Source organism: Acinetobacter sp. SwsAc6, from assembly GCF_013391565.1.
GTDB lineage: Bacteria > Pseudomonadota > Gammaproteobacteria > Pseudomonadales > Moraxellaceae > Acinetobacter > Acinetobacter cumulans.
Genome location: NZ_JACAXE010000004.1, coordinates 1 through 57,671, shown reverse-complemented (window position 1 = coordinate 57,671; position 57,671 = coordinate 1). Strand labels below are relative to the sequence as shown.

55 protein-coding genes and 4 tRNA genes (1 of these 59 running past the window's edge) are annotated in these 57,671 nt (G+C 41.8%); 28 read left to right on the top strand and 31 right to left on the bottom strand.

Annotated features, from left to right (window positions below):
* From asd to truA, 5 genes are all read left to right on the top strand, one after another.
* Nucleotides 1–617: the 3' portion of an aspartate-semialdehyde dehydrogenase gene (asd, locus tag HYG93_RS03990; protein WP_120364368.1), read on the top strand. The gene continues 502 nt to the left of window position 1, outside the view; 617 of the gene's 1,119 nt are visible here — the last part of the coding sequence; its start codon lies beyond the left edge, outside the window; its stop codon occupies nt 615–617.
* 150 nt (nt 618–767) lie between these two features.
* Nucleotides 768–2,285 (top strand): hypothetical protein, encoded by a 1,518-nt coding sequence (locus tag HYG93_RS03985; RefSeq protein WP_120364367.1) that lies wholly within the window; start codon nt 768–770, stop codon nt 2,283–2,285.
* Nucleotides 2,286–2,355: 70 nt separating this feature from the next.
* Nucleotides 2,356–3,600: a fimbrial protein FimV gene (locus HYG93_RS03980; protein ID WP_120364366.1), complete on the top strand. Its 1,245-nt coding sequence runs from the start codon at nt 2,356–2,358 to the stop codon at nt 3,598–3,600.
* Nucleotides 3,601–3,648: 48 nt separating this feature from the next.
* Complete coding sequence (locus HYG93_RS03975) at nt 3,649–4,608, top strand: asparaginase domain-containing protein (protein WP_171406260.1); 960 nt, start codon at nt 3,649–3,651, stop codon at nt 4,606–4,608.
* 23 nt (nt 4,609–4,631) lie between these two features.
* Nucleotides 4,632–5,429, top strand: a complete 798-nt coding sequence (gene truA / locus HYG93_RS03970; RefSeq protein WP_120364365.1) for a tRNA pseudouridine(38-40) synthase TruA — start codon at nt 4,632–4,634, stop codon at nt 5,427–5,429.
* Between the two features lie 139 nt (nt 5,430–5,568).
* On the opposite strand, the gene HYG93_RS03965 is transcribed toward truA, so the two are convergent.
* On the bottom strand, nt 5,569–6,576 hold the full coding sequence (locus tag HYG93_RS03965; protein WP_117006825.1) for an AraC family transcriptional regulator: 1,008 nt from the start codon (nt 6,574–6,576) through the stop codon (nt 5,569–5,571).
* Nucleotides 6,577–6,806: 230 nt separating this feature from the next.
* Here HYG93_RS03965 and infA point away from each other — a divergent pair, with 230 nt between their 5' ends.
* A complete protein-coding gene (gene infA / locus HYG93_RS03960) occupies nt 6,807–7,028 on the top strand; it encodes a translation initiation factor IF-1 (RefSeq protein ID WP_001284370.1) in 222 nt (73 codons plus the stop codon).
* An 82-nt stretch (nt 7,029–7,110) separates the two neighbouring features.
* Here infA and HYG93_RS03955 read toward each other — a convergent pair whose 3' ends face one another.
* Entirely contained in the window at nt 7,111–7,470 is a 360-nt protein-coding gene (locus HYG93_RS03955) for a lysozyme inhibitor LprI family protein (protein ID WP_121531067.1), read from the bottom strand.
* Nucleotides 7,471–7,712: 242 nt separating this feature from the next.
* On the opposite strand from HYG93_RS03955, the gene HYG93_RS03950 reads away from it, so the two are divergent.
* Nucleotides 7,713–8,108, top strand: coding sequence for a hypothetical protein (locus HYG93_RS03950; RefSeq protein WP_117006827.1), 396 nt, complete (start codon nt 7,713–7,715; stop codon nt 8,106–8,108).
* An 83-nt stretch (nt 8,109–8,191) separates the two neighbouring features.
* Here the strand turns inward: HYG93_RS03950 and leuB are convergent, their stop codons facing one another.
* The 4 genes from leuB to leuC form a co-directional block, all read right to left on the bottom strand.
* Nucleotides 8,192–9,271, bottom strand: a complete 1,080-nt coding sequence (gene leuB / locus HYG93_RS03945; RefSeq protein ID WP_106985406.1) for a 3-isopropylmalate dehydrogenase — start codon at nt 9,269–9,271, stop codon at nt 8,192–8,194.
* A 41-nt stretch (nt 9,272–9,312) separates the two neighbouring features.
* Complete coding sequence (locus tag HYG93_RS03940; protein WP_106985382.1) at nt 9,313–9,873, bottom strand: hypothetical protein; 561 nt, start codon at nt 9,871–9,873, stop codon at nt 9,313–9,315.
* 95 nt (nt 9,874–9,968) lie between these two features.
* Complete coding sequence (leuD, locus tag HYG93_RS03935) at nt 9,969–10,619, bottom strand: 3-isopropylmalate dehydratase small subunit (protein WP_106985381.1); 651 nt, start codon at nt 10,617–10,619, stop codon at nt 9,969–9,971.
* Nucleotides 10,620–10,643: 24 nt separating this feature from the next.
* Nucleotides 10,644–12,077 (bottom strand): 3-isopropylmalate dehydratase large subunit, encoded by a 1,434-nt coding sequence (leuC, locus tag HYG93_RS03930; RefSeq protein ID WP_106985380.1) that lies wholly within the window; start codon nt 12,075–12,077, stop codon nt 10,644–10,646.
* Between the two features lie 261 nt (nt 12,078–12,338).
* Between leuC and HYG93_RS03925 the strand changes: the two genes are divergently transcribed.
* Nucleotides 12,339–12,581: a DUF2061 domain-containing protein gene (locus HYG93_RS03925; RefSeq protein ID WP_106985379.1), complete on the top strand. Its 243-nt coding sequence runs from the start codon at nt 12,339–12,341 to the stop codon at nt 12,579–12,581.
* A gap of 691 nt (nt 12,582–13,272) precedes the next feature.
* On the top strand, nt 13,273–14,142 hold the full coding sequence (locus tag HYG93_RS03920; protein ID WP_106985378.1) for a LysR family transcriptional regulator: 870 nt from the start codon (nt 13,273–13,275) through the stop codon (nt 14,140–14,142).
* A 147-nt stretch (nt 14,143–14,289) separates the two neighbouring features.
* Here HYG93_RS03920 and HYG93_RS03915 read toward each other — a convergent pair whose 3' ends face one another.
* The 4 genes from HYG93_RS03915 to HYG93_RS03900 form a co-directional block, all read right to left on the bottom strand.
* Nucleotides 14,290–14,796, bottom strand: coding sequence for a DUF2628 domain-containing protein (locus tag HYG93_RS03915; RefSeq protein ID WP_120365183.1), 507 nt, complete (start codon nt 14,794–14,796; stop codon nt 14,290–14,292).
* Between the two features lie 165 nt (nt 14,797–14,961).
* Nucleotides 14,962–15,198, bottom strand: coding sequence for a DUF2789 family protein (locus HYG93_RS03910; protein ID WP_106985376.1), 237 nt, complete (start codon nt 15,196–15,198; stop codon nt 14,962–14,964).
* Nucleotides 15,199–15,359: 161 nt separating this feature from the next.
* Nucleotides 15,360–15,854, bottom strand: coding sequence for a DUF2628 domain-containing protein (locus tag HYG93_RS03905; RefSeq protein WP_106985375.1), 495 nt, complete (start codon nt 15,852–15,854; stop codon nt 15,360–15,362).
* A gap of 142 nt (nt 15,855–15,996) precedes the next feature.
* Nucleotides 15,997–16,647 (bottom strand): HAD family phosphatase, encoded by a 651-nt coding sequence (locus HYG93_RS03900; protein ID WP_106985374.1) that lies wholly within the window; start codon nt 16,645–16,647, stop codon nt 15,997–15,999.
* A gap of 182 nt (nt 16,648–16,829) precedes the next feature.
* On the opposite strand from HYG93_RS03900, the gene HYG93_RS03895 reads away from it, so the two are divergent.
* From HYG93_RS03895 to HYG93_RS03880, 4 genes are all read left to right on the top strand, one after another.
* Complete coding sequence (locus tag HYG93_RS03895) at nt 16,830–17,309, top strand: RNA pyrophosphohydrolase (RefSeq protein WP_106985373.1); 480 nt, start codon at nt 16,830–16,832, stop codon at nt 17,307–17,309.
* A 75-nt stretch (nt 17,310–17,384) separates the two neighbouring features.
* A complete protein-coding gene (ptsP, locus tag HYG93_RS03890; RefSeq protein ID WP_120365184.1) occupies nt 17,385–19,682 on the top strand; it encodes a phosphoenolpyruvate--protein phosphotransferase in 2,298 nt (765 codons plus the stop codon).
* A 36-nt stretch (nt 19,683–19,718) separates the two neighbouring features.
* A complete protein-coding gene (locus HYG93_RS03885; protein WP_120364359.1) occupies nt 19,719–20,189 on the top strand; it encodes a hypothetical protein in 471 nt (156 codons plus the stop codon).
* A 120-nt stretch (nt 20,190–20,309) separates the two neighbouring features.
* Entirely contained in the window at nt 20,310–20,891 is a 582-nt protein-coding gene (locus HYG93_RS03880; RefSeq protein ID WP_106985370.1) for a DJ-1/PfpI family protein, read from the top strand.
* Between the two features lie 23 nt (nt 20,892–20,914).
* Here HYG93_RS03880 and HYG93_RS03875 read toward each other — a convergent pair whose 3' ends face one another.
* Both HYG93_RS03875 and HYG93_RS03870 read right to left on the bottom strand, forming a co-directional pair.
* The gene (locus HYG93_RS03875) at nt 20,915–21,115 is read right to left on the bottom strand and encodes a hypothetical protein (RefSeq protein WP_117006865.1); all 201 of its coding nucleotides are present in this window, start codon (nt 21,113–21,115) and stop codon (nt 20,915–20,917) included.
* A 93-nt stretch (nt 21,116–21,208) separates the two neighbouring features.
* A complete protein-coding gene (locus tag HYG93_RS03870) occupies nt 21,209–21,862 on the bottom strand; it encodes a LysE family translocator (RefSeq protein WP_117006833.1) in 654 nt (217 codons plus the stop codon).
* A 137-nt stretch (nt 21,863–21,999) separates the two neighbouring features.
* Between HYG93_RS03870 and HYG93_RS03865 the strand changes: the two genes are divergently transcribed.
* Nucleotides 22,000–22,473 (top strand): Lrp/AsnC family transcriptional regulator, encoded by a 474-nt coding sequence (locus HYG93_RS03865; RefSeq protein WP_120365185.1) that lies wholly within the window; start codon nt 22,000–22,002, stop codon nt 22,471–22,473.
* 60 nt (nt 22,474–22,533) lie between these two features.
* Here the strand turns inward: HYG93_RS03865 and HYG93_RS03860 are convergent, their stop codons facing one another.
* Nucleotides 22,534–24,195, bottom strand: a complete 1,662-nt coding sequence (locus HYG93_RS03860; RefSeq protein WP_120365186.1) for an acyl-CoA dehydrogenase family protein — start codon at nt 24,193–24,195, stop codon at nt 22,534–22,536.
* A 91-nt stretch (nt 24,196–24,286) separates the two neighbouring features.
* On the opposite strand from HYG93_RS03860, the gene HYG93_RS03855 reads away from it, so the two are divergent.
* From HYG93_RS03855 to HYG93_RS03845, 3 genes are read left to right on the top strand one after another with little or no spacing between them, the layout of a single operon-like run.
* A complete protein-coding gene (locus HYG93_RS03855; RefSeq protein WP_120365187.1) occupies nt 24,287–24,931 on the top strand; it encodes a TetR/AcrR family transcriptional regulator in 645 nt (214 codons plus the stop codon).
* A complete protein-coding gene (locus tag HYG93_RS03850) occupies nt 24,924–25,631 on the top strand; it encodes a PD-(D/E)XK nuclease family protein (protein WP_120365188.1) in 708 nt (235 codons plus the stop codon). Before HYG93_RS03855 ends, HYG93_RS03850 begins: the two co-directional genes overlap by 8 nt.
* A gap of 10 nt (nt 25,632–25,641) precedes the next feature.
* Complete coding sequence (locus tag HYG93_RS03845; protein ID WP_120365189.1) at nt 25,642–26,310, top strand: hypothetical protein; 669 nt, start codon at nt 25,642–25,644, stop codon at nt 26,308–26,310.
* Nucleotides 26,311–26,359: 49 nt separating this feature from the next.
* On the opposite strand, the gene katG is transcribed toward HYG93_RS03845, so the two are convergent.
* Entirely contained in the window at nt 26,360–28,543 is a 2,184-nt protein-coding gene (gene katG / locus HYG93_RS03840) for a catalase/peroxidase HPI (protein WP_120365190.1), read from the bottom strand.
* A 355-nt stretch (nt 28,544–28,898) separates the two neighbouring features.
* Between katG and HYG93_RS03835 the strand changes: the two genes are divergently transcribed.
* Nucleotides 28,899–29,339, top strand: a complete 441-nt coding sequence (locus HYG93_RS03835) for a thiol-disulfide oxidoreductase DCC family protein (RefSeq protein ID WP_106985363.1) — start codon at nt 28,899–28,901, stop codon at nt 29,337–29,339.
* Complete coding sequence (locus tag HYG93_RS03830) at nt 29,332–29,736, top strand: DoxX-like family protein (RefSeq protein ID WP_106985362.1); 405 nt, start codon at nt 29,332–29,334, stop codon at nt 29,734–29,736. The genes HYG93_RS03835 and HYG93_RS03830 overlap by 8 nt, the downstream gene beginning before the upstream one ends.
* Here the strand turns inward: HYG93_RS03830 and HYG93_RS03825 are convergent.
* From HYG93_RS03825 to hcaE, 8 genes are all read right to left on the bottom strand, one after another.
* Nucleotides 29,725–30,780 (bottom strand): MBL fold metallo-hydrolase, encoded by a 1,056-nt coding sequence (locus HYG93_RS03825; RefSeq protein ID WP_106985361.1) that lies wholly within the window; start codon nt 30,778–30,780, stop codon nt 29,725–29,727. The genes HYG93_RS03830 and HYG93_RS03825 overlap by 12 nt on opposite strands.
* 339 nt (nt 30,781–31,119) lie before the next feature.
* On the bottom strand, nt 31,120–32,025 hold the full coding sequence (locus HYG93_RS03820) for a DMT family transporter (RefSeq protein ID WP_106985360.1): 906 nt from the start codon (nt 32,023–32,025) through the stop codon (nt 31,120–31,122).
* Between the two features lie 377 nt (nt 32,026–32,402).
* Nucleotides 32,403–33,632, bottom strand: coding sequence for a 3-phenylpropionate/cinnamic acid dioxygenase ferredoxin--NAD(+) reductase subunit (gene hcaD, locus HYG93_RS03815; protein ID WP_106985358.1), 1,230 nt, complete (start codon nt 33,630–33,632; stop codon nt 32,403–32,405).
* Between the two features lie 5 nt (nt 33,633–33,637).
* On the bottom strand, nt 33,638–34,603 hold the full coding sequence (locus tag HYG93_RS03810) for a 3-carboxyethylcatechol 2,3-dioxygenase (RefSeq protein ID WP_106985357.1): 966 nt from the start codon (nt 34,601–34,603) through the stop codon (nt 33,638–33,640).
* 65 nt (nt 34,604–34,668) lie between these two features.
* A complete protein-coding gene (hcaB, locus tag HYG93_RS03805; protein ID WP_106985356.1) occupies nt 34,669–35,484 on the bottom strand; it encodes a 3-phenylpropionate-dihydrodiol/cinnamic acid-dihydrodiol dehydrogenase in 816 nt (271 codons plus the stop codon).
* A gap of 2 nt (nt 35,485–35,486) precedes the next feature.
* Nucleotides 35,487–35,813 (bottom strand): 3-phenylpropionate/cinnamic acid dioxygenase ferredoxin subunit, encoded by a 327-nt coding sequence (gene hcaC, locus HYG93_RS03800; protein ID WP_067763933.1) that lies wholly within the window; start codon nt 35,811–35,813, stop codon nt 35,487–35,489.
* Nucleotides 35,813–36,331 (bottom strand): 3-phenylpropionate/cinnamic acid dioxygenase subunit beta, encoded by a 519-nt coding sequence (hcaF, locus tag HYG93_RS03795; RefSeq protein WP_106985355.1) that lies wholly within the window; start codon nt 36,329–36,331, stop codon nt 35,813–35,815. The genes hcaC and hcaF overlap by 1 nt, the downstream gene beginning before the upstream one ends.
* Nucleotides 36,328–37,695, bottom strand: a complete 1,368-nt coding sequence (gene hcaE / locus HYG93_RS03790; protein WP_106985354.1) for a 3-phenylpropionate/cinnamic acid dioxygenase subunit alpha — start codon at nt 37,693–37,695, stop codon at nt 36,328–36,330. The genes hcaF and hcaE overlap by 4 nt, the downstream gene beginning before the upstream one ends.
* 280 nt (nt 37,696–37,975) lie before the next feature.
* Between hcaE and hcaR the strand changes: the two genes are divergently transcribed.
* Nucleotides 37,976–38,881, top strand: coding sequence for a DNA-binding transcriptional regulator HcaR (gene hcaR / locus HYG93_RS03785; RefSeq protein ID WP_117006844.1), 906 nt, complete (start codon nt 37,976–37,978; stop codon nt 38,879–38,881).
* 393 nt (nt 38,882–39,274) lie between these two features.
* On the opposite strand, the gene HYG93_RS03780 is transcribed toward hcaR, so the two are convergent.
* The 7 genes from HYG93_RS03780 to HYG93_RS03750 all read right to left on the bottom strand — a co-directional run bounded on the left by HYG93_RS03780 (nt 39,275) and on the right by HYG93_RS03750 (nt 47,256).
* Nucleotides 39,275–40,135 (bottom strand): alpha/beta fold hydrolase, encoded by an 861-nt coding sequence (locus tag HYG93_RS03780; protein WP_106985352.1) that lies wholly within the window; start codon nt 40,133–40,135, stop codon nt 39,275–39,277.
* 287 nt (nt 40,136–40,422) lie between these two features.
* Nucleotides 40,423–41,673: an OprD family outer membrane porin gene (locus HYG93_RS03775; protein ID WP_120365191.1), complete on the bottom strand. Its 1,251-nt coding sequence runs from the start codon at nt 41,671–41,673 to the stop codon at nt 40,423–40,425.
* A 569-nt stretch (nt 41,674–42,242) separates the two neighbouring features.
* Complete coding sequence (dmpG, locus tag HYG93_RS03770) at nt 42,243–43,262, bottom strand: 4-hydroxy-2-oxovalerate aldolase (RefSeq protein WP_106985350.1); 1,020 nt, start codon at nt 43,260–43,262, stop codon at nt 42,243–42,245.
* A gap of 10 nt (nt 43,263–43,272) precedes the next feature.
* Nucleotides 43,273–44,175, bottom strand: a complete 903-nt coding sequence (locus tag HYG93_RS03765) for an acetaldehyde dehydrogenase (acetylating) (protein WP_106985349.1) — start codon at nt 44,173–44,175, stop codon at nt 43,273–43,275.
* A 36-nt stretch (nt 44,176–44,211) separates the two neighbouring features.
* Nucleotides 44,212–45,009: a 2-keto-4-pentenoate hydratase gene (locus tag HYG93_RS03760; RefSeq protein WP_106985348.1), complete on the bottom strand. Its 798-nt coding sequence runs from the start codon at nt 45,007–45,009 to the stop codon at nt 44,212–44,214.
* A 484-nt stretch (nt 45,010–45,493) separates the two neighbouring features.
* Nucleotides 45,494–46,162 (bottom strand): HAD-IA family hydrolase, encoded by a 669-nt coding sequence (locus HYG93_RS03755; RefSeq protein ID WP_106985347.1) that lies wholly within the window; start codon nt 46,160–46,162, stop codon nt 45,494–45,496.
* Between the two features lie 131 nt (nt 46,163–46,293).
* Entirely contained in the window at nt 46,294–47,256 is a 963-nt protein-coding gene (locus HYG93_RS03750; RefSeq protein ID WP_106985346.1) for an RluA family pseudouridine synthase, read from the bottom strand.
* Between the two features lie 757 nt (nt 47,257–48,013).
* Between HYG93_RS03750 and HYG93_RS03745 the strand changes: the two genes are divergently transcribed.
* The 6 genes from HYG93_RS03745 (at nt 48,014) to HYG93_RS03720 (ending at nt 54,133) form a co-directional block, all read left to right on the top strand.
* Complete coding sequence (locus HYG93_RS03745; protein ID WP_106985345.1) at nt 48,014–51,391, top strand: Rne/Rng family ribonuclease; 3,378 nt, start codon at nt 48,014–48,016, stop codon at nt 51,389–51,391.
* Nucleotides 51,392–51,576: 185 nt separating this feature from the next.
* The gene (locus HYG93_RS03740; RefSeq protein ID WP_106985344.1) at nt 51,577–53,418 is read left to right on the top strand and encodes a long-chain-acyl-CoA synthetase; all 1,842 of its coding nucleotides are present in this window, start codon (nt 51,577–51,579) and stop codon (nt 53,416–53,418) included.
* Nucleotides 53,419–53,547: 129 nt separating this feature from the next.
* Nucleotides 53,548–53,623: transfer RNA gene (locus tag HYG93_RS03735), tRNA-Lys, on the top strand.
* 22 nt (nt 53,624–53,645) lie between these two features.
* Nucleotides 53,646–53,721, top strand: a tRNA-Lys gene (locus tag HYG93_RS03730).
* Between the two features lie 47 nt (nt 53,722–53,768).
* Nucleotides 53,769–53,844: transfer RNA gene (locus HYG93_RS03725), tRNA-Lys, on the top strand.
* A 213-nt stretch (nt 53,845–54,057) separates the two neighbouring features.
* Nucleotides 54,058–54,133, top strand: a tRNA-Lys gene (locus HYG93_RS03720).
* A gap of 23 nt (nt 54,134–54,156) precedes the next feature.
* Here HYG93_RS03720 and HYG93_RS03715 read toward each other — a convergent pair.
* The gene (locus HYG93_RS03715; protein ID WP_106985343.1) at nt 54,157–54,825 is read right to left on the bottom strand and encodes a hypothetical protein; all 669 of its coding nucleotides are present in this window, start codon (nt 54,823–54,825) and stop codon (nt 54,157–54,159) included.
* 286 nt (nt 54,826–55,111) lie between these two features.
* On the opposite strand from HYG93_RS03715, the gene HYG93_RS03710 reads away from it, so the two are divergent.
* On the top strand, nt 55,112–55,372 hold the full coding sequence (locus HYG93_RS03710) for a PspC domain-containing protein (protein WP_106985342.1): 261 nt from the start codon (nt 55,112–55,114) through the stop codon (nt 55,370–55,372).
* A 124-nt stretch (nt 55,373–55,496) separates the two neighbouring features.
* On the opposite strand, the gene HYG93_RS03705 is transcribed toward HYG93_RS03710, so the two are convergent.
* Entirely contained in the window at nt 55,497–56,606 is a 1,110-nt protein-coding gene (locus HYG93_RS03705) for an HPP family protein (protein ID WP_106985341.1), read from the bottom strand.
* A gap of 177 nt (nt 56,607–56,783) precedes the next feature.
* Between HYG93_RS03705 and HYG93_RS03700 the strand changes: the two genes are divergently transcribed.
* Entirely contained in the window at nt 56,784–57,620 is an 837-nt protein-coding gene (locus tag HYG93_RS03700) for a hypothetical protein (protein ID WP_256733380.1), read from the top strand.
* Nucleotides 57,621–57,671: the final 51 nt, after the last annotated feature.

The window sequence follows — 57,671 nt, the reverse complement described above, 5'->3', positions numbered from 1 at the left end:
GCGCGCAAAATATGCGTGAGCTGATCACTGGTATGGGCTACTTGTATAACAATACTAAAGATTTGTTAGATGACCCACGTTCACCAATTTTAGACATCGACTCTAAAATTGCACAATTACAACGTGGCGAAGGGTTCCCATCTGCAAACTTTGGTGTGCCTTTAGCAGGTTCATTAATTCCTTATATCGACAAGCAACTTGAAAGCGGTCAATCGAAGGAAGAATGGAAAGGTCAAGTTGAAACCAACAAGATCTTAGGCAATCAACAAATTGTTCCTATTGATGGTCACTGTGTTCGTATTGGCGCAATGCGTTGTCACTCTCAAGCATTAACCTTGAAATTGAAAAAAGACGTACCGCTTGATGAAGTTGAAGACATATTACGTAACGCCAACCCATGGGCGAAAGTTGTACCAAATACACGTGAAGCTTCAATGACTGATCTAACACCTGTAGCTGTAACAGGTACATTGTCTGTTCCTGTTGGTCGTTTACGTAAGCTCAATATGGGTAAAGAATATCTAGGTGCATTCACTGTTGGTGACCAATTACTTTGGGGTGCTGCTGAGCCTTTACGTCGTATGCTTCGCATCTTAATCGATTATAAAAATGCTTAATCAACATTGTTGTTTTTAAGCTGAAAAAGCCGGTCACATTTGATCGGCTTTTTTTCTGTACTAATCTTGTTAATGTTTTACAATTCTTAAACATCCCGTTAATCTATTCACTTTAAACACCGCGCAATTTGAATTGAGCTAAAAATTAAGATGACTGTCTATAACAAATTAAAAATCGCCATTTTAGCTATACTTGCATCACAGCCTTTGCATGCCATTACGATTGATCCGATTCAAATTCAATCTGCGCCTGGGGAGCTGTTATATGCCGAAATCAACTTTCGTCAATCCGATTCAAATCAGCCTTTGCAAGCCAGCCTAGCCAATGCTGAAGACTTAATGCGTATGGGTGTAGGCCATCAACCTCCAGGCCATTTAAACTTTTTTACTCGTCGAGACAGCGCTGGCAACGGTGTCATTACCATTACTTCGTCACGCCCAATGACCGATGCAGAACTCAACATTGTGGTTAAAGTGACCGAAGGCAATGCCATTCGCCTGCAACACATTAAAACACCATTAAAACGCAGTGCGGGACAAAATCCCTCTCTCGCCAATCTCAGTCGAAATGAACGACCACTGGCCCCTTTGATCATTCGTAATGAAAATGAAATTGGTCTGAATTTACCCGTCAGTACGGCCTATACAGCAAAAACACCCAATTCAATCCAGAAAAATGAAGCACCACTAAGCATTAGCCGCGCTACACCACCAAGTTTAAATAACAGCAGTACACCAACTTTAGCTTCAGTTACACCAGTGGCTCAAGCTTATGCAGTTCCTGCGCCCATGGTCAAAGCGGTAGCCCCAGTCACACCAATTTCCCCAGTACAAAAACAGACTGTTGCATCTGCACAAGCACCTACACCTGCGCAAACTGTAACCAAACCTAGCAATACGGCTGAACAACCAGCAACAAGCGTAGCAGCAAAGCCAGCAACAAGCATGGCAGCAAAGCCAGCAATGGGTCAGGTGTCTCAAGATCCATTGGTTAAGCAGTTTGCTGAAGCCAAAGCCGAGCAAAAAACCGCTCCAGCTACACCAGCACCAGCACCAGCACCAGCACCAGCAAATGTAGCACCCGTGAGCAAAAGCCCAGTATCTGCGCAAACACCGCCACCAGCCAAAGCAGAATATGTGGTGCAATCAAATGAAACCCTTTGGGGTATTGCATCGCGTTTAGCGACTGCGCAAAACCGTCCAATTGACGAAGTGATGAAGCAAATTAAAGCCAGCAATGAACATGCCTTTATTCAGGGTGACTCTAACCGCTTACGCCGTGGTGTAGCGCTAAATTTAAACAGCACTGCACCAAGTAAAGAACAACCGAAAGTCAATGCAGCAGCGCTAGCAAAAATTCCATCTGCACAATCAGGTAAAGCTAAATATCGCCTGAATCAAGCTGAAATGAGCCTGATTTCAGAAAATGAGCGCGATTCTGCTCATACAAGCGCCAACAAAAACACAGAAAAAAACCAAACTTCGGACAAGTTGTCATTAAAAATTATGACATCGCGTGAAAAAACCGTTAAATTACAGAGAAACGTAACGCAATTAGAATTGGCGCTAAATCAGAAGGATCAAAGAATTCAATTATTAAATACTCGCTTAGCACAGCTGGAAGAAAAACTGAAAGCACAACGCGCTGCGAAGAAGCCAATACACTAAAAATTGCAACATGAAGATTTTAAATGGATGAGTTCACTGAACCAAAGCTCTATCCACAAGGGGTTAAAATATGCTGATTTATGTGATTCCATTAGTGATTGTCGTGATTGCTTTGGTATTTTTAAAAAAACGTCAAAGTGCACAAGAATCAGATAAAGCGAATGCACAAAAGGCTAAGGCAAAAAAAGCAAGTTCATCCGCTAAAATTGCCCCAAATCGTACACAAGCTGTAGAAGCGGCAGTAAAACCGACAACGACGGCTTTAAACGATGACACGCGTAAAAAAATTCAAAGTTTAATTGATGAACGTAATTTCTTTTCAGCTGAAGCACAAATTAATCAGGCACTGAAAAAAGATAATACCCAACACGAACTTTATTTGTACTTGCTCGACATTCATATTTTACAAAAAGATGAATTTGCAATTAGTCAATTAATTAGTCATGTTCGCTCACTTGAACTTGATGACATCATTGCACAAGCCGAAGCAAAACAAGCAAACTTCGACAAAGCACAAAATAAAACTGTAGATACTATTGCCTTTACAAGCCCTACAGAACCAGCAAGTGCTGCAAAACCACAAGCACAAAATACTGCTGATTTTGATGCTTTAATGGGTAGCCCTTCAACTGCACCTGAGCCAAAAAAAGAAGCGACTCCAGCGCCAGTTGTGGCTACACCCGCTGTAGAAGAAATCAAACCTTTAGACTTCAACTTGTCATTTGATTCTGTAGCAGCTAAACCTGCTGAAGTGGTTGCTGAAAAACCTCAAGAAGCACAAACGCTTGACTTTGCAGCACCAGAAGTTGCACCTGTAGCGAAAGTTGCTGAAGCAGCACCAGCAGCTGAAATCAAACCACTCGATTTCTCTTTAGACTTTGCACCGCAAACAAGCCCTGAAGTTGCACAGCCAGAACCGACGGCTGAACCAGCACCTTTAGACTTTTCGTTTACGACAGAAGAACCTGCTACAGAAGCACCAAAAGCAGAACCACTCAGCTTTGATTTAAGCTCAATTGGTGCTCAGCCAGAAGTAGAGCTTGCACCTACTGCACCAGCATCTACAGGCGTGAGCTTCGACATTAGCCAAGTGAGCACACCTGCATCAAGTACAGATCAAAATGATCCATTGGTACAGTCATTTCCAGAACTTTTGGACAGCAATGAAATTACGCTCAATCTAGAATTAGCAGCCCAATACATCCAATTAGGTGCATTTGATGCCGCGCGTGAAATTTTAGAAGAAAAAGAAAGCGAATACACTGCTGAACAAATTGAGCAAGTCAAACTGTTACGCAATCAAATCGCTTCTTAATAGAAATCGATTTAAACTAAAGCAGTCTCCATGACTGCTTTTTTTATGATGAAAAAAATAGCCTTAATCTATATGGGTGGTACTTTTGGTTGTGTCGGTGAACCGCTCAGCCCAATGCCTGCAGCGGAATTTATTCCCCAACTACAACATGTTCTGCCCTTACATGTACATATCGATTGTTTTGTTGCACCAGTCATCCGTGATAGCAGTGCATGTACCGCACCTGATTGGCTGTTACTGATCCAACAGATTCAAAGCTTACAGTTACAGCATTATCAGCATTTCGTGATTATTCATGGTACAGACACCCTCAGCTATGCGAGTGCAGTCTTGGCACGATTTATTGCCCAATCTGCACATGTTATTTTGACAGGTAGCCAATATCCTTTACTGAACGTACATGGAACGGATACGCGCGAATTTACCGATGCAATTTCTAATCTAAATTTTGCTTTAGATCAGGTCTTACAAGTTGAAACTGGGGTTTATTTAGCATTTCATCACAAGCTCATTCATGCTTCCACAGCCCTTAAAACACATACTACAGAGCTCGATGCCTTTAGTGGACAACTCAGCGGACTAGCTGTCAATACCGTACCCACAGATGCACTGATTGTACAGACAGCCCATATTGAAAAAGCTCGTGCATTCAATTGCATTAGTTTAATGCTACAACCCGTTGGCGTCGCACAGCTGGAATACAACTTAAAAGCACTGTCTGCTCAGCCCCCTCATGTGTTGATTCTGCAAGGTTTTGGTACAGGAAATATTGCCGTCAATGATCAAGTCGTGGCGCAAATAAAGTACATCCAACAACAAGGCTGTGCTGTCATTCTGACCACCCAAGTTCCATTTGGAGCAATCGATCAACGCTATGCAGTCAGCCAGTGGGTGCAAGATGCCCAGATTCTTGTCAGCAATTGTGCCGGCCATGCAGATCTATATGCAAAAGTCTTACAAATGTATTTACAATACGACGCCATAGAACAATGGCATGCCCATTGGTAACATTGATATAGACTGAGGTGAGTATGCAGCGTTTTGCAGTGGGAATTGAGTTTAATGGTTCACAATATCGTGGCTGGCAAACTCAACAGGCAGGTGTGATTAGCCTCCAAGAAACCATTGAAAAAGTACTCAGCACAGTCGCAAATGAGCCAATCGCACTGCATGGTGCAGGACGTACGGATGCGGGTGTACATGCCACCAATATGGTTGCCCATTTTGATACCCATGCAATACGTAGCATTCATGGCTGGATTCGTGGCTGTAACAGCCAACTCCCCAAAGACATTTCAATTCAATGGGTACAAGAAATGGACATGGACTTCCATGCCCGATTTAAAGCACAAGCACGCCGCTATCGCTATGTCGTCTATAACCATCCTGTACGTCCTGCTTTACTACATAAGCAAGTCACCCACATACATGCACCACTAGATGTTGCCAGCATGATCCTGGCTGCCAGCAAGTTTGAAGGCACGCATAATTTTGAAAGTTTTCGTGCTGCTGCCTGCCAATCAAATCAGCCAGTTCGTACCGTCAGTCACTGTCGTTTAATTCAACATGGATGCTATTTGGTCTTAGACATTCAAGCGGATGGCTTCTTACATCACATGGTCCGTAACATTATGGGCTGTTTGTTAGAAGTGGGCCAAGGCATGTATAGCATCGATCATATCGATACAATTTTTGCTGCCGAAGATCGTTCAGCGGCAGGCGTGACTGCTCCGCCCGACGGTTTGTATTTCATTCATGCAGATTATCCTGAGCAGTTTCAGCTTCCTACAGCGCCACTTGGCCCGCATTGGCTAAACATGCCTGAATAATATGTACTTTTTACTGGTTCTGCCCTTAAAAGAAGTAAAAAATGCTGTCCAAAAATCCATTCGCACGAGTTTATTGAGTGGGTGCACCATATAAAAAATCCCTCCATTCAGGAGGGATTTCATGCGTTGTTTTTAAGATTTAACGTTGCTTACGCTTACGATATTCCACTGGGGTTTCGTTAGTCCAACGCTTAAATGCGCGGTAAAAGGTACTTGGCTCCGAAAAGCCGGTTAAGTACACAATTCGCTCAACACTTTCATTGGTATTGGCCAAGAGTTTTTTCGCTAAACGACAACGGTAATCCGACAAAATCTGCTGAAAGCTAGTATTGGCCTCTGAAAGCTGGGTACGTAAACGACGTGGCGTAATATTTAGCTGTGCAGCCACGGTTTCTAAGGTTGTTTCACCGCTTTCTAAGGTTGAACCAATAGCACGACGTACCTCACCCACCAAATCATAGCGCGCAAGTTCTTGCAGTTTTTCGATCGCAAGTTGTTCATGTAACTGTAAAAGCTCAGGTTCAGCTTGCCACAGTTGATAATCTAAAATAGCAGGGTCAAAATATAATCGTGTTTCTTTTTGCCCTAAGCTCACTGGGCATTCATAAACACGGAAATATTCATCATCCGGCGCGCCCTGACTAAAATTAAAGTCGATATAAATGGGCTGGAAACGCCCTTCAGTAATAAACTTAAAAAAGCGCAATACACCCGACATCGCACATTCAGAAAAATGACGATTAACGATATTTTCTGCCCAAGGCTGATGACCATTGGTTAAATAGCAACGATCATCCTCTATGACCAGTTTGGCATGAAAAGCATCACTAATTAAGCGCTGATAGGCCAATGCACGCTTGAGACCTTCACCAAAATTTTCTGATGAAATAAACAGGTGCTCAATCACCTGCCCGCGGTACAAAGGAAGGTGTTCACCCAGATGTAAACCAATATCTGGATCTTTGCTGACTTCTTCAGCTGCCACCCAAAACGCGTACTGCGCACTTAAAGGTGTACGATCATTGGCTTCAACCTGCTTCAGTGCAACACCAGCTTTGGTTAAAATATCTTCCGTCGGCAAACCCGCACGACGAATCGCTTGGTAGCCCAACCGCAATACTACGGATGCATCAGTTAGCTGACCCACTCAAGAACCTTCCTTGTATGTACTTCATTTATACTCAAATGCTTAATTTTAGATTAACTGTGATTGACCAAACTGACAACTATTCTACAAACATTTTTGTTGAAAAAGTTTAACCGCACTGTTCGCTTATTTTACTTGCATCTGATTATTCTGACGGCCGTTTCATCTTGTTTTATGCAAAAAAATTGACTATAATTTGCGCCTTGCTAATTTATTCATTCAGGTAGGCTATGGCCAATAAAGAGGAACTCATCGAGTTCGAAGGCGTTGTCACCGAGACGCTTCCTAATACTATGTTCCGTGTACGTTTAGAAAACGGTCATGAAGTGATTGCTCACATCTCTGGTAAAATGCGTAAACACTATATTCGTATTTTGACTGGCGACAGTGTTAAAGTAGAAATGACACCTTATGATTTGACTAAGGGTCGTATCACTTATCGTGCACGCTAAGTTTTAGCGAAGCAGAAAAAGCCACATTATCATGTGGCTTTTTTTTATGCAATCGATAGAATACCCCGTATATCAAGCAGACTTAGTTCAAAGCACTGCTTTTACAGCCAATGGTCTTGCATTCACGTAAGCGCTCTAACAACCAATGATTACGCTCCTGTGTGGTTTCTAGACGGCAATTCACATTTACGCCTGTATCCGTCGTACAGTTTGCATCACGCTCACGAATCCATTGCAGTTGAGAACGCTTTAGCGTAGTTTTTTGCTTGTCTGATAACTTAGCCCGCAAAGCCTGATAATTCTTATTTAATTCAGCATCAGCACTGGCATAGACTTTATTGGTGCAATAGATATCATCGTAGGTATTACGCGCACTGTCGCAATTGTCTGCATTGGCATAGCTGGTCAGAAGCAATGCGCCAAGCAATAAGATCTTTTTCATTTTATTCATCCAAAATCATTGTTTTTATCTTATGGGATTCACCTACACGCCATTTTTAAATCGCTTGTAAGATGCCTATTCATTTTAAAACATGCCTACAATATGGCGTAAGAAAAAAATTGTATCTTCATTCCACTTCAAGCATCGTAGCTCATTCAAGTTAACCGTTTATCAAATCACTACATAGTTATTGTGTTCAACTCCATACACTGGTTTGCAATTAGTCAGCATGAGATATGCTTATGAATTTTAAAATGACCTTAGGCCAATGTGCGCTTGCCTCTGTGCTTTTTGGCTGTGCCAGCACCCCTGTGATGAATGCGACTGAGCGAGAAAAATACTTAGCACAATTTGTGGGTCAAAGTAGTAGCTATATTCAAAGCCATTTAGACTTAGCCAAACTTGGCTATCAAAATGCCACTGCCCCATTCGTACAGCAAAATACATTAAGTTATACCGTGATTCGGCCGATTAGCATTCCTATTCCAATGGCACAGAATCCTGCCTTAGGTGCAGGTGCCGGGACTGCAGTGCCTATTCCAACACAAAGCTATGATGCAAGTCTTCAATGCGAAATTCGTTTTCAACTGCAAAACCAAATTGCGACTGCGGTACAACTCAGCGGACGCACCTGTTAATGGGTATTAAACGCCCTACTCCCCCCAATGATGTCCATAAAAAAACCGAGTCTCTAGACTCGGTTTTTTAAGATCAATAGAACTTAGTTCAATGCAGCTACAACTGCTTGACCCATTTCTACTGTACCCACTTTATTCATGCCTTCAGACATGATATCTGCTGTACGTAAGCCTTGATCCAATACCGAGCCTACTGCATCTTCAATGGCTTTTGCTGCAGCTTCTTCACGGAATGTATAACGAAGCAACATGGCTACAGACAAAATAGTTGCCAATGGGTTTGCAAGGTTTTGACCAGCGATGTCTGGTGCAGAACCGTGGCAAGGCTCGTACATACCTTTGCCGTTTTCATCCAAAGATGCAGATGGCAACATGCCGATAGAACCCGTTAACATCGCAGCCTCATCAGACAAGATGTCGCCGAATAAGTTAGAGGTTACAATCACGTCAAATTGTTTTGGTGCACGTACCAATTGCATTGCTGCATTGTCTACATACATGTGTGACAAGTTAATTTCTGGATACTGCTCTTCTTTCAATGCAGTCACTGTTTGTTTCCAAAGTTCAGTCACTTCAAGTACGTTGGCTTTATCTACAGAACATACTTTACCACCACGTAAGCCCGCCAATTCAAAGGCTACTTTTGCAATGCGCTTGATTTCAGACTCTGCATATACATCAGTGTTGAAACCTTGCTTCTCACCATTTTCTAATTCACGGATACCGCGTGGCTGACCAAAGTAGATACCGCCAGTTAATTCGCGAACAATTAGAATGTCCAAGCCAGCTACGATTTCAGGCTTCAGGCTTGAAGCATCCGCCAATTGCGGATACAAGATCGCTGGGCGCAAGTTTGCAAAAAGGTTAAGTTCGCTACGTAGTTTTAATAAACCGCGCTCAGGACGAATTGAACGTTCAATCGTATCCCATTTAGGACCACCTACCGCACCAAGCAGTAAAGCATCTGCTTTTTTGGCTTGTTCAGATGTCACTTCTGGGTAAGGTGAACCATGCGCATCAATTGCCGCACCACCTAATAGACCTTCTTCCCAAGTCAAACCTAAATTGAATTTTTCATTCACTCGGGTAAGCACTTGTTCTGCAGCTTTTACAATTTCAGGACCAATGCCGTCACCCGGTAAAATCAAGATATGTTTTGACATGAGTTTTTCCATTTTATGTGCCAATTATACGTGGCAATTGATTACAATTTTTTCTCTACAAACTCACCAAGCCCCGTCAGGACATTGTAGGGTTTGCAAAAACGTCGAATAGTTTTCTGTTCCATTTTCAAATCTACACACAAAGGATCTGGCGCGGAGGCCTCTAACAAGCTCGCTTTGTGTTTGGTTCGATCACGGTACATCGTTAAGGTATAATTCGCTTTGGGTTTAAACGCATGAATCACGTGTAAACGCTCAGCTTTATCAGGCGATATCGGGTAAAACCGAACAACTACTTCATGCTGAACAGGAGTCACTGAAAGATAAACCGCATTCGGCTCTTTCAACGATTTTCCCTGTATACGCACAATACCCGCCTTGATTGCTTCACGCTCAAGTTCATTATGCTCTTTCATAATGAAGGTCTGATCTAAACGCTCAAACTGACAGCTTTCTGTACCTGCACAATAAATAAGTGCATTATTTTGCGTACTTGCAGATTCTTTTATATTTTGAACCTGTATTACCTGAACGCTTTGGCAAGCGCTCAACGATCCAATTATCGTGAGCCCTACTGCCATGTGTGTGAGTAACTTTTCCATGTCTGAACCCAGTATAAATCTGACATTTGTATATTGTTATGCCTAGATATTAGCAAGAGTTCAGCATGGTGACTATGCATTCGTCACTTCAATTGTTAAGCTTTTACGTCTGCAAATACCCAAGGGCGTGATGCTTTGGTTTTAGCTTCATAAGCTTTGATATCATCAGCGGCTTGTAAAGTTAAACCAATATCATCCAAGCCATTCAATAAGCAATGCTTACGGAACGGATCAACTTCAAATTTAAAGCTTTCGCCATTTGGCGTACGTACTTCTTGCGCTTCTAAATCAATCGTTAACTGATAGCCTTCCGATGCAGCACATTCTTTAAATAACTGATCGACAATCTCTTCAGACAAGATCACTGGCAACATGCCATTTTTAAAGCTGTTATTAAAGAAAATATCTGCATAGCTTGGTGCAATCACCGTACGGAAACCATACTCTTCCAATGCCCACGGCGCATGCTCACGGCTTGAACCGCAGCCGAAGTTCGCACGTGAAATTAATATGCTTGCACCTTGGTAGCGTGCTTTGTTCAATTCGAAATCTGGGTTAATCGGTCGTTTTGAAATGTCTTGACCTAAATAACCTTCGTCTAAATAGCGCAATTCATCAAATAAGTTTGCACCAAAGCCAGTACGCTTAATCGATTTTAAAAACTGTTTTGGAATGATTAAATCTGTATCGACATTGGCACGGTCTAAGGGTGCAACGATACCTTGTTCAACGGTATATTTTTTCATGCTGTTTGCTCCTATTAGCCCAAATTAAAACGAACGTACGTCAACAAAGTGACCCGCGATTGCAGCAGCAGCTGCCATTGCTGGGCTCACCAAGTGGGTACGACCGCCATTACCTTGACGACCTTCAAAATTACGGTTTGAGGTTGATGCACAATGTTCGCCTGGCTGCAATTTATCTGCATTCATTGCCAAGCACATTGAACAGCCTGGTTCACGCCATTCAAAGCCAGCTTCGATTAAGATTTTGTCCAAGCCTTCAGCTTCCGCTTGCGCTTTTACCAAACCTGAACCCGGAACAACCATCGCTTGTTTGATTGTGCCTGCAACTTTTTTGCCTTTGGCAACTTCAGCTGCTGCACGAATATCTTCAATACGTGAATTCGTACAAGAACCAATAAATACACGGTCTAATTGGATATCAGCCAATGCCTGACCTGCATTTAAACCCATATAGCTATAAGCACGTGTCCAGTCATTACGCTGCACGTCATCTTTAGCCTGATCTAAAGTTGGAACAGCTTGAGATACAGGAATCACCATCTCAGGAGAAGTTCCCCAAGATACTTGCGGCTCAATCTCTTCACCTTGCAATACAACCACTGTATCGAAGTGTGCGCCTTCATCAGATACCAAAGTATTCCAATATTCTACTGCTGCATCCCACTGCTCGCCTTTCGGTGCATAAGGACGGTCTTTTACATATTCAATGGTTTTTTCATCGACAGCGACCATACCAACACGCGCACCGCCTTCGATTGCCATGTTACATACAGTCATGCGGCCTTCGATCGACATATCACGGAAAACTTGACCGCCAAATTCAATTGCGTGACCTGTACCGCCCGCAGTACCAATTTTACCAATGATGGCTAAAACCACATCTTTTGGTGTTACGCCTTGACCTAATTTACCGTCAACACGTACCAACATGTTTTTCATTTTCTTTTGAACTAAGCATTGGGTTGCCAATACATGTTCAACTTCCGATGTGCCAATACCGTGCGCCAAGCAGCCAAATGCACCATGTGTCGCAGTATGCGAGTCACCGCAAACAACCGTCATGCCCGGTAACGTCAAACCTTGTTCAGGGCCAACCACGTGAGCAATACCTTGACGTACGTCATTGATGTCAAACTGCGCAACATTAAAAGTTTTACAGTTGTCATCCAAAGTTTGTACTTGGATACGTGAAGTATCATCTTCAATACCCGCAATACCTTCAGCACGTTCCTTAGTAGAAGTCGGTACGTTGTGGTCAGGTGTCGCAACGTTCGCGCTTAAACGCCAAGGCTGACGACCTGCAAGCTGTAAGCCTTCAAATGCTTGCGGCGATGTTACTTCGTGCAATAAATGACGGTCGATATACAGTAATGAAGAGCCATCATCTCGTTGTTTTACTAGATGGTCATCCCACAATTTGTCATACAATGTTTTTGCTTTTTGGGTTTCGCCTGCCATGTCGATTTGCTCCACTGGACTGGGTAAATTCTTTCATTAACATTGATTATAACCACGTGTTCACATAAATCTAATTTATCATTTTTATTAGTTTGTAAACTTTTTGGAATTGTTTTGTTTGCTAATTTCACGCTTAAAATCGCTCAAAAATAAATCTAATTTTCCGATCAAAAAATATCAAAAAATCACTTTTACAAAGTAAATGAGAATCAGTATTATTTACATATACCAAGCGAACACACTTTTTAAAGGAACATCATCATGGCGAATATTCAGCAATTTGTAGAAAACAATCAACGTATGTTTAAAAAGACCTTAAGCTATTACATCATGCACATTACCGTTGCCATGATTGTCGGTTATGTCGTGACAGGTAGCTTATGGATGGCCATTACTTTAAGTTTAGTTGAACCTACAGTTCAAGCAGTTGCATATTTCTTCCATGAGCGTATTTGGGATAAAAAATCCGCTGTTGACAATCAGGAAGCGAGCGCCCAAGTCTAGTGTGATTGCAAATCACTTTGCTTGATGTTGTTCACGACCACCTACGGATGGTTTTTCTATTGAAAACGATTTAAATCGACTACTGCGAATTTGTTTTCGAAACAATATTTTGTATCAAACCAATTTAGTGCTTTTGCTAAACCTAAGATAAGACTAAGAGTAAATATCTTAAATCTTCTTCTACTTAATACACAAAGGTCCGATATTTTTTAAACCACGAATCCAGTCATCCAATGCCATCTATTTACGTCCGCATATCCTGCTAGCGTTTGACTTTTGACATGTAAATTTGGGTTAAAATATAACAAGTGATTTTTTTCTTAAAGCAATGCATGAAGCATTCCCTATAGATGCTTCATTTGACAAATAAATTATTCGTTCATCACCACAACTGATGTTCTCAATGTTCAGCAATGCTTCAACAATTTTCCCTGAATAGGGATTGGGTGGTGTTTGGTCGGAACTTTCTGTACATAATCACGTCGAATTGACCATGTCACTACACCTTGCTGGAGCCTCTGTATTTTCGTGATTTATCCACCGATCACCCTAAAATGATTATTCATTGATTTCATTTCTATTTTTGCCAATTGGATAAGTTTATAGCAAACAATTACACATTTCCTTTGATTTATTCTAATTTTTTCTAAATAATAAAAATAAGCATAAATTTTCTTTATGGGTGATTAATATGAATCTTGCTGCATTCGAAGCCTTTGTCAAAGTCATGGAAACAGGCTCTATTTCTTTGGCTGCAGATCAACTGTTTATTACCCAGCCTGCGGTGACCAAGCGAATTCATAGCTTAGAAGAATATTTTGGTGTAAAGCTGTTTGAATCGGCTGGTCGTGGTGTACAAGCAACGCATGCCGCACATTCACTGTTACCTAAAGTTAAAAACTGGCTCAATGAATTGGGAGATATTCACCATACATTAAGCCATGAACAAGGCCAGATTCAGGGCAAGCTCAAAATTGGTACCAGTCATCATATTGGCTTACATCATTTACCTAACCATTTACGTAATTATGTACAAGCCTACCCAGATGTGACTTTAGATGTGCATTTTGTCGATTCAGAACAAGCACATGAAAAAGTACTGGCAGGTGATTTAGAACTGGCCTTTTTAACCTTACCTCCACAAGGTGATGAGCGTCTAAAATATGTCAATATTTGGCAAGACCCATTGGTGTTTGTGGCTGCGCCATTTCACCCTCTTGCACAGCAAAGCCATTTAACCCTTGAAGATTTAATCCAATATCCAAGCTTGCTTCCTGCTGCGCAAACTTATACCACCCAAATCACATTGGCTGAGTTTGAAAAGCAAGGGATTAAACCTAAAATCACCATGAGTAATAATCCCTTAGAATCTATTCGGATGTTGGCATCGATTGGTTTAGGTTGGTCTGTACTTCCAAAAACCATGATTAACCAAGACTTAAAGCAACTCGATATTGATTTGGTCATGCACCGCCAATTGGGCATGGTCTGGCATCCTGGCCGTACACAATCTAAAGCCGCTGAAGCTTTGGTGTCGCTCATGAAGCAACACTTGGCTTAAGCCCGCTTATTGCATCAGTTATATGCCCCACAGAATTGTGCATTAAAAAAACGGCCTAAGCCGTTTTTTTAATGTCTGTTTGAATGACTACATTAATACTCAAAATTACTCATCCCTTTTCGTTTTAGTTTGGATGAATCATTGGCTTTATGCAAAATGTGCAATAAAGACAGCAACAAAGATAAAAGCCAACAATACCCAAGCAAGACCTAAATTGGTACCACCCGCTTGCTCAAGTGCCTGATTTAAATGACTGGCTGATAACTGACGACGTACTTTGGCAATTTTTTGTTCGGCAAATTTTTTATACAGACTGTTTCCGACTAAACCTAAGCTCACCGACACCGCTATTCCAACGCCTTTGGCTTCAAATTTAAACATATTTTCGAGTATGCTTAACGTCACTAATAACGCGACGACCAGCGTACCATAGCCATACATTTTGCGATAAAACAACCAGATCACACCAAAGACAAATGCGCCCCAATTGATTCCCGCAATATGTTTCGTTGCAGTTAATTGCGAAAATGCCTTTTGATAATAATGCTGATATTTTTCTTCACCTACGAAACATTGCATGAGTTGTTCATCGTGATAACGCAATGCCGTTCTATGGCTTAAGGGAGGGGGTAAAACACTGGCTTCTTCATTCATCTCATTGTCCTTATTCTTATATTTTAGTTATCGCATTTGCTATACAACACACATCAAATCATCAATGTGATGTAAAAATTATTCAAAAGAAAAAGCCTCTGTACAAGTAAAACCCGACAGAGGCAAATACAAATTTTAGGGACTTTACCAATACCAACTGAGTACTTAAACTGAATCCTCATGTAAAGACTCATTTAACTGATCGACAATGATGGCCCACTCACCATCTGAGGCTATTTTTTCGGCCAAAAACTGACGTTGCCCCTCATTCCAATAATCAGCCTGTGTAATTTTAGTGTGCGCATTGAGTTGATGGGTCGCAATAAACAAAGCTATTGCTTGTTCGCTTGAATCTAAGCCCAACTGTTCAAATAAGTGGGTCATTCTTGGTCGTACACTCATCTTGTTCTCCTTATTTTTACCCAATCAAAATATCAATTATGCTGTCATTAAGGATATAACATGGAACGTCCAAGCACTCAATTTAAACTGCGCTTATTGTCACCCACTGATTGAGAATACATGCATATTCAATACGCCATGTGCTTCAGTCATTTAGCATATCAATACTGTAAAAAAGGTGTCGTTAGCATGTAGCCCACAACCATTTGTATACCTAACCATAAAATCGGTTGGCTCCACGATGTGCCCCCAGACTCTGCAAAAACCTGCGGACTGTACTTTGGCTGATGTTGATAGTCATGGACTTTTTCTTGTGCAAAACGCGCATATAAATCTGACCCGATAAAGCCATAAACCACATGTGGCAATACAGAAATACCCAACAAAATTGGCCACGGAAGCCCAATAACAGCCCCAAGCATGCCGAGAAAAAACAATATCGACAGCAATAAAAAAAACTGTGCGTACATTTTGCGGTAAAGCAACCAATAGGCCCCAAACAACAAACCGCCCCAATTAAAACGTGTAGGATTTTGCAATGCTTGTACATACGCACTTGCGCGAGGGCCAACAAACATTTTAAACAATGTGGCTGTAGAAACAGAACTTGCACTCGATGTATGGGCTTCAGACTGATGCGTCAATTTAAAAGTCACTCTTGATCATTGGATAATGTGTCCATGTAGGCAAAACCACTTCAAGCAAAGCAATGTATTGAAGGCACTGCTTTACTTAAATGACGGTTTTCGATGTCGTGTGATGTGTATTCAACACCACTTTAAAAAAGCATGAGGGTCTTTAAATTGACCAATCTTGAATTTCCCAACCCTGCTCTTTAGCCAAAGCTTCAAGGCGGTCATCAGGATTTACCGCAATTGCATGATCTGCATATTCCAATAAAAAACGGTCGTTAATTGAATCTGAATATGCCCAAGACTCTGTCACATCACGCCCTTGTAGCCATTGATCTAAGCGCGCCAACTTGCCTTGTTGATAACATGGAATATTGGTCACTTTACCAGTGTATTTTCCGTCTTTCACTTCTGCATTGGTGGCAATGACCTCTTGAATGCCAAATTCATGAAAAATAGGCGCAGTAATAAAATCAGATGTCGCTGTAATGCCCACCAGTTGATGACCCATTTCTTGATGTTTTTGAATGGCTTTAAAACCCTCAGGGCGCATTTGAGGACGAATCACTTTTTGCATAAATAACTGATGTAATTCTGTTAAATAGGCATTGTCATGCTGTGTTAAAAATTCAAATACAAATTCGTTATAGGCAATCGGATCAAGCTGACCTTTTTTATAATCTTCATAAAATTTGTCATTCATCGCACGATGATGAATTGGATCTACCAAGCCCTCATTCACCAAAAACTCCCCCCAAGAATGGTCAGAATCTGTATTTAATAAGGTGTGATCAAGATCAAAGAGCGCCAATTTCATGAAAATACTCGTAAAAGCTGAAATTTAAGAAAAAAATTGTAAATCTATCTCCGCTAGTCGATAGAAATTCGTTAAGATCATAGCAATTTTAACATTTTTACACTTTGCTTTTTTCGAGCTGGATTAAAAATTCATGATCCCCGAAGGCAAAGATATAAATTACACAATATTTAGGTAGCCAAATGATCGACTCAGAAGGTTTCCGACCGAATGTCGGGATCATTTTGGCAAACGATTTTGGACAGGTTTTATGGGCAAAGCGCATTGGTCACAATGCTTGGCAATTTCCGCAAGGAGGTATTCAGCATGGTGAAACCCCTGAAGAGGCACTCTTTCGTGAACTCCGCGAAGAAGTAGGCTTATTGCCCGAACACGTCGAAATTATTGCGCAGACTAAAGGGTGGTTGCGCTACCGTTTGCCAAACCGTTATATACGCATGGACTCAGATCCAGTATGTATTGGTCAAAAACAGAAATGGTTTTTGCTGAAGCTGACGGCTTCTGTCAAAAACATTCAACTGGATTTGTCTGATCCACCTGAATTTGATCAATGGCAGTGGGTAAGTTATTGGTATCCACTGGGACAAGTGGTCAATTTTAAGCGCGATGTATACCGCAAAGCGATGGTGGAACTATGCAATCAGTTGCCCCAAAAAATATAAAAAATCGCAACACATTGCAGATTTTTCAGAGAACTATTGATATAAATTAAATGTCATAACAAAGGAGCAGGCCCGATGTCGAATATGCAACTGGATACCCTCAGACGCATCGTCCAAGAGATTAATGCGTCAACCAGTTTGCATGAATCTTTAGATATTATGGTCAAGCAGGTTGCTGAAGCCATGCATGTCGATGTCTGCTCTATTTATTTGCTCGATGAGCGTAATCATCGTTACCTACTCATGGCCTCTAAGGGTCTTAATCCTGACTCAGTTGGCCATGTTTCACTAGACACCAATGAGGGTTTGGTTGGGCTGGTGGGTCAACGTGAAGAAATTGTCAACTTAGACAATGCGCCAAAGCACGAGCGCTTTTTATACCTTCCAGAAACTGGCGAAGAAATCTATAACTCATTCTTAGGCGTACCTGTCATGTACCGCCGAAAAGTAATGGGTGTGCTGGTGGTTCAAAATAAAGAATCTCAGGACTTTTCTGAAGCAGCTGAATCTTTCCTCGTGACGCTCTGTGCACAGCTCTCTGGCGTCATTGCGCATGCACATGCTGTGGGCAATATTGACGTATTCCGCAAACCGAGCAACTTGCCTGCCTACAAAACTTTCCAAGGGATTTCAGGTTCTGGCGGTATTGCGCTTGGTCGCGCAGTCATTCTATATCCACCTGCAGATTTAGCTTCTGTGCCTGACCGCGAAGCTGATGACATCAGTGAAGAACTCGAACTCCTCGATCATGCCATTGATTCGGTGCGTCAGGAAATTCAGTCTCTAGATGACAAAATGCAAGACGCGCTGATGGCCGAAGAGCGTGCGCTATTTAGCGTGTTCCTGCGCATGTTGGATGAAAATGCCCTCCCCGCAGAAATTAAAGATGAAATCCGTGACGGGAACTGGGCGCAAGGTGCTGTACGTAATGTGATTGATAAGCACATTGCGCTGTTTGCGCAAATGGAAGATGACTACTTACGTGAACGGGTCTCTGATTTAAAAGATTTGGGCCGACGCATTTTGGCTTTTTTACAAGAAGCCGATGCCAGTCACCGTGAAATTACCGATGAAAGCATTTTAATTGGTGATGAAATTTCGACCGCCGCTTTAGTGGAATTACCTGTCGATAAGATTGCAGCCATTGTGACCACCGAAGGCGCAATGAACTCACACATGGTCATTGTGGCACGTGCATTAGGTATTCCGACTGTGGTCGGCGTGACTGAATTACCCATCAATACGCTCGATGATGTTGAGATGATTGTGGATGCGCATCAGGGCCGTGTCTTTATTAATCCACCACGTCGCCTGCGTACACGTTATAAAGAAATTCAAAAAGAAGAAGAACAGATCGCCAAAGATCTCAAGCAGTATGAAACCAAAGATGCGATTACCCCTGATGGTGTAGCGGTACGTTTATTTGTGAATACTGGTCTGATGATTGACGTGGTACGCGGTGTACAGCGTGGTGCTAAAGGTGTAGGGCTTTATCGCTCTGAAATTCCGTTTATGCTCCGTGACCGCTTCCCTGGCGAAGAAGAACAGCGCACCATTTACCGTCAGCAATTGAGTCACTTTGCCAATAAACCTGTGGTGATGCGTACCCTCGATATTGGTGCAGACAAAGATTTACCTTATTTCTCCATTGAAGAAGAAAACTCAGCATTGGGCTGGCGCGGTATTCGCTTTACCCTCGATCACCCTGAGATTTTCTCTTCACAAATTCGCGCCATGCTCAAAGCCAGTATTGGCCTGAATAACTTGCACATTTTACTGCCTATGGTGACCAGTGTCAGTGAAGTTGAAGAAGCACTCTATTTACTAGACCGTGACTGGCAAGCTGTTCAAGAAGAAGAACAGGTGAAAATCACCAAACCGAAAATCGGTATTATGGTGGAAGTACCAAGTGTGCTGTTACAAATTGAAGAATTTGCACATTTGGTTGACTTTTTCTCGGTGGGTTCCAACGACTTAACTCAATATTTATTGGCGGTAGACCGAAATAACCCACGCGTAGCCAATGTCTATTCGCACTTACACCCTGCCGTATTAAAAGCCCTCACCCGCTTGGTGCAAGAGTGCCATAAATACGATAAACCTGTGAGTATTTGCGGTGAAATGGCTGGCGATCCTATTTCGGCCGTATTATTGATGGCAATGGGCTTTAATACCCTGTCGATGAGTTCAAGTAATATTTTGCGGGTGCGTAAAGCCATTTGCCATGTGCCAATGACCGATGCACAAGCGTTACTTGAGCATGTATTAAAAATGAACAATCCACTGATGGTGAAAAGTTGGATGGAATATTATTTTAGAACGCATGGCCTAGGTGACATGGTCAAAGCCTCTACACGTATTGTGAGCCCTTAATTCACGGGCTCAGCTTATTTTTCATGGCAGGTGCCTATGGATTTTATTCTGTTTTTAGTTTTTGCAGGTGTGGTGTTTTATTTTAACCAAATCAAACCACGCCAAAATCAGCGCGCGAACACGGAGCTCGAGGAACGTGCACCCCAACAGGTGCTACGCCAAAAACCGATCAAAACAGAAACATCATCACCAAGCCCTACCACATACTCGCGTCAGACGATTGAACGCCCACGCATGCCTCCTTTACACGGCATTGAAATATCAGCAACCCAATGCCGACGCCTAGGTAAGGATGATCCTTCAGTGATTGCAGCCCAGTTAAATAAAGCGTACTCGACTGGCACAGGCCATCCCCCTTCTTTCTTTGATCAGCTTAAACAGCAGTTAGAAAAAGTGGCTCAATCTGCCCAAGAGCATAGTCACTCAACATCCCCGACAGCGCCAACCTTAAGCAAACAACTCCATAAAATCTTTGATGATTTATTTTCCGAGCAACGCCCACGCTAAATTCAGCGTATATAACCTTATAGACTCAGAACTAAACGCAGTTACTGCTTGCAATACCAGCAAATAAAACGCTATAAAATCAATACTATTCAATCATTCACACACAACTGAAGTGACACTATGAATGTCGGTATCTTGTTATTTAATGAAGTAGAAGTCTTAGATTTTGCAGGCCCTTTTGAAGTCTTTTCAATTTGTAGCAATGCAGAGCAAAAAAAATTATTTAATGTATTTACTGTATCTGAGCACGCTCAAATTAGTGCTCGCAATGGATTGCAAATCACCAGCCATTACACCTTAGACACTGCCCCGCATATTGATATTCTTGTGATTCCAGGTGGACTTGGGGCCGAAACTGTCGAAATGTATAACGTGCCACTCAGACAATGGCTACTGCAGCGTCATGCACAGGCTCAACTGACTTTTTCGATTTGTACCGGTGCATTTATTTTGGCAGAAGCTGGTTTGCTAAATGGTTTAAAAGCCACAACACACTGGATGGACATTGCACGACTGACGCAAGATTATCCGCACATTGAAGTACTCAGCGATGTGAAATATGTTGATGAAGGCAAAATCATTACTGCTGCGGGGATTTCTTCGGGGATCAATGCATCGCTTTATATTGTGGCCAAATTGCATGGCTTAGAGATTGCGAAGCAAACAGCGAAACGTATGGAATATGATGCAGCATTTGTTTAATGCAGATATTCAAGCGGAAGAATTCAGCAGAGTGATAATTTAGAAAATACACTGAAATAAAAAGGGAGATAATCATTCGAATATCCCCCTTTTTTGTGCTTTGCATAGCCACGTTTGGCATTTTTCTTTCGATCTACAAAAGTTTGGCTTTTGTTAAAATCGTTCATGTGTTTTGCCACAAAGTTGCGAACTTCAACTTCGGGCAGGACTTTTTTCTTTGCCATTTGCATTCACCTTTTTGCCTATGTAGCACCCTCGTGCTGTAGTGCATATATTGGGCAATTTTTGGCAAATTTCAAGCCTTATTTTGAATGCCTTTAAAATAAGCTCGCATAGACTGGCGCCATTACATTCAGTTCTTTATACAGCAGACTGACCGCCAAAAAGCCCATTACACAGGCCAAGCTACGTACCAGCATTTTCTGTACATGTAGCGGTTTGAGCACTTTCTTTAAACTGAGCGAACAGAAAATATAAAGCCCGCCAATGAATGCCAAAGTCAGCAAAGTCACAGACATCAGCATCGGGCTTTTTTCCTGCAAAGACACCGAACCAAAAATCGCAGGTACCAAAGCCAAATAAAAAGAAATGGTTTTCGGATTACTCAAGGTAATGAGTAAACCATCTTTATATGCCGAAAAGGTTTTACCCAAATTCATCTCATTTGAGCTTGCTAATAAGTCCCCCTTAAAAGTCCAAAATTGGTAAGCCAAATACAGCAAATAACAGCTTGAAAAGACGATCAAATAAAATGAAAAATTCGGGCTAAGCTGATTGATATAACTCAATAAAAAAATCGAAGCAGACAAGTAAATCATATCTGCGGTCATCAGGCCCAAGAGCATGACCATCCCAGCTTGATAACCTTGCGATAAGGTTTTAAACATGAGACCTGTCATACCCGGCCCTGGCAATAAAGCAGCCAAAAACAAAGTAAAAATATAAGTCGAAAGCTGTGTGAAATGTTCCATTTTGCAAAGGTATGATGAGCAATGAATGGCACTATTTTTGAATAATTTTATGGGTAAAACTGATCTATTTATTTTATAAAAAGCACATAAAAGGGTATAAATAACCTATAAATTTATTTTTAAGGTGATTTATACCAATGAGCCTTTTAGACAAGACAGATGCCAAAATTTTAAAAATCCTGCAAGAAGATTCACGCACGACCAATGCCGAACTTGCCAAACAGATTGGCATGTCGACCTCACCCTGCTGGCGTCGGGTCAAGCACCTTGAAGACACGCGAGTGATTAAAGGTTATGGTGTCTTATTAGACCGTAAAAAAATTGGCCAAGGCGTGATGGTGTTTATCCGCGTGTCGATTGATAGCCATAGCGAAAAAGAAGCCAAAAAATTTGAAGAACGTGTGACTGAGTTGGAGCATGTGGTCGCGTGTTATAGCGTGGGCGGTGATGCAGATTTCTTGCTACAAGTCGTATCACCGGATTTAGACACTTATGCTGAGTTTTCGATGTCGACGATCCGCCGCTTACCCGGCATTAAAGAAATGCAGAGTATTTTTGTGCTGAAAGAAATTAAGCCTTTCTTGGGCTATCCGATTCACAGTCAGAAATAAAATACTGACTGAAGCCCTCTCCCTAACCCTCTCCCAAAGGGAGAGGGAATTCCAAAGTATTTAGCTTGCAAAAGCCCGTTCCAACAAACGCTCTACATCGACCATTTTGGCATCCAGCATCCCCACCACTTGCCCATGTTTCTCACTATAACGGCTTTGAATAAAGCCATCTGCCACAAAGTCTGGTGCATAGCGTTTGAGTAATACCGCTTGTGCCAAGACCGTTAAACGGCTCACTAAACTGCGTCCCATAAATTGCAAATCTTCAGGCGATTGATGGAACAATCTGAACAAGTCCTGCAATTCAGTTTGCAAGCTTTCATCTGTACTTGCTGTACTGGCCAAATCTTTAAACAGCACTTCAATGGATTCAGGTTCGCGCCCAATCGCGCGCAGTACATCCAAGCACATGACATTGCCTGAACCTTCCCAAATGGTATTTACAGGCGCTTCTTTAAAGATGCGTGCCATGATGCCGTTATCGACATAGCCATTGCCGCCAAAGACTTCCATCATCTCACCGGTCAGTTCCACCGCACGCTTACAAATCCAAAACTTGGCTGCTGGGGTCATGATGCGTTTCCACGCCACAGACAAGGCATCATCCGATTCGTAGCACTGCGCCAAATGGAAACTGAGCTGCGTCGCTGCTTCACTTTCTAAAGCCAAATCTGCCAAGACTGCACGCATGAGCGGTTGTTCAATCAGATGTTTACCAAAAGCCTGACGCTGACGGGTATAGGCAATGCATTGCACCAAAGCTTGACGAAGCATGGCGCTCGAACCGACCGAACAAGTCAGACGGGTGTAATTCGCCATTTCAATAATGGTTGGAATGCCGCGCCCTGCCTCACCAATCATAATGCCCCATGCATTTTTGAATTCGACTTCCGAGCTTGAATTCGAGCGGTTACCGACTTTTTCTTTTAGGCGCTGTACTTGAATATTATTCTTGGTGCCATCTTCCAGCCAGCGCGGTACAAAGAAACAGGCCAAGCCATCTTGTTCGGTTTTTGCCACCACCAAATGCGCATCACACATCGGCGCAGAGAAAAACCATTTATGCCCTGTCAGCAGATAAGCTTTACCTCGTCCTGTTTCTGCTACAGGCACCGCAATTGTTTCATTGGCACGTACATCTGAACCGCCCTGCTTTTCAGTCATGCCCATACCGAGCCAAATCGACTTTTTTTGTGCAATCGGCACATCACGTTCATCGTATTCAGTCGATAGTAGTTTCTCGCCAATTTTCGCCCATAGTTCAGGCTCTCGCTGAATGAGTGGAATACTGCCGAGCGTCATGGAGTTTGGGCATAAGTTACCGCATTCGACCTGACCTGCAAGATAAAAGCGCGCTGCCCATTCCACCCATTTAGTCTTGGAGTTAGGCTGATTAAAAGGATGCGCATGGGTATCAAACTGGCGGTTGAGTCCCATCCATTTATGCCATGAAGGATGAAACTCGATAAAGTCAGTACGGCGACCACGAGCATCGAAGGCATGTAAGATTGGCGTGTGTTTGTTGGCTAAAGCCCCATGCTGAAAGTATTCGCTCGAACCTGCGACTTTGCCCATTTCGCATAAAGTCGACTGATCATGGCTGCCGTAGCGTTTTAAGATTTCGTGTAAAACCGTATCGCTTGAAAATAGATTGTAGTTTTCCAGTTCATCAAATTGGTTGCTGATTTGATGCGTCATCCATGTCTGTTCTAATGTATTCATCGTCTATATTTTCCGCTTGTTCTTGTTGGCTTTTCATTTCAGTATAGAGAAAATTTAAAGCATAGGCGTTCGGTTTTCCACGCTTAAAAATATGAAGAATTCAGCCATTCAAATACGGCGCAAGCCACGTCAATCACGTGCCAAACTGACCCAAGAAGCCTTACAGGACAGTTTTGTTCGGCTTTTGCATGAGCGTCCTGCCAGTCAAATTACCATTCGTGAAATTACCGACCTTGCAGGCGTGGGCTTGGGAACGTTCTATGAATATTTTTCTAAGAAGGAGGATTTGATTGCGCTGACCATTCATTTGCATGTGAAACACAATGCGGAAAACTTAAAAAGTTATGCACAAAGCTTGATCAAGTTATCCACAGATTTAGATGTTCAGGCGTATTTAGAACGAATTATTCACTTTCAAATTGAGCAAATTCAAGCACAGCAATTTTTGTGGTCGCAGGTGTTTTTGTTGGAACGACAGATTTCGGATATTGAAAGTTATCGTAAGAGTTATGCCATGATGGTACAGATGTGGCAGTGCATTCTTGAGCCATTTATACAGGATAATGAACAGCTCAAGTCGATGGCTTTAAATATGCAACGAGTGTGTTATGGCTTTGTTTCACAGACGTTGTTGATTGAACCTGAGTTTGGGGAGTGGCAACAGCTTGAAAATAGTATTACTATCTACTTAACTTCTAATAAAAATCAAAATTCTTCTAGAATCAACTATGCTTAACTCTACGTTTGAACAACAACTGCATTTATTTTTTAAACAATGGAAAATGCCATCTCCTGAAAAAATTGATGATCCTCCTATTACTTTAACTCCCATTAATGCTAACCAATTAGAGTCTTTTTTCAATAATTTTAAAATCGCGTATAAACCTATTACTGAAATGAAAAAACAAGGCTTATTCGTAAATGTTTGGCAAACAGCAGGTCTCAAAAGAGATGAAGTAAGAAACAGTCAGGTACTTAAATGGTTTTTTGACTGCAATGCTGATCATGGACTCAATAACCTTGTTTTAGATATCTTCTTAAAATCTTTATCTTATAAATTTTTGACACCTATAACGTACTACAGCTATGCCGAAAACTATCCAATTTCAGATGGAAAAAATCGTGTTGACATTGAAATTGAAGCCGAAAACCTACTGCTTTTCATTGAAGTAAAAATAGATGCATCAGAAGGCTTTGAGCAATTAAAAAGATACCAAGAGATTGCTCTTCAAAAATCAAAAGGAAAAAAATGGGCTGTAATTTATTTGACCAAAGGTGGATACCTCCCCAATAACTACATAAAATCTGAAACATTAATACCAGTCTCTTGGAATTTTTTTGCTAAGGCTATTTTTAAGTCTATCCCTACAAAAGACATACTGCCTCACAATTTGTGGCTTTTAAAACAATTTGCCGAGCATATACATAATTTTTAAAGGAAAATTTATGAGCCACTCACAAGCTGAAATATTAATCATTCAAAATATTCAACTTTTAGAACAATCAAGAGAGCTTTTAGAAAATACGGTAGAAAAGAAGTTTTTTGACACAATAGATCAAATCATTAAAAATCATACTCAGTCCTCTGATGAGGACTTTATCGGAGTATACGATTTCTATGAGGATGAAACTTGGTTTTTACCAAACGTATGGTCATTAGAATCTTTTGATATTGAAAACTCAAAAACACATAAAAATGTATATGCCTACTACGAATTGATTCATGAGGGTAATAATGATACAAATTATTGGAGATTAAGTAATTATTTTTCGAATGAATACGACAAGGCAGTTTTCAATTTTACATTCTGGAAAAATAGCTTTTCAAATTACTCTAAAGCTGCCTTCAAGCTTTTTTGCTCTGAGCAAAATAACAAATTTATCGAACTGAAGAAGCTTGGGTTTCAATTTAATCTAGATGGCCAAAATTGGTATTTGCCAATCCCCTTTCTCAATCAAGAAGATGTTATTCAAAATTATCAAAATGATACTCTGGAGGATGCACTAGCTCCAATTAAAAGCACTTTAGATATTCTCATACAAGCTCATCCAATATTTAATGAAATCGTTCAATCTGCAAAAATACAATTTAGCCAACATACTGAAATCCTCTAAGTAATAAAAAACCGCCTTTTCAGGCGGTTTCTTTACATCTCAATGCAAATTACTTCACATCAAAACGGTCTGCATTCATCACTTTCGTCCAAGCGGCAACAAAGTCTTTTACAAACTTCGCTTTGTTGTCGTCTTGCGCATACACTTCTGCATACGAACGTAAAATCGAGTTAGAACCAAATACTAGGTCTACACGTGTTGCTGTGTATTTCGTTTCACCTGTTGCACGGCTGACAATGTTGTACGAGTTCTTACCTGTCGGCTTCCAGTTGTAAGCCATATCCGTCAAGGTCACGAAGAAGTCATTGCTTAATGTACCCACATTGTCTGTGAACACACCTGCTTTAGAGTCACCGAAGTTCGCGCCAAGTACACGCAAACCGCCGACAAGCACAGTCATTTCAGGAGCCGTTAAGCCCAGCAATTGCGCACGGTCTAGCAGCAACTCTTCAGGCTGAACCACGTAGTCCGCTTTCACAAAGTTACGGAAGCCGTCCGCTTTTGGCTCAAAGTCTTCAAATGAGTAAGCATCGGTTTGCTCTTGAGATGCATCACCGCGGCCTGATAGGAATGGAACAGCCACTTCTACACCCGCAGCTTTTGCCGCTTGCTCAACTGCCGCTGTACCGCCCAATACGATCAAGTCTGCAATGCTGACCTGAACGCCTGAAGCTGCTTTGATTTCTTCAAGTTTAGCTAATACTTTCGCTAGACGCGCTGGTTCGTTGCCTTCCCAGTCTTTTTGCGGCGCAAGACGAATACGCGCGCCATTTGCACCGCCACGGAAGTCAGAACCACGGTAAGTACGTGCGCTGTCCCATGCAGTTGCAATGAGTTCAGCAGCAGATAAACCGCTGTTTAACAGTTTAGCTTTCAAATCCGCAACGTCTGCATCAGACAATGCTGTACCTGCAGGAATTGGATCTTGCCAGATTAAATCCTCAGCAGGTACATCAGCACCTAAGTAACGAGATTTAGGGCCCATGTCACGGTGTGTCAATTTGAACCAAGCACGTGCAAAGGCATCATCAAGCTCTGCAGGGTTGTTGTAGAAACGCTCTGCAATCGCACGGTAAGCAGGATCAAATTTCAGCGCCATATCGGCATCTGTCATCATTGGGTTACGGCGTACATTCGGGTTGTGCGCATCAACAGGTTTATCTTCTTCTTTGATGTTGATCGGTTCCCATTGTTTCGCGCCTGCTGGGCTGAGTGTTTTTTCCCACTCATAAGTGAACAGTAAATAAAGGAATTCGTTATCCCATTTGTCAGGATGCGTTGTCCAAGCACCTTCTAAACCGCTGACCATGGTATTTGCACCATTGCCTGTGCCTTCAGAGTTGTGCCAGCCTAGACCTTGGAATTCAACGTCCGCGCCTTCAACATCTGCACCTAAATTTTCAGCTTTACCATTACCATGTGCTTTACCAACTGTATGACCACCTACGGTTAAAGCTACAGTTTCTTCGTCATCCATACCCATACGGTCGAAAGTGACACGCATATCTTGCGCGGTACGCAGCGGATCTTGAACACCGTCTACACCTTCAGGGTTCACGTAGATCAATCCCATTTGCACTGCAGCCAATGGGTTTTCTAGTGATTCACGGTTGTCATCATCGCCATAACGGTTTTCAGTTGGCGCTAACCATTGTTTTTCTTCGCCCCAGTAAATGTCTTTTTCTGGGTGCCAAATGTCTTCACGTCCGCCACCAAAACCAAAAGTTTTTAAGCCCGCAACGTCGTATGCAACCGTACCAGCCAAAACGATTAAATCACCCCAAGAGATTTTGTTACCGTATTTACGCTTGATTGGCCAAAGTAAGCGGCGGCCTTTGTCTGTATTGACGTTATCTGGCCAGCTGTTGAGTGGCGCAAAACGTTGGTTGCCTGTGTTCGCACCGCCACGGCCATCTTGCTTGCGGTAAGAACCCGCTAAGTGCCAAGCTGTACGTACGAACATACCAATATAGCTACCGTAATCTGAAGGCCACCATTCTTGACTGCTGTTAATTAAATCGCGGAGGTCTGCTTTTACCGCTTCAAGATCAAGTGATTTGAAAGCTTCTGCATAGTTAAAGTCAGGATCTAAAGGATTGGTTTTCTTATCGTGCTGCGAAAGAATGTCTAGGTTTAAGGCATTCGGCCACCAAAATGCATTATTTGTCGTATCTTGCGTGGTCTGTGCACCTGATTGGTGAAATGGGCACTTGCCTTGCGTATTCTGTGTCATTGTAAAGCTCCAAATAATTATGAAGTAATGTTTCGAACCGTATAAATCTTTAATTCCAGTTTTAACTTAACCTTTTTAGGTGACAATATGAAGTGAGTTTTACGAATAAAAACAATCGTTTTATTCAATTTAAGACATTAAAAATAAATGAATTTTTGTTTTTCATAGATTTAGATTTCTGCATGTATTTAAAATTCAACACTGATGGTTATTTTGCAATATTATTTATATAAGCCATATTAGAAATTTTTAAAAAAAATCAAAAAATTGATTCCCCAAAATCATCATATTTCTAGTTTTCTTTAAAATAAAACTATTGATATTCAAGTATAAAATGATAAAAAGGTGCTCTGCGATGCAATACAATATTGAAAAGATTATCCAGCAACATAACATTATTTTATTCGATGCAATTTGCGTACTTTGTAATGGCTGGGCCAAGTTTTTAATTCAAAATGATACGCAGCAAAAATTTAAATTGGCTTCTGTCCAATCGCCTCTTGGGGAAGCGATTTTAAAATATTATGCAATGTCGACAGTGGATTACACCACGATGGTGGTTATTTTCAATGGACAACGCTATCTCGAATCTACAGCTTTGCTCAAAGTCATGCAGCACCTAGGCATGCCCTATTCGCTACTCAGTGCAGGCTATGTGGTTCCTCAATTCATCCGTGATTTTTTATATCGGCGTGTCGCACTGAATCGCTATCAATTGTTTGGTACAACCGACTATTGCATGTTGCCATCCACAGACAACCAACAGCATTTTTTAGAATATGCCATCCATGACTAAACTACATCGACACATTCTGCTAGGCATTCATGCCACGCTAGCGACTTTATGGATCTATCAGGGCTTGGTGCCTAAAATTTTAGTACAAGCTCCAGATGAATTACGTATTTGGGCACTGCAAGGCGTCACTGCAGATCATGCGGTCATACTCATGCAAATGTCAGGTTGTGCTGAAATTATATTTGGGCTGTTGTTTTTTATCTTGAGAAAAAGTTTGTGCTTACATGCACTCAATTTACTGGCGATGCTACTTTTAAGCGGATTAATTGTATGGCTCGATCCAAGTTACTTTTTGCAGGCTTTTAATCCATTGGTGATGAACCTCGCAATGGCAACACTTTCGATGATTGCCATTGCGCTCATTCAAGATGCGAAAAATACAGACTTAAACCGTTAAGCGTTTTCCTTCACGGATGCAAATAAACGGATTCATCAACTTAGACGATTTCTGACGTGCTTTTTGTAAGTCCTCTTCTGGCTGCTCACGGCTCTCATCTGTGAGCTGGAAAGTACGGTAATGAATCGCCAAAGAACATTTGGCATGTAAGTCTTTATGCGCTTGAAATGCTTCATCAGGATTCATGTGCAAATAACGCATCAGCAAACGTGGCTCGTATGCACCAATTGGCAACAATGCTATCCGTGGCGCGCCATATTTGGCAAAGATGTCTTTAAAATGTGGTGAATAGCCTGTGTCACCGGCAAAAAAGCAATGATCCTGTCCATTCAGCACAGAGAAACCGCCCCATAATGCGCGGTTTTGATCACGCAAGCCTCGACCCGAACCATGCTGAGCTGGGGTATATACAAATTTTAAATCACCCAATAATGCCGACTGCCACCAATCCATTTCATAGACTTGGAAATGCTCTGGCAAATAATAACCATTGCCCAAACCTGTATAAATTGGCATGGCAAAGCGTTCATGTAACCAATTTAAACTGGCAATGTCCATGTGATCATAATGATTATGACTCAGTAAAACAGCATGAATTTCTGGCAGTTCTTCTAAAGCAATCCCAGCAGGACAAACCCGACGTGGTCCACTGCCCTGTTTCGGACCTGCATATTCAGCCCACACAGGGTCTGTCAACAAGTTATAAGGGCCAATTTGAATGAGCACGGTTGCATGCCCTACAAACCACACCTGCCAATCATCTAAGCGTGCATTTGGCCTATTTTGAGGTAAAGAGCGTGACGCTTGCTCAAAGGTCGCATATTCACGCTTACGATCGACCTTCCATGTTGAGCTACGTCGCTTTAACATCCATTTAATAAAATTTGAGCGCTTATGTGCTTCAGGCGGACGCAAAGCATTTAAAAAATGCGTGCCATTAAAATGATTTGATGCAAGAAAATCAAATACAGGTTGCTGCCAAGTATGCGACAAACAACGCGCTGCAGGTAACTGGAAATTTTTATGTTCTAAATCTTGCTTCATGAATATTTCGAGTTCTTCAATGTTAAATATGCCAACTCTGACGAGTTCAACCTCTACAGTGACACCGAAAGTAGCGAATTTCAACCACCTACAGGACCTTTGTCTACGTTGAATCGATCAACTGCCATTGTACGCTAATAAAGAGTGCCATAATTTTATGTAAATTCTGTTGAATTTATGCGTCTAGACTTTGCAACATGATCAACTTTTAAGTTCTTTCAACAAGGACAAAGATCAAACACACATCGTAGGTGTTCCACATGGAACATTTTTCACCCAAACATCAAAAGAGACATAAAAAAAGGAAGTCTCAGACTCCCTTTCCTTCACCACCGTATATTATTTGGCAAAATACTGCTCGCGCCACTCTTTCCAAAAATACAGCACAATACCAAACATCACCACAGCAATCCCCAGTACAGCATTAGCACTAATGTGTTCGCTATTTAATGTTGCGCCTAATACCAGTGCAATAATTGGCGTCATCACATTACTTAAAGACACGGTTGAAGCCGCTAGGCGTTTGATCAGCCAGAAGTAGCACAGCATTGCCACAATAGATGACAAAATCATGGTAAACAAGAAACCAATGATGGCATTACTACTTGGTATTTCGGTTGGAAAATGCTGCCAAATAAATGGAATCAGCAGTAATGAACCCAGTGCAGATACCATAAGTGAACCTGTCGCCTGTGACATCGGCTTCAAAGGTGCATTAATTTGTTTCACCCAAAAAATCGAACTGATGTATGACACCATACTGATCAGCATCAATACCACGCCCCACGGATTGACCTTGCTGTTGGCAGAATCTAAAAAGACAAAACTCAAGCCACCGACGGCAACCGCCATGCCCAGCCACTGCAACCACACCAGTTTATGCGTTTTTAAAATCACATGCCCAATCAGGCCTGCAATGAGCGGTGAGAAACCAAAAATCAGCGCCATCAAGCCAGAGGTCAAATAATTGGCAGCCAAATAAATAAACAGCTGCGCGCCAATCAAATTTAGACTGCCTGCTACGTAACTCTGTAGCGATACTTTGTCAAAAGGCAGCGGATTACGCATGACCGCTAAAATAACCAAAGCAATGACACATGCGCCAAAGTAGCGGATGATCAGCACCCACATTGGATGCACTTCTGCCACACTCCATACAATTGCAAGCGGCGTCGCTGCCCAAATCAACACCAGCAAAGCATAAATACTTGCCGTGACCATCATGGGAGAGGAATTAGAGTTCATAAATGGTTCTATCGCAATATAAATTCAGAAGCATTGCAGCACAGAAAATCCACCCAAAATCTATTCCGCGTGGTGGCATGGATGCCACCGATAAGCTGAGATATAGGGATATACCTTCAGCTTATCGAAAGATTTTTGTCACTTTTGATCTCTCAAAAGTGAGGCTTCACCTGCGCGTGAGCAGTTACCCATGACACAAAATTTGAGGTTTTGATATTCTCATCATCATTGAAAAGTAAGACATACCTACGCAATGCCATTAAAAATTAAAATGCAAATTGCGGTCATGCCTCAATCATCAAAAAATATAGCCATAAAAAAGCAGACCTAGGTTGCCCAAGGTCTGCCCTTTTGTAAACTCATTAATAACGCAAAGGTTATTTCACGAGTTTACGAAGATCTTGGCTTAGATCTAAATATTTATCAGCTTCAAAAGCTGCATTCTTGCTGATCAACTTTTTAAGATGACGCATTTCTTTAGCCGCATTTACAGTAATACCGCCAACGATCACACCGTCAGTCACACCGAACAATACGAAAGAAGATTCCGCGCGTTGTTCCGCATTGATTTCACCGCGAACAAGCCATTCAGTCGCAGCCATATCACCAACAAATTGATAGTTGATGTCTAACTGGTCTGTCCAGAACCATGCAGGGTTTGGCGTAGGATGCTCAACACCCATCACATGACGTGCGAAGATGCCTGCTTGAAGGTTGGCATTTTCCCAAGTTTCCACACGGCGGTGGTTACCGCAGTCACGAAGCTGAGTTGCAACGTCACCTGCTGCATAAATGTCAGCATTTGAAGTTTGGCAGTTTTCGTTGACTTTAATTGCAAGGTCAACGTCTAAACCAGCTTCAGTCGCAAGCTGTGCATTTGGCACGATACCAATACCGTAAACCACTGCATCGGCACGAAGCTCTTCACCACTGCCTAAAGTCACAACGATTTCTTCGCCATCCAATTTGCAATCTGCAATTGAAGTTTCAAGGCGTACATCAACACCAGCAAGGCGCTGCTGTGCCAATAAGAATTCGCTCAATACACGTGGAGATGAACGACCCATCACCATTGGACCCATTTCAATCACTGTAACGATACAGTCTTTGAAACGTGCAGATGAAGCAAGCTCTAAACCAATTACACCGCCACCGATCAAAATAATACGACGGCCAGCTTGTAATACTGGAACTAGCGCTTGTGAATCTTCAAGATTACGCAGTGTATAAACGTGTTTACCCAACGCATCAAAGTTTGGTAAACGACGCGCAGCACCGCCAGTCGCTAGAAGCAACTTGTCATAAGCAGCAAGGTCACCGTTTTGAAGTTCAACAGTCTTCGCGTCTGCATTGATTTTCACAACGCCATTGCCGCGAATTGTCTCTACACCAAGATCAGTCAGTTTTTCTTCTGACAAAATTTCGATTTTGGTTTCTTCAGGTTTTAGAATCACGTCTTTTGATAATGGCGGACGCTCATAAGGAAGATGCGTTTCATCACCAATTAAAATGATTTTGCCTTCGTATTTGTTCCCACGAAGTTCTAAAATCGCGCTCGCACCTGCTTGACCAGCACCTACGATTACAACGGTTTCAATATTGCTCATATCTCTTAACCCTTTAACTCTGCAGATACGATGCCGAAGCCCGCAATCCACTCGCTAATATCTTCATAACAGTGAGTCGTCATTTCGTACTCACCGATTTCGTGAAGGGCTGCAAATGCTGCCATCCAAGAACGAACTTCTTGACCACCACGGCCACCGTCACGACGGATTTCATCTTCTTTCATTGCTTCCATTGCAGCGAAATCAGCATTCTTGAATTTCTCAAGCAATGCGATATCCCACTCAGGACTCAATGGCACAGCAACAGAAGTATCACCCGCAGCCAATTTTTGACCTACAGCAATAATCTTCGCTTGACGTGCATTACGTGCCTCTTCCGTTGGGTTACGGCCTGCAATCAGGAACTCTTCCACTTCTGGCGGTACAGAACCCATTTGCGGTGTAGGCGGATCGTGTGAAAGACCGCCAGTACCCAATACAAGAACACGCTCGTTTTCAAGGTTTAAAGACTTGATAAACTGACCTACAGCACGGCCCAAAGCGATGGTACGCTTTGTGGTTGGCATTGGTGCTGCAGCGCCATTAATAAATACTGGAATCGTTGGGTAACGATCAAGTTTGCCTTCACATAAGAAATGTAATGGCTGAGTCACACCATGATCCGCTTGCATACGGTATGAGTACGCAACGTCAACACCTTCATCAAGTACACGGCGAACCATAGCCAAAGCTTTGTCTTCAGGTACATCAATGTGGTCATTGTCTTTACCATAATCCCAGTCGCCTGCTGCTTTGGCACGAATACCCACGCAGAAACTTGGCATAAGGTCATAGAAGAAACCATTAAAATGGTCTGGACCAAACGTGATGATTAGGGTTGGGTCGTAAGCTTTTACTTCAGCAGAAAGTGTTTCAAATGCAGAACGGACTTTTTGTTCTTGCGCTTGATCTTGCGGTGAAGCAAATTCCATCAAAGGACTGTGCGATGCACAAATAAGTTTAACGGCCATGAGAGACTCCAAAAAGGAAGGCAGCTAATGGTTAGCTGCCGATAAGTCCATTTAAGACTAGATTTTTATTCGTCAAAGAATCCCGCACGTGGCTGACGTAAGCCGCGAATACCAAGACCGCATTCTGCATTAATCAGAACACCAGTCAGCGGACGGTTATTTTGACGAGATGCCAAGAGCACATAAGAACCTGTCATTTCTGCCGGTTCAGGTAAGAAATTCAGTGGCATACCACGTGCGATTTTCTCAGGATCACGTGCATCTAATAAGCCAAGGTTTTCTTGACCCAAAGATGCAGCACCTTTGATATTCACATTCATACCTGATGGTGCAACAGCGTTCACTCGTACTTTAGGCGCAAGTTCATAGGCTAATTCTTTCATAATACCCACACCAGCATGCTTAGATGCAGTATATACAGGGCCTCCGCCAGCGGAGTACAGTGCCGAATTAGACAAAGTAAATATGATAGAACCTTCAGAAGCGATCAATGCATCAAGCGCAGCCTTTGCACCTAAGATGAGCGATTTGGTGTTAATACCCATAATCTCATCAAAGGCTTTTTCTAGCTGCTCGCCAGAAGTATTGACGATATCTGCATAGTGATCCCAGATACCGGCATTACCTACGAAACAGTCGAGTTTACCGAAACGCTCTACAGTTGCTTGAACTGCACGAACGTTATCCGAATAGCTGGCTACATCACCTTCAATTGCAAGAACCTTACCACCAAAGTGCTCATTCAATGCATCCACTTTTGCCTTTGAACGTTGAAGAACGGCCACTTGTGCACCTTCTTCTAAGAAACGTTCAACCAAAGCCCAGCCTAAACCAGAACCACCACCAGTAATAAGTGCAACTTCGCCTTGTAGCCAACCCATGATTACTCTCCTGCCATCTCTACGTATAAAGCACCATCTTCAACAATCACAGGGAATGTCTTGATAGGATCTGTTGCTGGTAAGCATAATGCTTGACCAGTTTTCAAACAGAATCGAGCCGAATGAAGTGGACATTCAACAGTGCCATCATCTTCAAGGTAACCTTCAGACATTGAAGCATTACCATGTGAACAACGGTCATTCATCGCGAAAAATTCGCCATTGTTGTTGAATACTGCAAGCGCATCGATACCGTTAACGCCGCAATCTACTTTCAATGCTTCGCCTTCGTCTAATTCGTCAACTTGGCAAACAAAAATCTTATTCATTAGAAGAACACGCTCAGGTTATGTGAGTTGTAAGTCACCTGATCAAGGGTAATCTTACGGTTGAAGATTTCGAACCCTTGCTCAGTGTCGACTTTGCGGATCTTGTCGTGACGCTTACCACAGTAGATTGTTACATCTTTCTCTTTCTGGGTACGGTACAACAAGTACGTTACGTAAACGTCGTATTCGCCTTCAACTTCTGTCGCTTCAACAATCACATTTGAAACCATGTGTGTTGTACGTGAAGGAGGTTCTTCAGCCCAAGCCATACCTGTTTCTAAACGAGCTACACGGCGTTCCAACAAATCTTTAGTATCATTAAATACCCAAGTTGTTGGCGGCTCAATCGAACGACGACGGTCACGTGTTTGCGCGTTTGGTGTTGTGCGTAGCGTATAAGAAATATCTTCCGCTAATACAGCTAACCAATCACGGAACTTCCAATCGTCAAGCAATTTTGCTTCACGATAAAGAAACTGACTAATTTGATGATGAAGTTCTAAACTCACTTGACTCATTTCATAAGCTCCTTCTCATATTCGTCAGCCGCAGCTTCAACGTCTTCCCATTTTTCATGAATCAATAGATCTGCCCAACGACGGTACATACCACGTGCTGCAGTTTCTGAGAAAATGTAGTTGGTAATACCTGGAATGCCGTCTTCACGTACTTTCTCGTTGCCTTTACCCATTTCCATAATGAGTTTGTTTTGACGCGCTTTATAACCACGTAAAACTTTTTGAATCTCAATCCAGTTCTCAGAGTCATCTTGCTCTAGGAAACCAGCTGGACCAAATGCACGTGTTGCAGAACGTTCAAATGCTTCTTTCACTTCTTGTGATGCTTCAGCGTCTGCAATACAGAATGCCCAAACTTCAGTTTTGTTTGGACCACGTGGGTGCCATACGCGAAGTGTTGCAGTACCGTTTAACCAAGACAATGTTGGGAACATGGTGTTATGACCTGCAAGACGTAATGCACGTACTTCACCTAAACGCTCTTTAACTTCTTCATAAGTTTCACGGAAGTAGTTTGCAACTTCACCGTCTACCCATACGTTAGCATCTGGCTTTTCTGTAAAGAAGAAACCTGAACCATGACCGCGTGAACCGTATTGGATCGCGTCTTTCGCAGTTTCCCAAACTGGACGTGCAGTTTGCGCAGCGCCTAATTTCTTAGAAGCTTCGTCGTCTGGTTTCGCGCCAAGTACTTGAATTGCAGATGCGTGAGAGAACAATGCGTGGTATTGGTCAGATGCAAACTGTTCAGCTGCAAATTTCCAGTTACACTCGATTTCCCACTTGTGTACACCACCAATAATTTCTGTACCACCTGGACGACGGTCTAAAACGCCATCTAAGTACCAAGCGATATCGCCCATGTATTCTTCTAGGTCAGGTGTTGTTTCATCCCAACATGCGAATACTAAGCCTTTGTATGATTTAACACGGGTAACTTCAACCAGACCCCATTGCTCTTTACAAGCGCCATGCGGGAAAGCACGGTCTTCAAGTGGGATGTCTTTAAGTGAACCGTCAATACCGTATGACCAGCCGTGGTATGGGCAAGTGAACGCACGTGTGTTACCACAGTCTGCGAAGCTTACGCGCATAGAACGGTGACGGCATTGGTTTAAGAATGCTTTGATTGAACCGTCTTTTTGACGTGCAACAATAATTGGATCTTCACCCATGTAGGTATTGAAGAAATCCCCAGCCTTAGGAATTTGGCTCTCATGGCAAAGGAACAACCATGTACGACCGAAAACACGCTCTAATTCTAATTCGTAGATATCAGGATCTGTATAGATAGATGGCGTAATACGTCCATTTTGTGCATCGACCAAAGCATCGATTTCGCGCACATCAATTTTTCCACTCATGAAAAGCTCTCCTGTGGCCACTTAGGTCACAAAACAAATAGACTCAACTTTCCGACGATGATGGATTTTCACTGAGTTTTGCGGAAATATTTTTTTTGTTTTAATTAAGAGCTTTCACCAATTATTAGAATAGATATTTTTGATATACGCTTTCAATAAAACCCGCCAAGGCCATTTATTTTCTAAATGGCAAAATCAACTTCACGACATAGTTGTTTATAGATTATACTGACTTGAACTCATAGTAAGACATTTTTTGGATTACTCCTAGGCTAGATATATGGAATTACGACACCTTCGCTATTTTATAACCGTTGCTGAAGAATTAAACTTCAGTAAGGCAGCACTCAAACTTTATACAGCTCAGCCATCGCTAAGCCAACAGATTAAAGACCTTGAAGAAGACGTCGGTGTACAACTCCTACACCGCACGAAGCGTAAAGTAGAGCTGACTGAAGAAGGCGCCGTGTTCTTAGAACAAGCTCGCTTAACTTTGGCACAAGCAGACAAAGCCATTGCAATGGCACGTCAGGTTTCACAAGCCAAACAACAAATGCTCCGTATTGGCTTTGTCCCTGTGGCAGAGATGAAAATCTTTCCGTATGTACTGCCCAACCTACGTGTACAAAACCCTGACCTCAAAATTGAATTACTCAGCCTAAACAACGTTGAGCAAATGAAATTATTGAAAAAAGGTGAACTAGACATCACTTTTACCCGTCATAATTTCAATAGCGACGAAATTGAAAGTCAGTTCGTATTGCGTGAGCCTCTTATTTTCATTTTGCCTAAAGATCATCCTTTGGTAAAATATGATCGAATTCCAGTTAAAGCACTGAATGGCATAGATTTTATTATTCCTGCCGCAGAGCAATCACTGACCCTACATACAGCCATTTTAGACTTTGCCAAAGCCAATAATATTGAATTTAATATTGTGCAAAAAGCCGATAATATTTTGTTTAATATCAACTCAATTGGCATGGGATTGGGCTGTACAATCTTACCTGGCTACATTGCACCACTGACCATGAACAATACGGTTATTCGTCCTTTGGACATCGAACTGCCGTATCTTGATTTGTATGTCAGCTGGCGTAAAAATAGCGAATCTATTGCGGTAAACAAATTTATGGAACTGCTCACACGCGTGTTTTATTTAGATATTGCCCGCGAACAAAATTAATTTTTAATATCTTTTTACTAAAAAATATAGCACCATTATTTCTTAAATGAATAGTGGTGCTTTTTTTTGACTGGTTTTGCCCACTTTTTATCCAAACTAGACTTAAGTCTTACTCTTTTTATGTATAAAACATCTACTCTTTATGGGAAATAACTTATAAGAAAATGTTTCCATATCTATAAACCTAGGCTTTTTTAGTCAAATTACAACTTAAGTCTAATACGCTGGTTTAAGATCCAACCCATAAATACGACCTTTTTCTTAGCGAAGTTATACAAACAAGCCCTCATTTAACGATGCCAAGCACCCTAAATGTAACAAATAATGTTCTTTTTAAAAGCATCCGCTGAAAAAAAAAGAGTGCCGAAGCACTCTTTTTTATCCAGTTACGGCTTATTTCACGCCATGTACTGCTAAGTAGTTTTTAATTACTGTGTTAAATTCTGCCGATTTTTCAACTTGTGACCAGTGACCACATTGACTGAAAATGTGCGCATCAGCATTTGGCACAATATTTAAGATGTCCCAAGTACGTGAAACTGGGATCACCACGTCTTGTGTACCGTGAATCAAAAGTACAGGGACAGTGATGTCTTTCATTTTTTCGAAATCTAATGGGAATTCGAAACGATCACGGTCACGTGCGCCAACAACGTCCATCAAACGGTTTGATGCATAGTCATTTGCAGCAGATGCAAAACGTACTTTTACCAATTCATCAGTGATTAGGTCTTTGTTCACAACGAACATAGACAAAGTTTTCTTGATGCCTTCTTCTGTTAATACAGGGTTTGCATGTGCTTTAAGCGCTGCAGTTTGTTTCGCACCGCCCGTACCCATCGATACGATACCCAATACACGCTCAGGATAATCAAGCGCCATTTGGAATGCTAACCAACCACCTAGTGAGTTACCTACCAACCAAGTTTTTTCAATGCCAAGTGCATCTAAAGTACGCACTGCATGGTCTACCCAAGCACGAATACCATAAGCTGTATTTGGTGCAACTACTGTTTGGCCGTAACCAATGGTATCAATTGCGATACAACGTGCTTGCTCACCAATTTGCGGTAGGTTTAACCACCAGTTCGCAGCTGCAGATACGCCAGTACCAGAACCGTGTAAAAATAGAATCGGTGTACCTTCACCAATTTCGTGGTAATGGGTTAATTCGCCTTCAGCAGTTTCAATCCATTTATCTTCTAAACCAAAGAATGAATCTGTCGTGTATTCAGGGATTTGAACTGTGCTCATACATACTCCTCGTACAGCGTCGTACTTGCGTTTCAATCACATCCGGATTTAAACGCCAATGAATTAAATATTTTGAGTTTTACCATTGCATATTACCCGCTATCCGCGTAGCTACTGATACAAAATTACGATCATAAGCAATAAAATTAATATAATTTAAATATTTGTTTTTATTAAGTTATTTTTATTTCATTTCCCTAAAAAGCATCGGGTATTTTCCACTGGAATATGGATGCATAAAAAAAGGGCAACCCAATTTGGATTACCCTTTGTTTTAAACCTACAAATTAGAACTTATAGGTATAAGTTGTTGCTACACGGTATTCCTCTAGGTCTGACTTATAGTCAAAGTTCGCATCAATATACATTGCTTGGAAACCTAAACCCTTCAACTTACCTTCTGGCACGGTGTAATTCACAATTAAATTCAGCTCATCAGATTTCTGATCTTTCTTTCCATTGGTCTCAGCATCTTGGCCCATCATGTAAACCGCAGTCGCATTTAAACCTTTAGCGCCCATTTCAGCGAAGTCATAACCATAAGTTAAGCCTAATGATTTTTCATTTTTCGCAGTGAATGTTGCTACACCCCAGTTCACTAAGTATGGCTGTGGTACCCAGCCACCCAATGTAGGGAAAGCATCATCACCAAACATCTGTTGGTAACCCAAGCCGACTGTATGTGAACCATAATTCACTTTTGCACCTACTGATAATGCCTGATTATCAATCGGCCCATATAAGCTATTGCCTGAATCTGCATTGTCAAAATAACGAATATGGCTATCAAATTTCGCTTTTTCACCTAATTTCGTTTTGTAGTTTAGGCCAACATAGTTTTGACGATAAATATCTTGCACATCGGCATACCAGTAGCTCCCGCCAATTTCAGGTGTAAACTGATGGTCAACACCCGCAATATACATACCGTCTGATTTTGGGCCATTATCGTAATAGCTCGCACCTTTTGCAGGAGCAAATAAAGTCAAATCACGGAATTGGTTGTCATAACGGTTATTAATGCCGTCAATATAAGCCAAGGTCAATTTTGTGTCTTTAATGTCTTTAGACTCTAACCATGCACCACTAAATGTAGTGAGTAGTTGACGCGATGGGTCAAAGACTAAAACTGGAGAAACGGGTAACAATTCACCTACTTTCAATTCTGTTTTAGCTACTTTTGCTTTTAAGGTCGCACCGACTTTGCCAAATTCATCTTTCGACTCTTTACCATCATGCGGCAAAATGAAGTCTGCATTTGCATCACGGCCATTGAGTTTAAAGGCATGTTGTACCAAAAGGTCTGCACCTACTTGAACACCACCAATATCTTGGTAACCTGATTTGGCATCCAGTGTGATGCCTTGGCTCCATGAACCCCAGTTTTTGTTTGGCGTATCTTCAATTTGACGGTCTAAATAGAAATTTTTAAATTTCAATTGAACCTGACTGTCGCCAATAAAGTCTGCATGAGATGCAGTTGTCCCTAAAGTTGCTGTCGCAGCAAGCATTGCTATCCATAAGTTTTGACGACGCATGGCTCTCTTCCTAAATCATCAAATTAAGCTATGGTGCTATCATGCTGAACAATGCGAGTTTGAGAAATCAGACCACAGTATTAAGTTTTTTCGATGAATATCACATCCTGATTCATTGCGTAATTTTGACTGATTTTGTTTAGAGTTTTCAGCAATAACTGTTTTCCACTTTATTTATCATGTGGTTTAAATAAGTAAATGTTTTATCATGGTTAAAATTATTTTTTAAATTTTTTAATTCAGTTCTACACGCTACTTATTGCTTTTAAGTTTAACACCTTAAAATAGAGGCCTAATCTCGCCCCCAAACTTATATTTAAAACAAATAATACAATATATTAAAACTATTAATTTCAAATGTTTAGATCAAAAAAATAACATATTTTTCAACAGTTTTATTAAGTTGAATTGTTTCAGCACACAATGACACTGTTATGACATGCAAAATCTCTTTTTAGCAACATCATCGGTCAATCGACAACATCAGCCTCTTGTCTAAAATTCATGTGCGATAAACAAAAAAAGCACCCCAAATGGAGTGCTTTTTAGTGAACTTTGCTTAAGTAATATTAAGCTTGTAATTCACGTGCTTTAGACATTGTTAAAGCCAAATCTTCGATCATGTCTTCTTGACCGCCAACCGTACCACGACGACCAAGCTCAAGAAGAATTTCACGCGCAGAAACACCATATTTTGCTTCAGCACGTTTAGCAAATAACAAGAATGAAGAGTAAACGCCTGCATAACCTAATGTTGCAGCATCCCGATCGGCACGGATCGGGTTGTGCATCATTGGAATCACAAGGTCTTCAGCAATGTCTTGTACTTTAAACAAGTCAACGCCAGTTTCCATTTGCATACGGTTCGCAACAGCTACAAATAGCTCAAGTGGTGTGTTACCCGCGCCAGCACCCAAACCTGCAGATGCCAAGTCGACACGAATCGCGCCCGCTTCAACCGCAGCAACCGTGTTTGCCACGCCCATACCTAAGTTATGGTGACCATGGAAACCGATTTCGATGTTTGAATCTAGGTTTTGACGTAAAGCATCAACACGGTCTTTAACATCTTGCGGAAGCATATAGCCTGCAGAGTCAGTCACATAGATACAGTTTGCGCCATAAGACACCATCTTTTTCGCTTCTTCTAATAAACGCTCTGGAGAAGCCATGTGCGCCATCATTAAGAAACCAACAGTGTCCATACCCAACTTACGTGCAGCAGTGATGTGCTGTTCAGAGCAATCTGCTTCAGTTGAGTGCGTTGCAACACGAATCGTAGATACGCCAATTTCATGTGCCATGTGCAAATGATCAACCGTACCAATACCAGGCAACAATAATGCTGTTACTTTGGCATTTTTCATACGTGGTACAACTGCAGATAAATATTCTTCATCTGTCGCAGCAGCAAAACCGTAGTTTACTGAGTTACCGCCAAGACCATCACCATGTGTCACCTCAATTAAAGGTACACCTGCTTCATCTAAAGCAGTCGAAATGGCAATCATTTGCTCAACAGTAGTTTGATGGCGCTGTGGGTGCATACCATCACGTAGCGTCATATCGTTAATAATCACTTTAGACATGATGTGCTCCTTAAGCTTCAGCAACTTGTGATGCGATTAAACGCTCTGCAAACATTTCTGCAGTACGCGCAGCTGCTGCAGTCATAATATCGAGGTTACCCGCATATTTAGGCAAGAAGTCACCTAGGCCTTCTACTTCTAAGAAAATAGAAACACGGTTGCCATCAAAAATAGGACCATTTACAAGTTTGTAACCTGGTACATATTTTTGAACTTCCTTAAGCATGGCATGAACAGCTTCAGTAATAGCAGCTTGATCAGGCTCACCTTCAACTAAGCAATGCACTGTATCGCGCATATACACTGGTGGCTCAGCTGGGTTAATAATAATGATGGCTTTACCTTGTTTTGCACCGCCAACTTTTTCAATTGCGCTTGCAGTTGTACGGGTAAATTCATCAATATTTTTACGTGTACCAGGGCCAATAGACTTAGTCGAAGCAGTTGCAATGATTTCGCCATAGTTCACAGGCTGAACGCTAGCAATCGCAGCAATCATTGGAATTGTTGCTTGGCCACCACATGTCACCATGTTTACGTTTGGTACTTCACCTGATTCAAGTAAAGCATTCAAGTTCACTGGTGGTACGCAGAATGGACCAATTGCAGCAGGTGTTAAGTCAATCATTAACACGCCAAGTTCATTTAACTTGCGGCTGTTTTCAGCATGTACATAAGCTGAAGTTGCATCAAATGCAATTTTGATGTCGTCTTCGATAATATGCGGAAGTAAACCATCTACGCCTTCAGCAGTGGTTTTCAAACCCATTTTTGCAGCACGTGCAAGACCTTCAGAAGTTGGGTCAATACCCACCATCCATACTGGTTCTAACCATTCGCTGCGTTGAAGTTTGTAAAGCAAATCAGTACCAATATTACCTGGACCGATCATTGCACATTTAATCTTTTTCATTAACGTACTCTCTAAAAATTTTGCTCAGGCCAAGTCTTATTCAGCAGCAAATGCAGCTGTTACAGAACCAAAACCTTCAATTTCAACCACGAATTCGTCACCCGCGTTTGCCACAACCATTGGGCCAAGTGCACCAGTCAAAATGATGTCACCTGCCAAAAGTGGACGACCACGGCGTACCATTTCATCTGCCAACCAAACAGCAGCATTAAGTGGGTTTGCAAGACATGCTTTACCAACACCTTGAGATACCACTTCGCCCGCGCGAGTCATGGTCATTTTGCAATTTACAAGATCAAGGTTTTCCAGTTTCACAGGGCGTGAACCTAAAACATAAGCCGCTGAAGATGCATTATCAGCCACGGTATCAATCAATGAAATTTTCCAATTTTCGATACGGCTATCAACCACTTCTACCGCAGGAAGTGCATAGTCAGTTGCACTAATAATGTCTGCGTAAGTGTGTTTTTCTTTCGTTAAATCTGCTTTGATCACTAAAGCGATTTCTGCTTCAACTTTAGGCTGGATCAAAAGACCCGCTGGGATCGCTTCGCCATCACCATAAGCCATATCGGCAAATAACATACCAAAGTCAGGCTGATCTACGCCCAACTGTGCTTGAACTACTTTTGAAGTCAAACCAATTTTACGGCCAGTTAAACGACGACCTTCTGTTAAAGCGCGCGCAGTATTTACTTCCTGAACCGCATACGCAATATCAACATCTGCACTTTCACCGCCAAGTTGTGGACGGATTGGCGCAATCGCTTTTTTTGATAGTTCAGCTTCTCGCAGTGCTAAAGCAACTGACTCAACAACAGCAGAATTCGACATCAATGTTTCCTTAAACTGCAAAAATGGGACTTACAGCGCCATCTGTGAAAAGTCAATTTAAAGTTCATGTGTAAAGTCAATGAACCTCAACCCTTCCTGACCAACAATCATGTCTGGCAGGTACTTCAGCAGAGAACGCTTATATAAATAAACTAGTTTAGAATCGGGATTTTGCCACCCAAGTGCCAATACTTATTTTATTTCTAACAATAGCTAATTCCTATAAATTAACTCGGATTTATTATTTAAAAACAAAACTTTAAGATTAAACAATAAGCTGCAATCAAAATCACAGCGGGTGTATGAATTTCCCTCAATCGAAAATAAACACCCTATATACGACTAAAAGACTAGATCATTTGTTGTTTTTTAAGACTATGCCTACCAATATAAGCTTCAAATTTTTCCAATATTGCATAAAAAAAGGCGGGACTCGCTAGATACTAGCCACCCGCCATTTCTCTTTATTTAAGCCAGTTAAAGCTTAAATCAGTTCAATATCTTGTACTTGTGCCAAAAGAAAATCATGCAATTTACGCACATCAGACACAATTGCCAGTGGAGCAAATTGCGACAGTACTTGCTGATCATGCACACCATATAGCACCCCAACTCGAGGCATCTGAATATTTTGCGCCATCTGCAAATCATAAGAGGTATCCCCCACCATAATTGCAGCCTCTGCAACCACACCTGTTTGCTGCAAGATTTCTTGCAACATCAACGGATCGGGTTTGGATTTAGTTTCACTGGCAGCACGTGTTGCAACAAATAAATCTTCGCTTTGCGTCTGATGTAACACACGGTCTAAACCTTTACGACTCTTCCCTGTAGCAACCGCCAATTGCACTCCTTGATCTTTCAAATCACGTAGCATTTCTGACACGCCTGCAAACCATGCATCACCTTTTGAGTTCGCGACATAATGGGTTGCATAGCTTTGTAAAATCTCTTCATGTAATTCAGGTACATTCGGAAATAAACGCTGAGCAACTTCTGGTAAACCTAGGCCAATAATGCTTTTTGCATCTTCAGCAGTCAGCGGTTGCTGATACTGCTCGGCAGCAAACATAAGACTTGCCACAATTTGTCCAACGGAATCAAATAAAGTGCCATCCCAATCAAAAATGATCAGTTCTACTGGTTTTTTCATACAATTTTCCTAAATTTGATTCTGCTTAAAACAAATCATGTGCCTACCCCTTGTAGAGCAGGCTTGGGAGAAATGAGATCTAACTCAATTTTACACAGCGCAGAGCTATAGAAAGGACAACAATTTAAAAATTAATCCTCAGGCGTTGCAGCTGGTTTATCCGCTTTCTGTGCGCGCAGCTGCGCCACTAAACTTTGCATGTCTTCAGGTAATGGCGCCTCAATCGTCGCATAACCTGGAATTTCAAGGCGCATTGCATGTAAGCATAAACGGCGCGGTTTCGGACCTTTATAGTCAGTTTCATGACCGTATTTATCATCACCCACCAACGGATGACCAATACTCAGGCCATGCACACGAATCTGATGGGTACGACCAGACAATGGCGAAGCGTACACCAAAGTTGCATGCATAAAGCGTTCTTGAACATTCCACTGGGTTTTCGATTCTTTACCGTCTTTAGACACGCGTACACGACGCTCGCCATTGGCCAATTCATAACGAAGTAGTGGCTGATCAATCAACTGTTTATCTAAACTCACTTGGCCTTTGACCACAGCCGCATAGGTCTTTTGAATTTTGTGCTCGCGCAACATATCTTGTAAAGTCTTCAATACACTACGCTTTTTAGAAATCATCACCAAACCAGATGTATCACGGTCAATACGGTGAATCAGCTCTAAATATTTTTTACCTGTAGCAGCACGTAAGCCTTCAATCAAGCCATAAGCCACACCACTACCGCCATGCACAGCAATACCTGATGGCTTATTTACCACCATTAAGCCTTCATCTTCGTAAATCACACGCGCCAATAAACTTTGTGCCACTTTATCTGACACAGGTACGGCTGATTCGTCTTTTTGTTCATAGCGAATTGGGGCAACCCGAACTTGATCGCCAATATTTAATTTAGTTTCTGCTTTCACGCGTTTTTTATTTACACGCACTTGGCTTTCACGAATCAAACGATAAATTCGACTTTTAGGTACGCCTTTGAGTCGGGTAAATAGAAAATTATCAATGCGCTGTCCCGCTTGATGCTCATCCACTTCAAACCAAGTGACGCTTTGCCATTGCTGTGTAGAATTCATACAATTACTGTGACCTAAAAAAAATACTAAATTTGGTTAAAAACTGATCATTTAGGCTATGCTTTACACAAGAAACATAAGCTTAGCCCATAGGCAGATGATGCAAGGTTTGATATAGTCAGCGCACGGAAACCATCGTTGGTGGACAAAAGTTGAATCGTTTCAGTTTACTGAGCATGCTTTTTCAATGAAATGCCCATCTAAATACGCATAGGTCCCAAAAGAATTATGCCGACGCCGAAGGCTTATTATATCGGCAAAACTGTAAGCTGTTGCGTTTAATTACATCTATACGATGTAAAAGCAGCTTACCCAAAAAAATATGCTGCCAACTTTAGTTGGTTTTAAACGTAAACTGATACACATCAGATTAGTCGCGCCCTAATGCTGCATTCAGGCTACAGCGTTGATACATTGGATCTGCACAAGTTGTAAAGATACGATGATAATTCCGTATCAAGACACTCTATCTACAAAGAAGGGATGATCTTTGAGCAATGTGACAGTGAAAGTTACTCACATCCAATGTACCGCTTGTCCGCCAGTGAATCCATGAGGTGACTTTAATCGTTTAAAGATTGAAGCCGTATTGCCATCATCAATACGTGAATCAAAAACCGAAGCCCACTATAAAGAAGGCCGGTAAAAAAACTCAGACCGCAATCGGTATATTTGAGATCTGAGGGTTGATCCGTTGTTTGATGTTCGCTACGTGTATAGCGATGTTTTGTTGTGTATCACTATTAGGTGTTACTCCATGAAACGTATGTTGATTAATGCAACACATGCCGAAGAGATTCGCGTTGCACTTGTCACTGGACAACGTCTTTACGATTTTGACTTAGAAAATCGTACGCGTGAGCAAAAAAAATCCAACATCTATAAAGGTCACGTGACTCGCGTTGAACCTTCTCTAGAAGCTGTATTCGTTGAATACGGTGCAGGTCGTCAAGGTTTCTTGTCGATGCGGGAAATTGCCAACTCATATTACAAAGCTGACCCTCGTCAAACTTCAAACATTCGTGAGCTCATCACGGAAGGCACTGAACTTTTAGTTCAAGTGGAAAAAGAAGAACGCGGCAACAAAGGCGCAGCTTTATCTACTTTCATTTCACTTGCGGGTCGTTATTTGGTACTTATGCCAAACAACCCTAAAGGTGGCGGTATTAGTCGTCAAATTTCTGGTTCAGTTCGTGAAGAATTGAAAGAAATGTTGGCATCTTTAAATATCCCTCGCGGTATGAGCGTAATTGTACGTACTGCAGGTATTGGCCGTTCACAAGAAGAATTGCAACTTGACCTACAGCACTTATTAGACCTTTGGGCTCAAATCCAAAGCACGTCTAATTCAGGTCCATCACCAATGCTTGTTCATCAAGAAGCTGGTGTCGTAACACGTGCAATTCGTGACTATCTACGTGATGACGTTGCAGAAATTCTGATTGACTCTGAACAAGCGTATAACGAAGCATATAACTTTGTTAAAGCTGTGATGCCTCGTCAAATCGACAAACTAAAAACCTATACCTTAAATGAACCGTTATTCGCTCATTTTGGTATTGAAAGCCAAATTCAAACGGCTTATGAGCGTGAAGTTAAACTTCCTTCTGGTGGTTCAATTGTGATTGACCAAACTGAAGCTTTAGTGTCTATCGACATTAACTCAGCGAAATCAACACGTGGTCACGATGTAGAAGAAACTGCACTCAACACCAACTTAGAAGCAGCTGAAGAAATTGCGCGCCAACTTCGTTTACGCGACATTGGTGGCTTGGTTGTTATCGACTTCATCGACATGACCAAAGACCGCAACCAACGTATGGTTGAAGCGAAACTTCGTGAAGCTACACAAAGCGACCGTGCCCGCATTCAATTCGGTCAATTGTCTCGCTTTGGTTTAATGGAAATGAGCCGTCAACGCTTACGTCCATCACTCGAAGAAGCAACCGGTTATGTATGCCCACGTTGCCACGGCACTGGTATGGTTCGTGACCTACGCTCTCTTTCACTTTCAATTATGCGTAAAGTTGAAGAGATTGCCCTTCGCGAGCGTCATGGTGAAGTTCAAGTTGAAGTTCCTGTAGAAATTGCAGCCTTCTTATTGAATGAAAAACGTCATAGCCTTGTGTACTTAGAACAAACTTCAAATGTACGTGTCACTGTATTGCCTCACCCGCATTTAGAAACACCACATTACGAAATTTCATACAACCCAGAAGGCTTTGCGCCAACCAGCTACGAGCGTACTGAAGCAACACGTTCAAGCGAAAAAGAATTGGGCTATGAAGCTTCTGAATGGCATTTAGAAGACGAACAACAAGTCGCTCAAGCGCCTGTTCAAACACAAGAAAAAGGCCATAAAAAGTCACAACACAAGGCTCAAGCTGCACAACAAGCACCTGTCGCTCAAGCGCCAGCACCTGCTGTTGCAAGCTCTAGCCCATGTGCTTGGTTAGAAAACTTGTTTGTACAAAAGCAAGCTGCAACCATCGATCAATCACGTACTGCAAATAATGCAGCAACCATGATTGAACAAATGGTGAATGGTGGTGCTGTAAGCCGTGGTCAATTTGGCCAAGTGGGTCAAGTTGCTACAGCAGCTGCACCAGTTGCCGCACCTGCAAGCAATGTGTACTTAGCGCCGTCTACGTCTGTTACACATAAGCCTGATGTTCGTGAAACAGAAAAGCATGTTGAGAAAGACGAAAAAGCAACTCAGCGCAACCACAACAAAAAGCAACGCAACAAACACAAAGAACCACGTGAGCAAGTTGTTCAAGACAATGCACCACAACATCAAGTGCATGAAGAAGTGCTCCAAGTGTCGCGTCAAGAGCAACGTCAAGAAGCGCGTGAAAACAAGCGCAACTCACGTCGCCCACACAACAACAATCACAACGAACAACAGCAGCATGATGTGCAACAAAATCATGAGCAACAAGCTGTTCCACGTCGTGATCGCAACAACCACCAACGTCCAAACCGCCCAAATCGCCACCGCGATCCAAGCGTTTTAAATGAGCAAACCATTGCTCAAGAGTTGGCAGTTGAAAACACGCCTGCTGTCGCTTCGCGCCAACCTAAAGTAGAAACTATTGAAGTACCTCGCCAAGAGATTCTTCCAACTGCTATGGTGGTAAACCTTGATCAAGCGCAAAGTGAAATTGTTGCTTTAACGCCTGAAGCACCAGCAAAAGCTGAAAAGCCAGCACGTGCACAAGTTGCAGAAGCTACACCAGCAGAAACTGCTGTTGTTACTGAAGCACCAAAAGCGGAGCACAAGAGCAAAGCCAAAGCACATCAAGAACCTGCTGAAAAGCCAGTTCAAGATGCACCAGTGAAACGTGCAAGCAATGACCCACGTCAACGTCGTCGTCAGCAACGTGAAGCGCAAAATCGTCAAGCTCAGGCACCGAAGTTATCACCTTCACAAGTACCAACTTTGGGTGAATATACTGTGGGGAGTCTAATTCGCCATGTCTATGGTGAAGACTGCTCTGTGCTAATTGAACAGTTTGGTTTAATTCCAACATTCAACCGTGCATTGCAAAAATTCACGGAAGAGTATGCAGCTATACTTTCTACAGTTGCACCAACAGCTGTTGAGAAAAAACCTGTCACACGTGATGTTGTCGTTGCTAAAGCAGCACCTCAAGCAGAACCTGCACCGGTATTGGACTTAACACCACCGAAAGCAACTTCTGAAAATCGTGTTTCAAATGATCCACGTGTGCGTCGTCGTTTAGCTAAATTGGCGGCAGAACAAGCCCTTGAGCAAGCGAAAAGCGCGCAAGCTGAAGTAACCGAAACAGCTGAAAGCACAACTGAAGCAACACCAACTATTGAACATGTAGCTGAAGTCGCTCCAGTGCTTGAAGAACTCGCACCTACTCAAGCAACGCTTGCAATAGAGCCAGTTGTAGAAGAAGCAACTGAAACACCAGCAGAAGTTGAAGCAACACCTGTTGAAGTGAATGAAGTTGTTGAAGCTGAGTCTGAGGTTCAGGAAGCCGCAGAAAATACGGATGTCGTTGATGCGGATGACGAAAAAGTCAAAGCAGACAAAGACAAACCAGCTCGCCCGCGCCGTCCTCGTGGTCGTCCACCAAAGAAAAGTAATACTTCAGCTGAGTAATACTTGCAAAATTGCAGCTGATTAAAAAAATCCAGTCATTTCGGTGACTGGTTTTTTTTTGATACTTTTGTCAAATTAGGTTGATTGCACTAGATTAAAACGATTAAAAACCAATATCTCTACTGAATGCATCATATACCGCTAACAAAAGACGTATTGGATTACGCAAAATAACTAGGATTCTCATGAGCCAAACTACACAACACGACCTGATTGGGATTGCGGATGTCGCTGCTAAAATTCCAAAATTTATGAGCAAAGTCCCTAATTTATTGACGGGACTAAAACAAGCCTATTTACGCACTCCAAATACACCTGCTGGTCTTGGTCTCGCATTTGAAAAAGCCGTTAAGCGCAATCCAAATGGCATGGCTTTACTCTTTGAAGAACAAAAATATACCTATACCGAGCTCAACCAATGGGCTAACCAGATTTCGCATTACTACCTTTCCCTCGGAGCTAAAAAAGGTGATGTGATTGCGGTGATGATTGAAAACCGCTCTGAGTTGGTGGCATGTATTGTTGCGTTAGCAAAAATTGGCGTGACGGCTGCACTGGTGAATACCTCTCAAGTAGGTAAGGTGCTCGCACATAGCATTAACCTTGTGAACCCGATCGCTGTGATTGTAGGTGAAGAATGCCGTGTTGCTGTTGATGAAATTCGTAATGACCTGAGCGTCGCACCAGAGCGTTTACATTGGTTTGCCGATCAAGCAACACTAATAGATGCAGGTAAAGCACCTAAAGGCTTTCAAAACCTCGCTCAGCTGATTGAGCAATTTCCAAAATTCAACCCACCAACCACACAAAGTGTAAAAGGCAAAGATGGTCTGTTTTATATTTACACTTCTGGCACCACCGGCCTCCCTAAGGCCGTGATTTTTACCAATAGTCGTTGGACATTGGCTTATGGCACTTACGGTCATATTTTAAATCTCACTCCAGATGACGTCATGTATGTCACCCTGCCCCTTTACCATGCAACAGGTACTGTGGTGTGCTGGTGTGGTGTGATTGCAGGTGCTGCAACACTCGCAATTCGTCGTAAATACTCAACTTCCTCTTTTTGGAAAGATGTACAAAAATTTGATGCCTCAGCGATTGGCTATGTTGGTGAGCTGTGTCGCTATCTTATGGATGCACCACGATCTGATCTTGAAAAAGGCCACCGTGTCACCAAAATGATTGGTAACGGTATGCGCCCAAATATCTGGGACAAATTTAAAGAACGCTTTGGTATTGAAGAAGTCTTAGAGTTATATGCGTCGAGTGAAGGCAACGTTGGCTTTAGTAACGTATTTAACTTTGACAATACTGTAGGCTTCTCGCCAACACCGTATGCGGTTATTCAATTTGATAAAGAAAAGAATGAGCCCATCCGCAATAAAAAAGGATGGTGCATTAAAGTTAAAAAAGGTGAAGTGGGGCTATTGGTGGGTAAAATTACCCGTCGCTCACCGTTCGATGGCTATACCGATCCAGAAAAAAATAAATCGGTCATTATCAAAGATATGTTTAAGCATGGCGATGCTTACTTCAATACCGGCGATTTAGTGCGTGATATTGGCTTCCGCCATGCACAATTTGTGGATCGCCTAGGTGATACCTTCCGCTGGAAAGGCGAGAATGTGTCAACAACTGAAGTTGAGAACATGGTGAGTGAGTACAGTAAAATTTCAGAAGCCGTAGTTTATGGTGTAGAAATTCCAAATACCAATGGTCGTGCAGGTATGGCAGCCATTACCCTACACCCAAATGCTGTATTAGATGAACAAGACTGCAAAGATATGCTGGTTGAATTTAAAAAATGCCTTCCAGCCTATGCAGTCCCGTTGTTTTTACGCATACAACAGCAAGTTGAAACCACAGGCACCTTTAAATATCAAAAGAGTAAGTTAAAAGAACAAGGCTTTGATCCTGAAAAAACCAGTGATCGTATCTTGGTTTGGCTACCCAATAGTGATGCTTACTGTGACTTAACTGCAGATATTTTAAGCAACATTAACGCCTACAAGTATCGTTTCTGATTATAAAAAGCCCGTTTTTTGATAAAAACGGGCTTTTTTGTTGTATTTATAAACAAACAAAAGCAAGTTTATGATTTTTTACTTGCGCTCAATCGATATCTTGCTACAATACGCACCATCAAGTGATATGGGTCGTTAGCTCAGTTGGTAGAGCAGTAGACTTTTAATCTATTGGTCCCGCGTTCGAGTCGCGGACGACCCACCATTTACTTCGATACCCCAAAGATGGGTCGTTAGCTCAGTTGGTAGAGCAGTAGACTTTTAATCTATTGGTCCCGCGTTCGAGTCGCGGACGACCCACCATCTTTCTAAAACTTCGGTTTTAGACTAAAATGCAGTATACCCCCTAAGGGTCGTTAGCTCAGTTGGTAGAGCAGTAGACTTTTAATCTATTGGTCCCGCGTTCGAGTCGCGGACGACCCACCATTCTTTCTTAGGGCTTCTTTCTTCCGGCATGCGAAGAAAAAGAAACCTGCAAGTTCCGACCAAGACCAATCTACCCATTCGGGTGTATTTGCCATTCTCGAAATTTTGCTATACCGATGTTGCAATGTACGGTGTTTTTTGACGTCTATACATTCACTTTTGCACTCGGGTGATACTTCAAAGCAATGCTTTAAGTTCACTAATCCTGACAAAGGGTTGTTAGCTCAGCTGGTAGAGCAGTAGACTCTTAATCTATTGGTCGTAGGTTCGAACCCCACACAACCCACCACATTCTGTTATTTTCAATTTGATCTATTCTTGCACAGATCGAGTATTAATTTTTTCTAGCACATAAGCTTTCAGTGGCAATGGATTCCCTTCAGCAAAATATTGCTGATTCACTTCAGTTGCATGAGCAATTTTATCCAAATCCATCACAATATTTTTTTTAGCATCAATATCATAAAAAAAGTCGCCCCCTGAAGCACGATGCAAAATAATTTGATGCACATTTGGGTCATAAGACCAATGGTCCTGCCGATATTGTTGATTGGAGGTAAAGGTAATGGAGCCACGATGTTTAATCATGCGATGTGCTATACCATTGGGTGATAAACTGATAATGAAATCAGCTTCACCACTTTCACAACCGACAAAAGCATCTTCGCAATCAATTTTCGTGGCATAACGGCCAACATAAGGCATCGCCTCTTGGTTCACCAAGCCCACATTCATAGGTTGTTCAGCGATCGCAACCCTCTCCTGCCCCAACGCCACATTCAATAAAGCACGACCCTTCTGTTTTTCTAGATCCAACCTATCCACTTGGATGACATCTTTTTGCACATTACTGGCTTGATGCTCAGGTGAGCTACACCCTATGAGGGCAAAGCATGATAAAACCATCATGCCTAGCCAAACTTGCTTCGTCACCCAACGCTGGCAATACTTCGATAAGTGAAGAGCGGTTAAAATTTTCATCAGTAAAATATGCTCTACTCTTATATATGATGACCAATTGCTTATCAGACATTAAAAAACTCTAAATTTTATAGATATGTATGCTGTATAAATTTTTAAAATTAAATGTATGCCACCATTATTTTCTAAATCCTCATTCTTTTACATATCTTTACGTTTTTTTTGCTTAAAACAGCTTTAAAAATTGATCCATGTCACCATTTTAAAAGTATGGATGCATGATTGAATTAAGTTTTATCGTTCACATGATGCTTCATATAACAATTGATGAATTAAGGAGACTTGAATGGCCAATGTTGGTTTATATCGTTCGAACCGTTCAAACATGATTGCGGGTGTAATGGGCGGTATTGCTGAACGTTTTGGTTGGAATGCAAATTTGTTGCGCGTTATTTTCGTGATCGTTTCATGTATGAGTGCAGCATTTCCAGGGATTTTGGTGTATTTGGTTTTATGGCTGGTGATTCCAAAACAGCAAAGCCAATACAAAAATATGCAAGGCTATGACCACCCTGTACGTACTGTAAATAATGATCCGTTGCAATAATCTGCATTTAAATTCAGGTTATTTTAATTTTAGTCTGTTGTTATAAACACAATAGAGATCCCTTAGACCTCTTTGGTCGCTGTAGGTTTTCCCCCAAAAGCCTACAGCTTTTTTTTGCCTACATTTAAGCTTTCTCTTTTAAGAAGTGAATTTGCTGATTTAAGGCTGCAATCATGTCTGCACGACTAATCATGCCAATTAAGCGCTGATTTTCAACCACAGGGATGTAATTAAAAGAACGCTCAACAAAGTATGGAACTAAATCTTCAATCGGTTGATCTGGTCTGACAGTCACCACTTTAGGATTCATAATCTGATATACGTGATTTTCCCAGCTGGCTTTAGGATCAGCAGCGCGTTTGAACCACTCCACGACCTCATACAAAGCTAAATTACCCACCAATCGGTCCAAATCACCTACCACCGGCAGGCTCATTAAATTCACCTGTTTAAATTTTTCTAAAGCCGACTGAATATCATCTTCGGCCCTCAAAGTAAGCACCTGACGGCTCATAATGTCACGACAGCTAAACTGACTTAAATTGCGACGGTTTGCCAACTGCTGTGCTTCTAAAATAATTTTCTGTAAGTCATATTCACTAATATCGAGCAACTGGCTCTGACGTTCTAATACCTGCTGAATATCTACTGGCCGAATAGATACTTTTTGCGTCGGTGTCGGATCTGCGCTGCGTATATTGACCTGTGGACGCTGCGGATATGGTTTACCAAGCAAACGGTTATAAAATATAGCAAAGGCCATCAGCAATACAGAATTTAATAGCACAGGATAAAACAGAAATGCATAACCCAAATCTTGTACAGCTTTGCCACCCAGCACCGCAGTAATCGCCACTGCGCCACTCGGCGGATGTAAGGAATCTGTGGTCATCATCAGCACGATAGCCAGCGCAACGGCTACACTAAATGCTTCAGTCTGATTGGGTATCCACATTGCGCAGGTCACACCGATGAGCGCCGCAATACTGTTACCAACCACCATATTCCAGGGCTGTGCCAAAGGACTAGCAGGCACAGCAAACAACAGCACTGAAGATGCGCCCATAGGCGCGATATACCATGCATTTAGGTTACCTAGTGCAAGCCAACTGATGAGCGAGGAAATACTTAATCCAAGCAAAGCCCCTACCCCACATAAGACGCGGTCTTTAAGCGGGAGCACTTTAAAATTAGGTTTTAGGGTATTGAGCCAAGCTGCTTTGGAGTGAAACACGTGAGACCTGCATTTGCTGTTTTATATTTAAACGAATTATAGGCGACACTTCATTAAAAGATGTATTTATTTTATATGTTATAAATATTAGATTTATTTTTGAAAATATAAATAAAATTTGAAAAACATCAACTTAACCATAATATAGTAAGCAACATATGACTTTATAAAAAAATAATGAACCCAAAGCGCGAAGAACTTTTAAAACACTTAGCAGCCTCTTTAAAAGATGCTAAAGAAGATGGTGGTGCAATTTTACTGGTCGGAGCAGGCATTTCTGTATCTGCTGGCATACCGCCTGCGCAAAAGCTAATGAAAATCGCGATCGAAAACTTTCCAAATTATTTTACTGACGAAGAGCAAAAACTGGCTCAAGAGGATTTAAGCCAACTTCTATACAACTATATTATGAGTAAACTATCACCTGCTCATCGTAAAGAGATTTTTCAATGGCATATTCAGGGTAATGAAGCAAGGAGCATCCCCAAAGCCAAACTAAACTTTGCTCACCTGACCATCGCAGAATTATTAAAGCAAGGTTATATCAAACGTATTTTGACCACTAACTTTGACCCATTACTCATTAATGCTTGTTATATGGTTGGCATGTATCCACTACCAGCTATTTATGATCTAGGTTCAGTCGATCAAATAAATCCTGAACTTTTTGATGACCCCTGTATTATTTACTTAAATGGTCAACATGCAGGACAAGTTCAAAGAAATACCCCTTCTCAATTAAGCCAGCATCAGTCTATTTTAAATAAAGTTGTACTATCAACAGGCTGTAAAAGACCATGGATAGTGGCTAGTTATAGTGGTGAAAATGATCCACTGATGGACGCACTGAATGAACTACGCCCATACAACAATTGGCTATATTGGCTCGAATACAAAGAACAAGTTTTACAAAAAGAAAGCCATCTATTTTTAGAGAATGAACCGTACCGGGTTTGTCGGAGACTCAGTATTCTGAGAGAATGTTCCGATGACCAAATTAAAATATACCCCTGAAATCAGAGAAAGAGCGGTTCAATTATTGATTGAATCTGAAAAAGACTATCC

Excerpts from the sequence above, each read along its gene's own strand:
- hcaE (WP_106985354.1), bottom strand. The coding sequence starts at position 37,695 with ATGAGTGGAAAAATTGATGTGCGCGAAATCGATGCTTTGGTCGATGCA.
- HYG93_RS03760 (WP_106985348.1), bottom strand. The coding sequence starts at position 45,009 with ATGTCGAATTCTGCTGTTGTTGAGTCAGTTGCTTTAGCACTGCGAGAA.
- HYG93_RS03750 (WP_106985346.1), bottom strand. The coding sequence starts at position 47,256 with ATGAATTCTACACAGCAATGGCAAAGCGTCACTTGGTTTGAAGTGGAT.
- HYG93_RS03820 (WP_106985360.1), bottom strand. The coding sequence starts at position 32,025 with ATGAACTCTAATTCCTCTCCCATGATGGTCACGGCAAGTATTTATGCT.
- HYG93_RS03850 (WP_120365188.1), top strand. The coding sequence starts at position 24,924 with ATGCTTAACTCTACGTTTGAACAACAACTGCATTTATTTTTTAAACAA.
- HYG93_RS03765 (WP_106985349.1), bottom strand. The coding sequence starts at position 44,175 with ATGAAAAAGATTAAATGTGCAATGATCGGTCCAGGTAATATTGGTACT.
- HYG93_RS03875 (WP_117006865.1), bottom strand. The coding sequence starts at position 21,115 with ATGGCAAAGAAAAAAGTCCTGCCCGAAGTTGAAGTTCGCAACTTTGTG.
- HYG93_RS03740 (WP_106985344.1), top strand. The coding sequence starts at position 51,577 with ATGAGCCAAACTACACAACACGACCTGATTGGGATTGCGGATGTCGCT.
- HYG93_RS03780 (WP_106985352.1), bottom strand. The coding sequence starts at position 40,135 with ATGAGCACAGTTCAAATCCCTGAATACACGACAGATTCATTCTTTGGT.
- hcaD (WP_106985358.1), bottom strand. The coding sequence starts at position 33,632 with ATGAGCAATATTGAAACCGTTGTAATCGTAGGTGCTGGTCAAGCAGGT.
- hcaF (WP_106985355.1), bottom strand. The coding sequence starts at position 36,331 with ATGAGTCAAGTGAGTTTAGAACTTCATCATCAAATTAGTCAGTTTCTT.
- leuB (WP_106985406.1), bottom strand. The coding sequence starts at position 9,271 with ATGTCAAAACATATCTTGATTTTACCGGGTGACGGCATTGGTCCTGAA.
- HYG93_RS03900 (WP_106985374.1), bottom strand. The coding sequence starts at position 16,647 with ATGAAATTGGCGCTCTTTGATCTTGATCACACCTTATTAAATACAGAT.
- HYG93_RS03915 (WP_120365183.1), bottom strand. The coding sequence starts at position 14,796 with ATGAATGAAGAAGCCAGTGTTTTACCCCCTCCCTTAAGCCATAGAACG.
- HYG93_RS03880 (WP_106985370.1), top strand. The coding sequence starts at position 20,310 with ATGAATGTCGGTATCTTGTTATTTAATGAAGTAGAAGTCTTAGATTTT.
- leuD (WP_106985381.1), bottom strand. The coding sequence starts at position 10,619 with ATGAAAAAATATACCGTTGAACAAGGTATCGTTGCACCCTTAGACCGT.
- HYG93_RS03895 (WP_106985373.1), top strand. The coding sequence starts at position 16,830 with ATGATCGACTCAGAAGGTTTCCGACCGAATGTCGGGATCATTTTGGCA.
- HYG93_RS03955 (WP_121531067.1), bottom strand. The coding sequence starts at position 7,470 with ATGAAAAAGATCTTATTGCTTGGCGCATTGCTTCTGACCAGCTATGCC.
- HYG93_RS03745 (WP_106985345.1), top strand. The coding sequence starts at position 48,014 with ATGAAACGTATGTTGATTAATGCAACACATGCCGAAGAGATTCGCGTT.
- HYG93_RS03775 (WP_120365191.1), bottom strand. The coding sequence starts at position 41,673 with ATGCGTCGTCAAAACTTATGGATAGCAATGCTTGCTGCGACAGCAACT.
- ptsP (WP_120365184.1), top strand. The coding sequence starts at position 17,385 with ATGTCGAATATGCAACTGGATACCCTCAGACGCATCGTCCAAGAGATT.
- HYG93_RS03835 (WP_106985363.1), top strand. The coding sequence starts at position 28,899 with ATGCAATACAATATTGAAAAGATTATCCAGCAACATAACATTATTTTA.
- HYG93_RS03865 (WP_120365185.1), top strand. The coding sequence starts at position 22,000 with ATGAGCCTTTTAGACAAGACAGATGCCAAAATTTTAAAAATCCTGCAA.
- HYG93_RS03925 (WP_106985379.1), top strand. The coding sequence starts at position 12,339 with ATGGCGAATATTCAGCAATTTGTAGAAAACAATCAACGTATGTTTAAA.
- hcaC (WP_067763933.1), bottom strand. The coding sequence starts at position 35,813 with ATGAATAAGATTTTTGTTTGCCAAGTTGACGAATTAGACGAAGGCGAA.
- HYG93_RS03830 (WP_106985362.1), top strand. The coding sequence starts at position 29,332 with ATGACTAAACTACATCGACACATTCTGCTAGGCATTCATGCCACGCTA.
- HYG93_RS03985 (WP_120364367.1), top strand. The coding sequence starts at position 768 with ATGACTGTCTATAACAAATTAAAAATCGCCATTTTAGCTATACTTGCA.
- HYG93_RS03710 (WP_106985342.1), top strand. The coding sequence starts at position 55,112 with ATGGCCAATGTTGGTTTATATCGTTCGAACCGTTCAAACATGATTGCG.
- HYG93_RS03870 (WP_117006833.1), bottom strand. The coding sequence starts at position 21,862 with ATGGAACATTTCACACAGCTTTCGACTTATATTTTTACTTTGTTTTTG.
- HYG93_RS03855 (WP_120365187.1), top strand. The coding sequence starts at position 24,287 with ATGAAGAATTCAGCCATTCAAATACGGCGCAAGCCACGTCAATCACGT.
- HYG93_RS03885 (WP_120364359.1), top strand. The coding sequence starts at position 19,719 with ATGGATTTTATTCTGTTTTTAGTTTTTGCAGGTGTGGTGTTTTATTTT.
- hcaB (WP_106985356.1), bottom strand. The coding sequence starts at position 35,484 with ATGGGTTGGCTACAAGGCGAAGTTGCACTTATTACTGGTGGTGGTTCT.
- HYG93_RS03980 (WP_120364366.1), top strand. The coding sequence starts at position 2,356 with ATGCTGATTTATGTGATTCCATTAGTGATTGTCGTGATTGCTTTGGTA.
- HYG93_RS03860 (WP_120365186.1), bottom strand. The coding sequence starts at position 24,195 with ATGAATACATTAGAACAGACATGGATGACGCATCAAATCAGCAACCAA.
- HYG93_RS03715 (WP_106985343.1), bottom strand. The coding sequence starts at position 54,825 with ATGAAAATTTTAACCGCTCTTCACTTATCGAAGTATTGCCAGCGTTGG.
- HYG93_RS03950 (WP_117006827.1), top strand. The coding sequence starts at position 7,713 with ATGAATTTTAAAATGACCTTAGGCCAATGTGCGCTTGCCTCTGTGCTT.
- truA (WP_120364365.1), top strand. The coding sequence starts at position 4,632 with ATGCAGCGTTTTGCAGTGGGAATTGAGTTTAATGGTTCACAATATCGT.
- HYG93_RS03700 (WP_256733380.1), top strand. The coding sequence starts at position 56,784 with ATGAACCCAAAGCGCGAAGAACTTTTAAAACACTTAGCAGCCTCTTTA.
- HYG93_RS03825 (WP_106985361.1), bottom strand. The coding sequence starts at position 30,780 with ATGAAGCAAGATTTAGAACATAAAAATTTCCAGTTACCTGCAGCGCGT.
- katG (WP_120365190.1), bottom strand. The coding sequence starts at position 28,543 with ATGACACAGAATACGCAAGGCAAGTGCCCATTTCACCAATCAGGTGCA.
- HYG93_RS03940 (WP_106985382.1), bottom strand. The coding sequence starts at position 9,873 with ATGGAAAAGTTACTCACACACATGGCAGTAGGGCTCACGATAATTGGA.
- hcaR (WP_117006844.1), top strand. The coding sequence starts at position 37,976 with ATGGAATTACGACACCTTCGCTATTTTATAACCGTTGCTGAAGAATTA.
- HYG93_RS03920 (WP_106985378.1), top strand. The coding sequence starts at position 13,273 with ATGAATCTTGCTGCATTCGAAGCCTTTGTCAAAGTCATGGAAACAGGC.
- HYG93_RS03975 (WP_171406260.1), top strand. The coding sequence starts at position 3,649 with ATGAAAAAAATAGCCTTAATCTATATGGGTGGTACTTTTGGTTGTGTC.
- HYG93_RS03810 (WP_106985357.1), bottom strand. The coding sequence starts at position 34,603 with ATGGCCGTTAAACTTATTTGTGCATCGCACAGTCCTTTGATGGAATTT.
- HYG93_RS03845 (WP_120365189.1), top strand. The coding sequence starts at position 25,642 with ATGAGCCACTCACAAGCTGAAATATTAATCATTCAAAATATTCAACTT.
- HYG93_RS03755 (WP_106985347.1), bottom strand. The coding sequence starts at position 46,162 with ATGAAAAAACCAGTAGAACTGATCATTTTTGATTGGGATGGCACTTTA.
- HYG93_RS03910 (WP_106985376.1), bottom strand. The coding sequence starts at position 15,198 with ATGAGTGTACGACCAAGAATGACCCACTTATTTGAACAGTTGGGCTTA.
- infA (WP_001284370.1), top strand. The coding sequence starts at position 6,807 with ATGGCCAATAAAGAGGAACTCATCGAGTTCGAAGGCGTTGTCACCGAG.
- dmpG (WP_106985350.1), bottom strand. The coding sequence starts at position 43,262 with ATGTCTAAAGTGATTATTAACGATATGACGCTACGTGATGGTATGCAC.
- leuC (WP_106985380.1), bottom strand. The coding sequence starts at position 12,077 with ATGGCAGGCGAAACCCAAAAAGCAAAAACATTGTATGACAAATTGTGG.